Origin of the sequence: Leucobacter celer subsp. astrifaciens (genome assembly GCF_001273835.1) — a bacterium.
GTDB classification, from domain to species: domain Bacteria; phylum Actinomycetota; class Actinomycetes; order Actinomycetales; family Microbacteriaceae; genus Leucobacter; species Leucobacter celer.
The window spans coordinates 286349-343287 of the sequence record NZ_JHEI01000133.1; the positions used below are offsets into that span (position 1 = coordinate 286349).

General features: G+C 70.8%; 52 protein-coding genes and 1 pseudogene (2 of these 53 running past the window's edge). 34 read left to right on the forward strand and 19 right to left on the reverse strand.

Going from position 1 to position 56939, the window contains the following annotated elements:
• A protein-coding gene (locus AMS65_RS03710; protein ID WP_053382811.1) for an ABC transporter substrate-binding protein crosses the window boundary here: on the reverse strand, window positions 1-811 show its 5' portion. The gene continues 710 nt to the left of window position 1, outside the view; the window shows 811 of its 1521 coding nt (coding positions 1-811); it begins with the start codon at window positions 809-811; the stop codon falls past the left edge of the window.
• A 244-nt stretch (window positions 812-1055) separates the two neighbouring features.
• Between AMS65_RS03710 and AMS65_RS03715 the strand changes: the two genes are divergently transcribed.
• Window positions 1056-1814: a FadR/GntR family transcriptional regulator gene (locus AMS65_RS03715; protein ID WP_053382812.1), complete on the forward strand. Its 759-nt coding sequence runs from the start codon at window positions 1056-1058 to the stop codon at window positions 1812-1814.
• Here the strand turns inward: AMS65_RS03715 and AMS65_RS03720 are convergent.
• Complete coding sequence (locus AMS65_RS03720) at window positions 1765-3051, reverse strand: MFS transporter (protein WP_053382813.1); 1287 nt, start codon at window positions 3049-3051, stop codon at window positions 1765-1767. The genes AMS65_RS03715 and AMS65_RS03720 overlap by 50 nt on opposite strands.
• A 205-nt stretch (window positions 3052-3256) precedes the next feature.
• Here AMS65_RS03720 and AMS65_RS03725 point away from each other — a divergent pair, with 205 nt between their 5' ends.
• The 3 genes from AMS65_RS03725 (at window position 3257) to AMS65_RS03735 (ending at window position 6604) form a co-directional block, all read left to right on the forward strand.
• On the forward strand, window positions 3257-3766 hold the full coding sequence (locus tag AMS65_RS03725; protein ID WP_053382814.1) for an Lrp/AsnC family transcriptional regulator: 510 nt from the start codon (window positions 3257-3259) through the stop codon (window positions 3764-3766).
• A 41-nt stretch (window positions 3767-3807) separates the two neighbouring features.
• Window positions 3808-4983 carry an acyl-CoA dehydrogenase family protein gene (locus AMS65_RS03730; RefSeq protein WP_053382903.1) on the forward strand — a complete coding sequence of 392 codons (1176 nt, stop codon included), beginning with the start codon at window positions 3808-3810 and terminating at the stop codon, window positions 4981-4983.
• A gap of 88 nt (window positions 4984-5071) precedes the next feature.
• On the forward strand, window positions 5072-6604 hold the full coding sequence (locus tag AMS65_RS03735) for a M15 family metallopeptidase (RefSeq protein ID WP_053382815.1): 1533 nt from the start codon (window positions 5072-5074) through the stop codon (window positions 6602-6604).
• Window positions 6605-6663: 59 nt separating this feature from the next.
• Here the strand turns inward: AMS65_RS03735 and AMS65_RS03740 are convergent, their stop codons facing one another.
• On the reverse strand, window positions 6664-6948 hold the full coding sequence (locus AMS65_RS03740; RefSeq protein WP_053382816.1) for an ECF transporter S component family protein: 285 nt from the start codon (window positions 6946-6948) through the stop codon (window positions 6664-6666).
• 265 nt (window positions 6949-7213) lie between these two features.
• On the opposite strand from AMS65_RS03740, the gene AMS65_RS03745 reads away from it, so the two are divergent.
• Complete coding sequence (locus AMS65_RS03745; protein ID WP_053382817.1) at window positions 7214-8548, forward strand: M23 family metallopeptidase; 1335 nt, start codon at window positions 7214-7216, stop codon at window positions 8546-8548.
• Window positions 8549-8769: 221 nt separating this feature from the next.
• Here AMS65_RS03745 and ppa read toward each other — a convergent pair.
• Window positions 8770-9267, reverse strand: a pseudogene (gene ppa / locus AMS65_RS03750) (inorganic diphosphatase); the annotation flags it as partial.
• A gap of 153 nt (window positions 9268-9420) precedes the next feature.
• Between ppa and tilS the strand changes: the two are divergent.
• The 15 genes from tilS (at window position 9421) to AMS65_RS03825 (ending at window position 27146) form a co-directional block, all read left to right on the forward strand.
• Window positions 9421-10521: a tRNA lysidine(34) synthetase TilS gene (gene tilS, locus AMS65_RS03755; RefSeq protein WP_053382819.1), complete on the forward strand. Its 1101-nt coding sequence runs from the start codon at window positions 9421-9423 to the stop codon at window positions 10519-10521.
• A gap of 205 nt (window positions 10522-10726) precedes the next feature.
• Window positions 10727-11284, forward strand: coding sequence for a hypoxanthine phosphoribosyltransferase (hpt, locus tag AMS65_RS03760; protein ID WP_053382904.1), 558 nt, complete (start codon window positions 10727-10729; stop codon window positions 11282-11284).
• A 172-nt stretch (window positions 11285-11456) separates the two neighbouring features.
• Window positions 11457-13673 carry an ATP-dependent zinc metalloprotease FtsH gene (gene ftsH, locus AMS65_RS03765; protein WP_053382820.1) on the forward strand — a complete coding sequence of 739 codons (2217 nt, stop codon included), beginning with the start codon at window positions 11457-11459 and terminating at the stop codon, window positions 13671-13673.
• Window positions 13674-13678: 5 nt separating this feature from the next.
• Window positions 13679-14272 carry a GTP cyclohydrolase I gene (gene folE, locus AMS65_RS03770; protein ID WP_053382821.1) on the forward strand — a complete coding sequence of 198 codons (594 nt, stop codon included), beginning with the start codon at window positions 13679-13681 and terminating at the stop codon, window positions 14270-14272.
• Window positions 14265-15710, forward strand: a complete 1446-nt coding sequence (gene folP, locus AMS65_RS18645) for a dihydropteroate synthase (RefSeq protein ID WP_075200822.1) — start codon at window positions 14265-14267, stop codon at window positions 15708-15710. Before folE ends, folP begins: the two co-directional genes overlap by 8 nt.
• On the forward strand, window positions 15707-16228 hold the full coding sequence (gene folK / locus AMS65_RS03780) for a 2-amino-4-hydroxy-6-hydroxymethyldihydropteridine diphosphokinase (RefSeq protein WP_053382822.1): 522 nt from the start codon (window positions 15707-15709) through the stop codon (window positions 16226-16228). The genes folP and folK overlap by 4 nt, the downstream gene beginning before the upstream one ends.
• Window positions 16215-16730, forward strand: coding sequence for a DUF3180 family protein (locus AMS65_RS03785; protein WP_053382823.1), 516 nt, complete (start codon window positions 16215-16217; stop codon window positions 16728-16730). Before folK ends, AMS65_RS03785 begins: the two co-directional genes overlap by 14 nt.
• 162 nt (window positions 16731-16892) lie before the next feature.
• Window positions 16893-17471 carry a PH domain-containing protein gene (locus AMS65_RS03790; RefSeq protein ID WP_394324716.1) on the forward strand — a complete coding sequence of 193 codons (579 nt, stop codon included), beginning with the start codon at window positions 16893-16895 and terminating at the stop codon, window positions 17469-17471.
• Window positions 17468-19357: a PH domain-containing protein gene (locus AMS65_RS03795; protein WP_053382824.1), complete on the forward strand. Its 1890-nt coding sequence runs from the start codon at window positions 17468-17470 to the stop codon at window positions 19355-19357. The genes AMS65_RS03790 and AMS65_RS03795 overlap by 4 nt, the downstream gene beginning before the upstream one ends.
• Window positions 19354-20109: a Rossmann-like and DUF2520 domain-containing protein gene (locus AMS65_RS03800; RefSeq protein WP_053382825.1), complete on the forward strand. Its 756-nt coding sequence runs from the start codon at window positions 19354-19356 to the stop codon at window positions 20107-20109. Before AMS65_RS03795 ends, AMS65_RS03800 begins: the two co-directional genes overlap by 4 nt.
• A 305-nt stretch (window positions 20110-20414) precedes the next feature.
• Window positions 20415-21953, forward strand: a complete 1539-nt coding sequence (lysS, locus tag AMS65_RS03805; protein ID WP_053382826.1) for a lysine--tRNA ligase — start codon at window positions 20415-20417, stop codon at window positions 21951-21953.
• Between the two features lie 185 nt (window positions 21954-22138).
• Window positions 22139-22318, forward strand: coding sequence for a hypothetical protein (locus tag AMS65_RS03810; RefSeq protein ID WP_053382827.1), 180 nt, complete (start codon window positions 22139-22141; stop codon window positions 22316-22318).
• 76 nt (window positions 22319-22394) lie between these two features.
• Window positions 22395-23876 (forward strand): cardiolipin synthase, encoded by a 1482-nt coding sequence (gene cls, locus AMS65_RS03815; RefSeq protein ID WP_053382828.1) that lies wholly within the window; start codon window positions 22395-22397, stop codon window positions 23874-23876.
• A 113-nt stretch (window positions 23877-23989) separates the two neighbouring features.
• A complete protein-coding gene (locus AMS65_RS03820; protein ID WP_157502051.1) occupies window positions 23990-25903 on the forward strand; it encodes a biotin carboxylase in 1914 nt (637 codons plus the stop codon).
• 22 nt (window positions 25904-25925) lie between these two features.
• Entirely contained in the window at window positions 25926-27146 is a 1221-nt protein-coding gene (locus AMS65_RS03825) for a serine hydrolase domain-containing protein (RefSeq protein ID WP_053382829.1), read from the forward strand.
• 40 nt (window positions 27147-27186) lie between these two features.
• On the opposite strand, the gene AMS65_RS03830 is transcribed toward AMS65_RS03825, so the two are convergent.
• The 9 genes from AMS65_RS03830 to AMS65_RS03870 form a co-directional block, all read right to left on the reverse strand.
• On the reverse strand, window positions 27187-27819 hold the full coding sequence (locus AMS65_RS03830) for a histidine phosphatase family protein (protein WP_075200823.1): 633 nt from the start codon (window positions 27817-27819) through the stop codon (window positions 27187-27189).
• A complete protein-coding gene (locus AMS65_RS03835) occupies window positions 27816-29015 on the reverse strand; it encodes an ABC transporter ATP-binding protein (protein ID WP_075200824.1) in 1200 nt (399 codons plus the stop codon). Before AMS65_RS03835 ends, AMS65_RS03830 begins: the two co-directional genes overlap by 4 nt.
• A 10-nt stretch (window positions 29016-29025) precedes the next feature.
• Window positions 29026-30741, reverse strand: coding sequence for an ABC transporter permease (locus AMS65_RS03840; RefSeq protein WP_083451463.1), 1716 nt, complete (start codon window positions 30739-30741; stop codon window positions 29026-29028).
• Window positions 30725-31765, reverse strand: coding sequence for an ABC transporter substrate-binding protein (locus tag AMS65_RS03845; protein ID WP_053382830.1), 1041 nt, complete (start codon window positions 31763-31765; stop codon window positions 30725-30727). Before AMS65_RS03845 ends, AMS65_RS03840 begins: the two co-directional genes overlap by 17 nt.
• Window positions 31755-32570: a metallophosphoesterase family protein gene (locus AMS65_RS03850; protein ID WP_053382831.1), complete on the reverse strand. Its 816-nt coding sequence runs from the start codon at window positions 32568-32570 to the stop codon at window positions 31755-31757. Before AMS65_RS03850 ends, AMS65_RS03845 begins: the two co-directional genes overlap by 11 nt.
• A complete protein-coding gene (locus tag AMS65_RS03855) occupies window positions 32567-33316 on the reverse strand; it encodes a tyrosine-protein phosphatase (protein ID WP_075200825.1) in 750 nt (249 codons plus the stop codon). The genes AMS65_RS03850 and AMS65_RS03855 overlap by 4 nt, the downstream gene beginning before the upstream one ends.
• 410 nt (window positions 33317-33726) lie before the next feature.
• Window positions 33727-34602 carry a MurR/RpiR family transcriptional regulator gene (locus AMS65_RS03860; protein WP_053382832.1) on the reverse strand — a complete coding sequence of 292 codons (876 nt, stop codon included), beginning with the start codon at window positions 34600-34602 and terminating at the stop codon, window positions 33727-33729.
• A 67-nt stretch (window positions 34603-34669) separates the two neighbouring features.
• Window positions 34670-34915, reverse strand: coding sequence for a helix-turn-helix domain-containing protein (locus AMS65_RS03865; protein WP_053382833.1), 246 nt, complete (start codon window positions 34913-34915; stop codon window positions 34670-34672).
• A complete protein-coding gene (locus AMS65_RS03870; RefSeq protein ID WP_053382834.1) occupies window positions 34912-35538 on the reverse strand; it encodes a hypothetical protein in 627 nt (208 codons plus the stop codon). The genes AMS65_RS03865 and AMS65_RS03870 overlap by 4 nt, the downstream gene beginning before the upstream one ends.
• 206 nt (window positions 35539-35744) lie before the next feature.
• Here AMS65_RS03870 and AMS65_RS03875 point away from each other — a divergent pair, with 206 nt between their 5' ends.
• From AMS65_RS03875 to AMS65_RS19320, 5 genes are all read left to right on the forward strand, one after another.
• Window positions 35745-38270 (forward strand): ATP-dependent Clp protease ATP-binding subunit, encoded by a 2526-nt coding sequence (locus AMS65_RS03875; protein ID WP_053382835.1) that lies wholly within the window; start codon window positions 35745-35747, stop codon window positions 38268-38270.
• 158 nt (window positions 38271-38428) lie between these two features.
• Window positions 38429-38947, forward strand: coding sequence for an amino-acid N-acetyltransferase (locus tag AMS65_RS03880; RefSeq protein ID WP_053382836.1), 519 nt, complete (start codon window positions 38429-38431; stop codon window positions 38945-38947).
• A 26-nt stretch (window positions 38948-38973) separates the two neighbouring features.
• Window positions 38974-39603, forward strand: coding sequence for a hypothetical protein (locus AMS65_RS03885; protein WP_053382837.1), 630 nt, complete (start codon window positions 38974-38976; stop codon window positions 39601-39603).
• 240 nt (window positions 39604-39843) lie between these two features.
• Window positions 39844-40032 carry a glycine zipper family protein gene (locus tag AMS65_RS03890; RefSeq protein WP_053382838.1) on the forward strand — a complete coding sequence of 63 codons (189 nt, stop codon included), beginning with the start codon at window positions 39844-39846 and terminating at the stop codon, window positions 40030-40032.
• 104 nt (window positions 40033-40136) lie between these two features.
• The gene (locus AMS65_RS19320; protein ID WP_157502053.1) at window positions 40137-40304 is read left to right on the forward strand and encodes a hypothetical protein; all 168 of its coding nucleotides are present in this window, start codon (window positions 40137-40139) and stop codon (window positions 40302-40304) included.
• Between the two features lie 119 nt (window positions 40305-40423).
• Here the strand turns inward: AMS65_RS19320 and AMS65_RS03895 are convergent, their stop codons facing one another.
• The 5 genes from AMS65_RS03895 to AMS65_RS03915 all read right to left on the reverse strand — a co-directional run bounded on the left by AMS65_RS03895 (window position 40424) and on the right by AMS65_RS03915 (window position 46727).
• Window positions 40424-41578 (reverse strand): peptidase C39 family protein, encoded by a 1155-nt coding sequence (locus AMS65_RS03895; protein ID WP_053382839.1) that lies wholly within the window; start codon window positions 41576-41578, stop codon window positions 40424-40426.
• Window positions 41575-43197 carry an ATP-binding cassette domain-containing protein gene (locus tag AMS65_RS03900; protein WP_053382840.1) on the reverse strand — a complete coding sequence of 541 codons (1623 nt, stop codon included), beginning with the start codon at window positions 43195-43197 and terminating at the stop codon, window positions 41575-41577. Before AMS65_RS03900 ends, AMS65_RS03895 begins: the two co-directional genes overlap by 4 nt.
• Window positions 43194-44060 (reverse strand): ABC transporter permease, encoded by an 867-nt coding sequence (locus tag AMS65_RS03905; protein WP_053382841.1) that lies wholly within the window; start codon window positions 44058-44060, stop codon window positions 43194-43196. Before AMS65_RS03905 ends, AMS65_RS03900 begins: the two co-directional genes overlap by 4 nt.
• Complete coding sequence (locus AMS65_RS03910; protein ID WP_053382842.1) at window positions 44057-45043, reverse strand: ABC transporter permease; 987 nt, start codon at window positions 45041-45043, stop codon at window positions 44057-44059. Before AMS65_RS03910 ends, AMS65_RS03905 begins: the two co-directional genes overlap by 4 nt.
• 64 nt (window positions 45044-45107) lie before the next feature.
• Window positions 45108-46727 carry an ABC transporter substrate-binding protein gene (locus AMS65_RS03915; RefSeq protein WP_053382843.1) on the reverse strand — a complete coding sequence of 540 codons (1620 nt, stop codon included), beginning with the start codon at window positions 46725-46727 and terminating at the stop codon, window positions 45108-45110.
• A gap of 456 nt (window positions 46728-47183) precedes the next feature.
• Between AMS65_RS03915 and AMS65_RS03920 the strand changes: the two genes are divergently transcribed.
• The 4 genes from AMS65_RS03920 to AMS65_RS19325 all read left to right on the forward strand — a co-directional run bounded on the left by AMS65_RS03920 (window position 47184) and on the right by AMS65_RS19325 (window position 50216).
• A complete protein-coding gene (locus tag AMS65_RS03920) occupies window positions 47184-48326 on the forward strand; it encodes a MalY/PatB family protein (protein ID WP_053382844.1) in 1143 nt (380 codons plus the stop codon).
• A 60-nt stretch (window positions 48327-48386) separates the two neighbouring features.
• Window positions 48387-49337, forward strand: a complete 951-nt coding sequence (locus AMS65_RS03925) for a LysR family transcriptional regulator (protein ID WP_053382845.1) — start codon at window positions 48387-48389, stop codon at window positions 49335-49337.
• 52 nt (window positions 49338-49389) lie between these two features.
• Window positions 49390-49869, forward strand: a complete 480-nt coding sequence (locus tag AMS65_RS03930; protein ID WP_241489327.1) for a DUF3817 domain-containing protein — start codon at window positions 49390-49392, stop codon at window positions 49867-49869.
• Window positions 49870-50033: 164 nt separating this feature from the next.
• Window positions 50034-50216, forward strand: a complete 183-nt coding sequence (locus AMS65_RS19325) for a hypothetical protein (protein ID WP_157502055.1) — start codon at window positions 50034-50036, stop codon at window positions 50214-50216.
• 17 nt (window positions 50217-50233) lie between these two features.
• On the opposite strand, the gene AMS65_RS03935 is transcribed toward AMS65_RS19325, so the two are convergent.
• A complete protein-coding gene (locus AMS65_RS03935; RefSeq protein ID WP_053382846.1) occupies window positions 50234-51799 on the reverse strand; it encodes a PucR family transcriptional regulator in 1566 nt (521 codons plus the stop codon).
• Between the two features lie 199 nt (window positions 51800-51998).
• Between AMS65_RS03935 and AMS65_RS03940 the strand changes: the two genes are divergently transcribed.
• The 5 genes from AMS65_RS03940 to AMS65_RS03960 all read left to right on the forward strand — a co-directional run.
• Window positions 51999-53261, forward strand: a complete 1263-nt coding sequence (locus AMS65_RS03940; protein WP_053382847.1) for a CaiB/BaiF CoA transferase family protein — start codon at window positions 51999-52001, stop codon at window positions 53259-53261.
• Between the two features lie 41 nt (window positions 53262-53302).
• On the forward strand, window positions 53303-54466 hold the full coding sequence (locus tag AMS65_RS03945; protein WP_053382848.1) for an acyl-CoA dehydrogenase family protein: 1164 nt from the start codon (window positions 53303-53305) through the stop codon (window positions 54464-54466).
• A gap of 296 nt (window positions 54467-54762) precedes the next feature.
• Window positions 54763-55212, forward strand: a complete 450-nt coding sequence (locus AMS65_RS03950; protein WP_083451464.1) for a GntR family transcriptional regulator — start codon at window positions 54763-54765, stop codon at window positions 55210-55212.
• Entirely contained in the window at window positions 55209-56336 is a 1128-nt protein-coding gene (locus AMS65_RS03955) for a DUF1648 domain-containing protein (RefSeq protein ID WP_053382849.1), read from the forward strand. The genes AMS65_RS03950 and AMS65_RS03955 overlap by 4 nt, the downstream gene beginning before the upstream one ends.
• 10 nt (window positions 56337-56346) lie before the next feature.
• Window positions 56347-56939, forward strand: the 5' portion of a protein-coding gene (locus AMS65_RS03960) for a CPBP family intramembrane glutamic endopeptidase (RefSeq protein ID WP_053382850.1). Its footprint extends 397 nt past the window's final position; 593 of the gene's 990 nt are visible here — the first part of the coding sequence; the start codon lies at window positions 56347-56349; its stop codon lies beyond the right edge, outside the window.

The window sequence follows — 56939 nt, forward strand, 5'->3', positions numbered from 1 at the left end:
TGGTCACGACGAAGCGGTCGTCGGACTCGAAGCTCGACAGCAGCTCGGGGGCCTGCAGATTGGCGATCGCGTCGACGTCACCCGTCTGCAGCGCGTTCGTCGTCGCGGTCGCGTCGGCGAAGTACTTCAGCGTGACCTGCTCGACACCGGGCGCTTCGCCCCAGTAGTCGTCGCGGGTGTCGAGCACGAGGCTCTCGTTCGGAGTCCACTTCTCGACGGCGTAGGGGCCGGTGCCGATCGGGGTATTGGCGAGGTCGTCGACCCCGTCCTCGGAGAAGATCGCGCCGACCGGGGTGGCGAGGCTGAAGAGCCACGCGTTCGAGGGGGCGCTCAGGTGCACGGCGACCTCGGTGGGGGAGACGACCTCGACGGAGTCGACGACGTCCATCTTGGCCTTGAGGCTCGAGACCCAGTCGGTCTTCACGCGGTCGAGGCTGAACTTCACGTCGTCGGCGGTGAACTCGTCTCCGTTGGAGAAGGTGACGCCCTCCTGCAGCGTGAAGGTGTAGGTCTTGCGATCCTCGCTGACGGTCCACTCCTCCGCGAGCAGCGGCACGATCTCGCCCGACTGGTCGAGTTCGACGAGGCCCTCGTAGACGTTCGACATGAGCGCCTGGGGGATCGCGGACCCGGCGGTCGTCGTGAAGTCGAGGTTCGTCGGGGTCCCGGTGAGCGCGATGGTGGCGGTCGTGGGGGTCTCCCCGTCTCCGCCCGAGCTGTTGCCGGCGCCGGCTGAGCAGGCGGCGAGGCCGAAGGTGGCCGCGGTCGCGAGTGCTGCCGCGGTGAGAATCGCTTTCTTACGTCGCATCATTGCTTTCCTGTGGCTGTGGCCCCGCGGTTCGGGGCCGGTGGTGGGGGTCGTTTCGGGCGACGATGCCCGGTCGCCGTTCTGCACTGCACAGCGTATCCGCGGAACGGTTCGAGTATGTCCTTCCAAAGATCTACGAGAGATTTCGAACCAGGATACATGGTAAGGCCACTTAAGTGGGCGCTATTATCGGATCAGGCTGCCGGAGGCATCGACGACCCGGCGCATCGATCAGGAAGAGACCCAGGTGTCCACGACCCACAGCTTCGAGCCCGCGGTGCCCGTGCACACCTACCAGCGCATCGTTGATCAGATCGAGCAGGCCATCGTCTCGGGCGACATCCCCGTCGGCTCGCAGCTCGCCAGCGAGCGGGACCTCATGGTGCAGTTCGGCGTGAGTCGCCCCACCGTGCGCGAGGCGCTTCGCATCCTGCAGAGCATGGGCCTGCTCGAATCGCGGCCCGGTACCCGCGGCGGACCCGTGGTGCTTGCTCCGTCGTCCAAGACGCTGTCGCGCTCGCTGCGCGCGATGGTCGGCACGGATGCGCTCGACGTCGCGGCGCTGATCGAGTACCGCGTCGTGCTCGAGGGGACGACGAGCCGGCTCGCCGCCGTTCGCCACGACGCGACTCAGCTGGAGCGGATGCGCACCGCGATCGAGCAGATGGAGCGCGACGCGGAGGCCAATGCCGAGACCTTCGCCGACGCCGACCTCGAGTTCCACGAGGCGATCTGGGAGGCGAGCGGCAACGAGGTGCTGCGGCTCAGCGGTCAGGCGGTGTCGGGCGTGCTGCGCGTCATCATGCAGCGCGACGCCGAGGGCGAGCACCACGACAATCGGGTGAAGCTCGAATCCGCCTCCATCGACCGTCGGCTGTTCACCGCGATCGAGCGACGCGACGCCGAGTCGGCCGGCCGGATCGCGCGGCACGCGGTGGCCGATCGCTTCGCGCCGCTCATCGAGAACGAGCTCGATCGCCGCGTGCTCGCCGTGCTCGCGGAGTAGCGGTGGCGATCCGGGCCAGCACGAGGCTCGCAGCCGCCGCGACAAGCGCGAAGATCATCACCGCATCCGGCAGCCCGAACTGCTCGGCCAGTGCGCCGAGCGCGATGACGGGCACCGCGCTCCCGAGATAGGTCACCGTGTAGATGGCGCTCACGGTCGAAGCGTGCCGCGTCGGGTGCACGCTCGCCGTCGCGGCGGTGAACGCCGCCTGGAACGCGATCCCCTGTCCGATGCCGGCGAGCGCGCTCGCGGCGACCAGGAACCACACGGCGCCGACCCCGCCGGAAGCGGCGATCCCGGCGAGTGCGACCGCCAGCGCGGTGAGCCCGACGGGCAGGCGCCAGCCGCCGGCGAGCGGCAGCAGCTGCACGAGGGCCGAGGCCGCGAGGGTGACCGCGGCGAGCAGGCCGATGAGCGGGCGCGAGTCGGTGCCGGCGATCGTCGCGAAGTGCGACGGTGCGAGCGAGAGGCAGAAGCCGAACACCGTGAAGCTCAGGAAGCCGGTGGCCGCTGCCACGCGGAAGCTGCGAGCGGCGACCGGGTCGTTGCGGCCGCCCGATCCGGGGCCGTCGGGACGCGGATCGGGCGCGTCCGGGAGCGCGATCCCGGCGAGCTGCGGCCCGCACTCGCCGTGCGGGGCGACGGCCAGCACCACCGGCACGAGCGCCGTGAGAACGCCGGCGACCACGAGGAAGGGAGTCTGCAGCGGGACCCCGACCAGGGAGAGCGCCCCTCCCAGGACGGGGCCCGCGGCGACCCCGCCCGAGGTCGCCAGCAGCGTGAGCCGGCCGACCAGCGCCGGCTGGCCGGGCAGCAGCGCGCGCAGCGCGCCCGATCCGGTGCCCGTCGCGCACGCCACGGCGACGCCCTGCGCGGCGCGGGCGACGCAGAACCAGCCGAGCGTCGGGGCGAAGGCCAGGGCCGCCGTGGCGAGCGCGGCCACCGCGAGCGCCGTGACGAGCACCGTGCGGCGATTCACGCGGTCGGCCATGCCGCGGAACAGGAGCAGGCCGACGATGAGCGAGAGCACGTAGCTGGAGAACGCGATCGTGATCCCGAGCGGGCCGGTGCCCAGGCGGATCTCGAGCAGCGGGAACAGCGGGGTGCTGAGGTTCGCGCTCACGAGCAGCGCGAAGAGCGCGAGCGATGTGATCGCGATCCGCGTGCGCGGGCGGTGCAGCTGCGGAGGAGCCGACGGGCTCGGGGTGCTGAGCGGTGCGGGTGCGGTCGCGCGCATGGCGGGGCTCCTTCTGGCGGACGCAGGGGTGGCGCGTCCGGGGTCTGCCCGCGGGGTGCTGCGGGCGGTGATCCGTGTGCGGCGGGGGTGTCCACCGGCACAGAGAGTAGTTCAGCGTAGATGGATCGATCTGCGCAAGTCGGGTGAATAGAATTGATCGATATGATTGGTTTCACGCGTTCGGAATGAGCAGAAAGTGATCAGAATGAGTGAAGTCGATGCGACGGATCGTCGCATACTGCTGCTGCTCGACGAGGACGGGCGGATGCCCACCGCGATGATCGCCTCACGGCTGGGCCTCGCTCGCGGCACTGTGCAGGCGCGCCTCGAGAAGCTGCGAGAGTCGGGGGCGCTCCGGCTGCACAGCGCGCGGATCACCCCCGCCGCGCTGGGGCGCCCGGTCGGGGCGAGCGTGCAGGTCGAACTCGATCAGCATCAGATCGGGGAGGCGATCGCCGCCCTCGCCGACCTCCCGGAGGTGCTCGAGTGCTTCGCGCCGGCCGGCAGCACCGACCTGCTGCTGCGGGTCGTCGCCAAGAGCCCCGAGGATCTCTATCGCGTGAGCGAGGAGATCCGGCTCTGCCCGGGCATCAACCGCACCTCGACCAGCCTCTTCCTGCGCGAGGTGATCCCGTACCGCGTGACCGGGCTGCTCGCCGAGGGGAGCGCGCCTCGGGGCGCGAGTGAGGAGCCTCCGCGCCGACGCTCCCGGTAGTGTGGCAGGCGCGGCACTGCCGAGGGCTGCGGGGAGAGATGATGACGGATCGAGAGACGCGGCACGCGCAGCTGGCCGAGGAGTACCTGCCCGACTCGCTGATCGCGCGCTTCCGCGAGCGGGCAGCGGTGTACGACCGGGAGAACCGGTTCTGCGACGAGGATCTCGCGGAGCTGCGGGAACGCGGCTACCTCGCGCTGTTCGTGCCGGAGGAGTTCGGCGGGCCGGGCCTCGCCCTGCACGAGGTGTCGCGCTTGCAGCAGCGCCTGGCCGCCGCCGCACCGGCGACCGCGCTCGCCGTCAACATGCACCTCATGTGCACGGGAGTGGTGCGGGCCATGTTCGCCCGCGGCGACCGCTCGCTCGGCTACGTCTTCGAGGAGGCGATGGCCGGCGAGATCTTCGCCTTCGGCATCAGCGAGCCCGCGAACGACTGGGTGCTGCAGGGATCGAACACCGCCGCCGAGCCGCAGGCCGACGGCGGCTACCTGCTCTCCGGCGTCAAGATCTTCACCTCGCTGTCGCCGGTCTGGACGCGGCTCATCGCGCACGGTCTCGACGCCTCCGACCCTGAGCGGCCCGAGCTCGTCTACGGCTTCATCGAGCGCTCGGCTCCGGGCATCGCGGTGTCGGAGCGCTGGGATGTGCTCGGCATGCGGGCCTCCCAGAGCCGCACCACGATCCTCGACCGCACCCCGATGCGCGCGGACCGCGTGGCGCGCCGCATCCCGCCCGGCCCCCAGCCCGACCTGCTGATCTTCGCCATCGCCGCGAACTTCCAGCTGCTCGTCGGCTCCGTGTACGCGGGCGTGGCCCGCCGCACGCTCGAACTCGGGGCCGAGGCGCTGCGCCGACGGAGCTCGGCGAAGCACGGCGTACCGCTCGCCGAGGTGCCCGAGATGCGGGTGCGCGTCGCCGACGCCCACTCGGCGTTCCTCGCGGTGCCGGCGCAGCTCGACGCCTATACGCGCGATTTCGACGAGCTCGTCGACCACGGTGCCGGCTGGCCGTTGCGGCTCGTGAGCGCTCGGCTGAACGCCGCGGACGTCGCGCGCCGCAACGCCGAGACCGCGATGATGTGCGCGGGCGGAGGCGGCTTCGACAGCGACAGCGAGGTCGGGCGACTGCTGCGCGACGCCACAGCGGGGCTCTTCCACCCGCCGAGCGCCGACGCCGCGCGGCCCATGTACGCGGCCGCACTGCTCGACGACGAGTGACCGGCGCAGGGTGATCCGCACAGCGTGAACGGTGCGCGGTGCCGGCGCAGGGTGTCGGATCGCGGCGAACTTTGCCAGAATCATAGCCATGGCCGCCTCACAGCTCAGACATCGTCCGCGCACGATCGGTGCGGCGGGCGCGCTCGCCGCGATTCTCGCGCTCGGCCTGCTCACCTCGCCGGCGCAGGCCGAGGAGCTGCCCAGCGGGCCGATGCCGGAGCAGCCCGCCCCGGCCGGGGAGACCGGATCGCCGGAGACCGGTGATGAGACGGGGGACGCGGAGCCGGGCCTCGACGAGTCGGGTCGCGAGGATCCGGATCCCGGCTCTGATGCGCCGCGTCGGGATCCGGTGCCCTCGGATTCCGTGCCGTCGGATTCGGAAGCCGCGCCGCGCGCCGCAGCGCCGTCTCCGCTGACCGCGCAGGCCGCGATCCCGCCCCGCTTCATCGACGTGAAGCCGGGGCAGAAGTTCTACCGCGAGATCGAGTGGATGCGCACCTCGGGCCTCTCCACCGGCGTCCGCACCCCGGGCGGGCCGGCCTACATGCCGAAGGACAACCTGTCGCGCGAGGCGATGGCGGCGTTCCTCTACCGCAAGGCGAATCCGAAGAACTACACGCCGCCGAAGACGTCCCCGTTCATCGACGTGCCCACGACGCACAAGTTCTACCGCGAGATCGCGTGGATGCGGCAGAAGGGCCTCAGCACCGGCGTCTCCACGCCGCGCGGGCGCGAGTACCGCCCCAGCGAGCGGCTGCGGCTGTCGCGCGAGGCGATGGCGGCGTTCCTCTACCGCAGCACGAAGCCGAAGAACTTCACGCCGCCGAAGACCTCGCCGTTCCTCGACCTGCCGACGGGCCACAAGTTCTACCGGGAGGTCACCTGGATGGCGACCGGCCTGACCACGGGCACCTGCACGCCGCGCGGGCGCGAGTACCTGCCGGGCGGCAAGCTGACCCGCGAGGCGATGGCGGCCTTCATGTACCGTAGCGCGAAGGGCGTCAAGGTCAAGCTCAACTCGTGCACGCGACCCGACCTCAACAGCCCCGCGTCGATCACGGTCGTCGTGAACAAGCAGCGGCCGCTGTCACCGATCCGCTGGGCACCGGGAGACCTGGTGATCCCAGCGGGCATCCCCAACACCAACGGCCAGCCGGTGCGCGCGAAGACCGCGCAGGCGCTGCAGAGCATGAACGCTGCCATGCGTGCTGAGATCGGCCGCGGCTTCATCATCACGAGCGGCTTCCGCAGCTACGACTACCAGGCGCAGCTCTTCAACAACTACGTCGCCCGCGACGGGCTGGCCGCCGCCGAGAGCTACTCGGCCCGGCCGGGGCACTCCGAGCACCAGACCGGCCTCGCGGTCGACCTCGACGACGGGATGGGTTGCAGCTTCCAGGGGTGCTTCGGCGTTTCGGCGGTCGGCCAGTGGCTGCGCCACAACGCGTACCGATTCGGCTTCATCCTGCGCTACGACAGCGGTCAGCAGCACATCGTCGGCTACATCTACGAGCCGTGGCACTTCCGCTATGTCGGCACCGCCGTCGCGAAGGACATGCGGGCGCGCGGCTACGTCAACCTCGAGTCGTACTTCCAGCTGCCGCCGGCGCCGCGCTACTGAACGGCCGGAAACACGAAGTCCCCGGGTCGTCGACGACCCGGGGACTTCGTTGCGGCGTGTCAGCGCCGGCTGTCGAGGCTCGGCAGGATGCCGAAGGCGAACCAGAGGCCGAAGGCGTCGGCGAGCACGCCCGCCGCGAACCACCAGATGCCGAAATCGGGGCTGCTGAAGGCGTGTCCCATCAGGTAGAAGCCGCCGAAGACCATCACGATCGCGAAGAGGAACGCGAGCACCGTTCCCGCCGATGCCCGGGGCGTCGGCGTCGGCGCGAACAGCGGTCGGGATCGGGACGCCCCGTCGCTCTGGCCGTGGCTGGCGTCACTGGAGAGGTGCGTCTCGGGCATATCGATCCTTCGCTGGCTGTTCGAGTCTGGTCACTGAGGTGCTCTCTAAATGATAGGCGAAGCGGTGAAGTCCGGGAAAACGGGAACCGCAGCACCGCCGGAGCGGTGAGACGACGGCTCCCGGCCCCGCTTCCGCCGCGACTCGCGCGAGCCGGCCGCGGGGCGGGCGAAGCGGATCCGCGACCTCGCCGCCCGGCCTCAGTGATCGCCGCCGAGACGGTGCTAGCGTATGCGTGGACCATACTGGCCTGAGGGGAGTCCGGATATGCGGAAGCGGAGAACGGGAACGGCGGAGCGTCTCATCGGCGCGTTCGGGGCCGTCGTCTTCGCGGCGGCGCTGCTGATCGGCGGGCCGACGGGCGCGACTCCGGCTCAGGCGCTCGACCTGCCGACCTGGGACGATGTGCAGGCGGCGAAGCAGAACGAGGCCTCCGCCGCCAAGAAGGTGACCGAGATCGAGGGGCTCCTCGCCGCGAGTGCGGTGGAACTCGATCGCCTGCGCAACCTCCACAGCGAGGCCGTCGTGGAGTGGCAGCAGGCCGAGGCGGCGCTCACGAAGGCGGCGGAGAAGGCGGAGAACCTGTCCGCCCAGGCGGAGGCGAGCCGCGGGGAGGCCGATGAGGCCGCCGATCGCGCGGGCGCGCTGGTCGCGCAGATGTACCGCTCCGGCGGGGTCGACCGGAGCGTCGAACTCTTCCTCGACGCCGACGAGAGCACCGCGGACGCACTCCTCGACCGGATGGCGTCGATGTCGAAGGCCACGGAGCGCAACACGCAGCTGTCCGAAGAGGCCGAGCAGGCGGCGAACACCGCGGACGCGCTGACGCAGCAGGCCGAAGCGGCCGCGGCGGAGCGCGAGGTGCTGCGGCAGGAGGCGAAGCAGAAGGAAGAGGCGGCCGCGCAGGCGGCCACGACGCAGGGCGAACTGGTCCGGCAGCAGGAGGCTCAGCAGGAGACCCTGCAGGCCCAGCTCGCAGCGCTCAAGGACACCACGACGAAGACCGTCGAGGGATATGAGGAGCGTCTCCGGATCGAGGAAGAGCGGCGTCGAGCCGAGGCGGAGCGCCTGCGGAAGGAAGCCGAACGTCTGCAGCGGGAGGCCGAGGAGCGCGCCCGTCAGGAGCGGGAACAGGGCAACGGCGGTGGCGGCGGTGGTGGCGGCGGCGGTGGCGGCGGTGGCGGCACCAGCAACCCCGGCAACGGTGGCGGCGGCTGGACGCGGCCGACCTCGGGATACTACGTCTCCGAGGGATTCCGTCCGCCCGGACGCCCCAATCACACCGGGATCGACCTCGCCACCGGGTGCGGAACCCCGATCGTCGCGGCCGCGTCGGGTACGGTCCGCATGACCTACTGGGACGGCGGCGGTGGCGGCAACATGGTCACGGTCAACCACGCCAGCGGCTGGCAGACCCGCTACGCGCACATGATCGGCTGGGCGGTCGTCTCGCCGGGACAGTACGTGAACGCCGGCCAGGTGCTCGGATACGTCGGCAACACGGGTATGAGCACCGGATGCCACCTGCACTTCGAGATGCGTCCCAACCAGGACGACGGCTGGTATGACTTCGTGAACCCGGCGTTCTACATCAACTTCTGAGCCGGACACCGCGGAGAAACGAGAACGGGTTCGGGATCATCGCGATCCCGAACCCGTTTCCCGTTGCGGCCGTTCCCATCGGTGGCCGCTGCGCCTCAGCGCCGACTGGCGAGGCGCTGGCGCGCCTCAGTGCTGACTGGCGAAGCGCTGGCGCGCCTCAGTGCTGATCTGCGAGGCGCTGCTGCCTGCGGGACGCTCGTTCCTCGCATCCCGCATCCGCCTCAGTGCTGATCTGCGAGGCGCTGCTGCGCCTCGATGATGAGCTGCTCCGCATCGGCGGCCGAACCCCAGGCGTCGACCTTGACCCACTTGCCGGGCTCGAGGTCCTTGTAGTGCTCGAAGAAGTGCTCGATCTCCTTGCGGGTGTACTCCGGGATGTCGGCGACGTCCTGGATGTGGGCCCAGCGCGGATCCTTCTGCTGCACCGCGATGACCTTGTCGTCGCCGCCCGCCTCGTCGCTCATCTTGAGCACGCCGACGGGGCGCACCTTGACGCCGACGCCGGGGAACACGGGGTAGTCGAGCAGCACGAGCACGTCGAGCGGATCGCCGTCCTCACCGAGGGTCTCCTCGAAGAAGCCGTAGTCGGTGGGGTAGACGAAGCCGGTGTAGAGCACCCGGTCGAGATACACGCGACCGGTCTCGTGGTCCACCTCGTACTTGTTGCGGCTCCCCTTCGGGATCTCGATGACGGCGTCGAATGCTGCGGCCATGCGCGCTCCTCTTTCTCTTCGATCGAGGCGGCGTTCAGTGCGCCGGCCTCCGTGTGCGTTGCCGGTCTAAGGGTACCCGACGCCCCGGAGCGCGTCCGAGGCGCGTCCGGGGCGCGTCCGGGGCGCTCGCGGTGACGGCGGCACGGTAGCGTGGTGGGCATGGTGCAGCGCGCGTTGCTCGAGACCCGGCTGGCGGTGCGACGCTCGCTCGCCGGGTGGTCGCAGACGCCCGCGGGCGCGGGCGGAGGATCCGCCGCCGGGACCGCCGGAGCGTCCGCCGCGCCGCGCCACGGCGCGCCGCCGCTCGTCCTGGTCGCACTGTCGGGCGGGGCCGACTCGCTGGCCCTCGCCGCGGCGGCGGCGTACGAGGCCCCCCGGGCGGAGATCCGGGCGGGCGCGGTGATCGTGGACCACGGGCTGCAGGCGGGGTCGGCGGACGTGGCGGCCCGGGCGGCGGAGCAGGCCGAGGATCTCGGGCTGGATCCGGTGGTGGTGCGCCGCGTCGAGGTGGCTCGGGATCGGGGCGACGGCCCGGAATCCGCGGCGCGCGACGCGCGGTACGCGGCGTTCGCCGAGGCCGCCGCCGCAGTCGGCGCCGCCGCGGTGCTCACCGCGCACACCCGCGACGACCAGGCCGAGCAGGTGCTGCTCGGCATCGCCAGGGGCTCGGGATCCCGCAGTCTCGCCGGGATTCCGCGACTGCGCGAGCTCGCCGCAACCGGGCCCGGGACCGGAGCGGTGATCCTGCGCCCGTTCCTGGGGGAGCGGCCCGCGGTGACCCGCGCCATCACGGAGGACGCCTGCGCCGAGCAGGGGCTCGAGCCCTGGCACGACCCGCACAACGACGACCCCGCCTATACCCGGGTGCGGGTGCGGCGGAGCGTGCTGCCCGTGCTGGAGCGGGAGCTGGGGCCGGGCGTCGCGGAGTCCCTCGCCCGCACGGCCGACCTCGCCCGCGAGGACGCCGACGCGCTCGACGCCCTGGCCGCGGAGACGCTCGAGGAGATCGTGGAGCACGCCGAGGCGGGGATCGCGGTGTCGCTCGCGGCGCTCGCGGCGAACCCGCCCGCGCTGCGGTACCGCATCATCCGGGCGGTGGCGCGCGCCGAGTTCGGCGCGCAGCTCAGCCGCGAGCACACGCTCGCCGTCGCGGAGCTCGTGACCTCCTGGCGGGGGCAGGGGCCCATCGACGTGCCGGGAGCGTCGGTGCGGCGGGAGCGCGGCCGGCTCGTGTTCACGGCTCGTGCCGAGCGGCGCTGAGCCGCGATCCCGAGCTGCGTTCCCGAGCTTTTGCACCTCTGGCAGAGAAATGCGGAGTCTCAGATGGCTGCTTCCGCGACGTGGAAGCAGCCATCTGAGACTCCGCGTTCTCGTGGCGAGCCGTGAGCGCGCGCCGACATCGAGGGGGCGCGGTGCTGCCGGACCCGTGTCGCCGCGGCCGCCGAGCAGTGGAAGAATGGACGGCATGGACGCGAAATACCTGGGTGATGATCTCTCCGCCGTACTGCATACCGAGGCCGAACTGCACGCCCGGCTCGCCGAGATGGCTCGCGAGATCGAGGCGGACTACGCCGACGAGCCCCCGCTGCTGGTCGGCGTGCTCAAGGGCGCGGTCATGGTGATGGCCGACCTGGCGCGCGAGCTGCGATTCCACGCGCAGATGGACTGGATGGCGGTGTCGTCGTACGGCGCGGGCACCAAGTCGAGCGGCGTGGTGAAGATCCTCAAGGATCTCGACGCCGACATCACCGGCCGCGACGTGCTGATCGTCGAGGACATCATCGACTCGGGCCTCACGCTGCACTGGCTCAAGGAGAACCTCGAGAGCCGCGGCGCGAAGTCGGTGCGCATCTGCACCATGCTGCGCAAGCCCGAGGCGCTCAAGGTCGAGGTCGACGTGGCGTACGTCGGCTTCGACATCCCGGTGGAGTTCGTGGTGGGCTACGGCCTCGACTACGCGGAGGACTACCGCAATCTGCGCGACGTCGCGGTGCTCGCGCCCCATGTCTACAGCGGCGAGTAGCACGTAGCCCGGCATCGGGCGCGCCCCGGCCCGCGCGGCCGGAGCGCGTCGCCGGAGCGGCGGAGTGCGCCGTGAGCGGACAAGACCACTCGGCACAGTGCGATGTCAGAGGCATTGGCTACGCTTGCTTGTGCCGCGAGAACCCGGCACGCCCGTTTCGAAAGGCCCCGACTTGGCAGAGAATTCAACGAAGAGCACGAAGAGCACGTCGAAGAACAGGAAGCTGTTCCGCGGCCCGCTGCTCTACCTGATCCTCGCGCCGTTGATCGTGCTGCTCGGCTGGTCGCTGCTCTCGGGCGGCGACACCCGCGAGGTGCCCACCGAGCAGGGCATGGAGATGATCACGTCGGGCAAGGCCAAAGAGGCCGAGATCATCGACGGGGATCAGCGGGTCAACCTGACGCTCACCGATGCCGACAAGGATACCGGCACCGACCAGGTGTTCTTCTACTACGTCTCGCAGCGCGGCACCGACGTGGTGCAGGCGGTCAACGAGGCCGAGCTGGAAGACGGCTTCACCGACAAGGTGCCGCAGCCGAACCCGCTGTGGTCGCTGCTCGGCTTCCTGCTGCCGCTGCTGCTCATCGGCCTGCTGCTGTGGTGGATGCTCTCCTCCATGCAGGGCGGCGGTCGCGGTGTGATGCAGTTCGGCAAGAACAAGGCCAAGCTCGTGTCGAAGGACATGCCGCAGGTCACCTTCGCCGACGTCGCGGGCGCCGACGAAGCGGTGGAGGAACTGCACGAGATCAAGGACTTCCTGCAGGACGCATCGCGGTTCCAGGCGGTCGGCGCACGCATCCCGAAGGGCGTGCTGCTCTACGGCCCGCCCGGCACCGGCAAGACGCTGCTGGCGCGAGCGGTCGCGGGCGAGGCCGGCGTGCCGTTCTACTCGATCTCGGGATCCGACTTCGTCGAGATGTTCGTCGGCGTCGGGGCGAGCCGCGTGCGCGACCTCTTCAAGGAGGCCAAGGCCAACTCGCCCGCCATCATCTTCGTCGATGAGATCGACGCCGTCGGCCAGCGCCGCGGCCAGGGAATGGGCGGCGGCCATGACGAGCGCGAGCAGACGCTCAACCAGCTGCTCGTCGAGATGGACGGCTTCGACCCCAAGACCAACGTCATCATGATCGCGGCCACCAACCGGCCCGACATGCTCGACCCCGCGCTGCTCCGCCCCGGTCGCTTCGACCGCCAGATCGGCGTCGACGCCCCCGACATGCCCGGCCGGCTCAAGATCCTGCAGGTGCACGCCAAGGGCAAGCCGCTCTCCCAGAACGTCGACCTCGACGTCGTCGCCCGCAAGACGCCCGGCTTCTCGGGTGCCGACCTGGCGAACGTGCTCAACGAGGCCGCGCTGCTCACCGCGCGGTCGAACGCGCAGCTCATCGACAACCGCGCGCTCGACGAGGCCATCGACCGTGTGATCGCCGGCCCGCAGCGGCGTACGCGCGTGATGAAGGACAAGGAGAAGCTCATCACGGCGTATCACGAGGGCGGACACGCGCTCGTGGCGGCGGGGCTCAACTACACCGATCCGGTGACCAAGATCACGATCCTGCCGCGCGGCCGCGCGCTCGGCTACACGATGGTGATCCCGCTCGAGGACAAGTACTCGGTGACGCGCAACGAGCTGCAGGATCAGCTCGCGTACGCGCTCGGCGGGCGCGTGGCCGAGGAACTGGTGTTCCACGACCCCACCACCGGCGCGGGCAACGATATCGAGAAGGCCACCGGCACCGCGCGCAAGATGGTCACCGAGTACGGGATGTCGGCCACGGTCGGCCCCGTGAAGCTCGGACAGGCGCAGCCGGGGGCGTTCCTGGGAGAGTTCGGGCAGAGCCGCGACTACTCCGAGGGGATCGCCGAGACCATCGACGTCGAGGTGCGCGCGCTGCTCGAGCAGGCCCACAACGAGGCGTACGAGGTGCTCGTCAAGAACCGCGACATCCTCGACGCGCTCGCGCGCGAGCTGCTCGAGAAGGAGACGCTCGACCACATCCAGATCGCCGAGATCTTCCGCGACGTCGAGAAGCTCCCCGAGCGGCCGACCTGGCTGTCGCATGACGATCGCCCGGTGTCGAACCGCCCGCCCATCGACGTCCCCGCCGATGTGCGCACCGACGGGGTCTCCGCCGCCGACGCGGATGCGGCGCCGGCTGCGTCCCCGGCGCCCGGTGCGGAGTCCGGATCCGACGCCGACGGGGATGGTTCGGGGGCCTCCGCGACCGCTGCCGAGACGGACTCCGGGCAGAGCGCTCAGGGCGAGCCGACGGCTCCGGCCCCTCCGAGCGCTCCGGCGGCCTCGCCCGAGCCGCTCGCTCCGGGCCAGACGAGCCAGCCCCCTCGCAACCTGGGCGTGCGCGACGCGGACGACCGCGACGACCGGTAGCGCCCATGGGAGAGACCGTTGACCGCGAGCGCATCGCAGCGGCGGTGCGCGAGCTGCTGAGCGCGATCGGCTCCGATCCCGACAGCCCGGAGCTCGCGAGCACCCCGTTCCGCGTCGCCGAGGCGTACGCCGAGTTCTTCTCGGGCGTGGGGCAGGATGCGACACGACTGCTGTCGGATTCCGTTCCCGTGGGATCCGACACCGGCGAGCTGGTGCTGGTGCGGGACATTGTGCTGCGCTCGGTGTGCGAGCATCACCTGCTGCCCTTCCGCGGGCGTGCCCACGTGGCCTACCGACCGGATGCCCGGGTGGTGGGGCTCAGCGCGATCCCGCGCGTGGTCGAGGTGCTCGCGGCTCGACCGCAGGTGCAGGAGCGGCTCGGCGAGCAGATCGCTCAGACCATCGAGGACGGGCTCGCGCCCAGGGGCGTACTCGTGGTGCTGGAGGCGAGTCACGGTTGCGTCGCCGATCGCGGCGTGCGGCAGACCGAGGCGCTGGCGATCACCGTGGCATCGCGCGGCAGCCTCAGCGACCCGGCGGAACAGGCCGGGGTGTTCGCGCTGCTCGGCGGCGAGAGCGCGAGGTCGGCTCGTGGGTGACGTCGTCGCGAACCCGATTCGGATCGAGTCGGGCGCGTGCGTCGTGATGGGTGTGCTCAATGTCACGCCCGACTCCTTCAGCGACGGCGGCCGATTCGACTCGCGCGAGCGCGCCGTCGCCCGCGGCCTCGAACTCGTGGCGCAGGGCGCCGACATCGTCGACGTCGGCGGCGAATCGACCCGGCCCGGAGCCGATCCCGTGCCCCCGCACGAGGAGCAGCGCCGGGTGATCGGGGCGATCGAGGATCTGGCCGGGCGAGGCATCGCGGTGTCCATTGACACCATCCACGCCGCCACCGCGGCAGCGGCCGTCGCGGCGGGCGCCCGCTTCATCAACGACGTGTCCGGCGGCTCCCACGATCCCGAGATGCTGCGTGTCGCGGCCCGATCGAGCCGGGATCACGGAGTCGGTTTCATCGCGGGACACTGGCGGGGCATCCCCGACCCCGCGCACCAGCGCTCCGACTACGCCGACGTCGTCGCAGAGGTGCGCGACGCGCTCGCGTTGCGCGCCCGTGAGGCGGTCCGAGCCGGCGTCGATCCCGCGCACATCGTGCTCGACCCCGGCCTCGGCTTCGATAAGACGGGCGACCAGAGCTGGGCGCTGCTCGCTCACCTCGACGCGCTCCTCGCGCTCGGGTACCCGGTGCTCGTCGGCGCGTCGCGCAAGCGCATGATCGCCGACGCGCTCGCGGAACTGCCGCAAGCAGCTCGCGCGACGCACGCGGCGGATGGCGTGCACGAGCGCGACCTGGCGACGTCGGTGACGAGCGCGCTCGCCGCCGGAGCCGGGGCCTGGGGGGTGCGCGTGCACGACGTCGCCGGGACCGTGCAGGCGCTCGCCGTGGCGCGCAGATTCCAGCGGGGAACGCATCGCGTCTCCGCGACCTCGCCTCTGTCGCCCTCCGCGACCCCACCTCTGTCATCCAGCGCGACGCCCCCTCCGTCATCCTGCGCGACGAAGGAGTCGCAGGATCCAGGCACCGCAGACGCCGCGGCCCCCGCCGCGCACGGCGGGCTGCCGTCCGACCGCATCACCCTGACCGGGCTCGAGGTCTTCGCCCACCACGGCGTGTTCGACTTCGAGCGCGAGCGCGGGCAGCGGTTCATCATCGACGCCGAGGTGGCCGTCGACCTGCACGCCGCGGCTGCGGGGGACCAGCTCGCGCGAACGGTCCACTACGGTGAACTGGCCGAGGCCATCCTCGGGGCGGTGCAGCGCGACCCGGTCGACCTCATCGAGACCGTCGCCGAGCGGGTCGCCGCGGTGGCGCTCGGCTTCGCGGGAGTGCGCAGCGCGACGATCACGGTGCACAAGCCGGACGCCCCGATCGAGGCCGTCTTCTCCGACGTCTCGGTGACCGTGGTGCGGCGGGCGCCGATCCCGGGCGAGGCCCGCAGCCGCGGGATCCGGACCGACACGGAGGACGCAGGGTGATCGCGCAGATCGTGCAGGTGCTCTTCGCCTTCGGCGCCAATCTGGGGGATCGCGGCGAGACGATCCGTGCGGCGCAGCGCGAGCTCGCCGAGGCGTCGGGGATCCGCGGCCTCGTCGCGTCGCCGCTGCGCGAGACCATCGCGCTCACCGAGTCCGGCCCTGATCTCGACGCACCCCGCTATCTCAACGGCGTCGCCGTCGCGGAGACTTCGCTGTCGCCCCACGAACTGCTCGATCTGACGCAGCGCATCGAGGCCGCGCACGGTCGGAGGCGCGATGTGCGCTGGGGGGATCGCACCCTCGACATCGACGTGATCCTCTACGGCGGCCGGGTCATCAAGGACGAGCGCCTCACCGTTCCGCACCCCCGCGCCCACGAGCGGGACTTCGTGCTGTCGCCCTGGCTCGACCTCGATCCCGATGCCGTGCTGATGGGGCACGGGCGCGTGGACGCGCTGCTGGCGCGCCTGGGAGACACGACACGACCGTTCGAGGAGCCCGCCGATGCGCAGGGTTGAGCGCAGCAACCCGCTGCTCGTGCTGGCCGTCGCGGTGGCGGGGGCGGTGCTGGGGATGCTCGTGCAGTTCGCGCTCTCGAACCGCGGCGCACCGCCGTTGGTGCCGCCGCTCTCGCTGCCGGCGTCGCTCGTGCTGATCGCCGCCGTGCTGCTGGTGTTCGGGATCCGGCTGCGACGCGCGCTGCAGAAGGGGCCGGGTGCGGTCAACCCGTTCCAGGCGGTGCGCCTGCTCGCCGCGGCGCGAGCGGGGCAGATCGTCGGTGCGCTGCTCGGCGGCTTCGGCGGCGGACTCGCGATCACGGTGCTCGGGCGCACGGTGCCGGCCCCGCCCCAGACGTGGATCCCCATGCTCCTCGTGCTGCTGGGCGGCGCGGTGCTCGTCGGATGCGCGGTCTACGCCGAGCGCTGCTGTCGCGTCCCGCCGGGCGGCGACGACGCGGAGGACGGCGGACCCGATCCCGAACCCGGGCCCGCTGATCAGACCGCATTCCGCAAGCCCTGAGCATCCGGGGCAGGCGACGTGCCGCCATGGGCGAGGCATACCGCTCAGATCCCGCTCAGATCCCGCTTTCTGCCGCTCCCGGCCCCCGGAACCGGCGAGAAACGGGATCTCGGCCGATCCGGATCCGGCTCACCATCCGAGAGTGGGCCTAGGGTGGGAGACGTGAACGAGGAAGCGACCGAGTACCAGGAATCCGTGCCCGTCGAGGCGAGAGCCGCGGAGGCGAGTGCCGAGGCGAGCATCGCGCCGAACGATGCGTGGCCGACCGGCGGCGCCGAGTGGCAGCGCGTGTCGCCCTCGTACGCCTGGGCGGATCTGTGCCTCAACCTGCTGCTGGTGCTGCTCGTCGGCGCCGCGCTCGTCGTCGTCGTGGTCCTCGGGGGCGAGGAGGTGCCGCCGGCGCCCTACATCATCCTGCCGATCGTGATCGCGGTGCTCATCGTCAACGCGCTGCTGGCCTTCCGCCGTGTGCGCGCGATCGGCTACATCCTGCGCGAGGACGACCTGTTGTTCCGCCGCGGCATCATGTTCGAGCGTGTGATCGCGGTGCCCTACGGCCGGCTGCAACTCGTCGACGTGACCCGCGGGCCGCTGCTGCGGGCGCTCGGTCTCGCGACCCTCAAGTTCGTGACGGCATCGGCGGCCACGGGCGTGCACCTGCCCGGCTTGCGCTTCGAGGATGCCGAGGCGCTGCGGGACCGCCTGGTCGAATTGGCGGAGACGCGGAGGTCGGGTCTGTGACCGACCGGAACGGCGCCGAGGATATCGGTGCCGAGGATACCGGTGCTGAGGATACCGGTGCTGAGGCCGTCAGCGCCGCTGATGCTTCTGCCGCTGCTGCCGCCGCGGGATCCGCCGCCGCTGCGCTCGAACCCGTGACCGAGAGCGTAGTCGAGACCGCGGCCGATGCCGTGCTGCCGGGTACGGCCGACGCCGAGGGGTGGCGGCGGCTGCATCCGCTCTCGCCGCTGCTGCGCGGCGGGCTCGTGCTGCTCGTGATCGCGGGCATCATCGTCGCGAACTTCCGCGACCGCTTCGTCGAGGTGCTCTTCGTCAGCGGGATCCTGCGCGACAACGATCGTGTGGACGTCGACATGTCCGGCGAGGGCGACGTGGTCGACCTGGTCGAGTATCTCGTGGAGGAGGGGCTGGTGCTCGTCGCGCTCGGCATCGCGGCCGCGGCGATCCTGCTGATCGTGTTCTTCTCGTGGATCGCGTGGCGCTTCTCGACCTATCGCATCACGGCCGAGGCGGTCGAGGCTCGGCGCGGAGTGCTCTTCCGCAACCACCGGCGCGCACCGCTCGAGCGTATCCAGAGCGTCAATCTGCAGCGTTCGCTGCTCGCGCGTGCACTGGGGCTCACGAAGATCGAGGTGCTCACCGCGGGCCAAGGCGGCAAGGTCGAGCTCGCCTTCCTCGGACATCGCGACGCCAAGCTCGTGCGGGAGCAGATCATCCGCCGTGCCGCGGCGAAACGGGGCGAACCGGAAATCGCAGCGCCGGCGGCAGTCGACTTCGCGGGCCGGGCCTACGCCGAGGCGAGCGGCAAGCTGGCCGAGCGCGCGCAGGACTTCGCCGATATCGACATCGATCCCGAGGCCGCCGCGACGCAGGCACTGGTGCGGGTTCCGGTGGGGCGTCTCGCGGGAAGCATCGCGCTCAGCTGGGAATCGGTGATCACCGTGCTGATCCTGATCGGCATCGTCGTGGGCGGGGCCGTGCTGGAGCCGGCGCTGATCCTCGGCGTGATCCCGATGCTCATCGTGATGGCCAGCATCACCTTCAGCCAGTTCAACAAGGGTTTCAACTTCTCGCTGTCGAGGGGGCGCGACTCCGTCCGCACGGGATCGGGGCTGACCTCGACCACGACCGAGTCGATTCCGTTCGGCCGTATCCACGCGGTGGAGGCGCGGCAGCCGCTGCTGTGGCGCCCGCTGGGCTGGTGGAAGGTGCGCATCACCACGGCCGGGCACTCGGTGGCACAGGGAGGCCAGAACAGCACGCAGAACGTGGTGCTGCCCGTCGGCGTGGAATCCGACGTGCTGCGCGTCTTCGAGACCCTGCTGCCGGGCCTCGGCGACGACGAGCACGAGATCGCCGGGCTGCGCGACGGACTGTCCGGTGCCGCGAGCGGGTATCTCGGAGCCGGTCCGCGCGCCGGCTGGGTGCTGTGGTGGGGGCGGCGGCGCGCGGGCGTCGACATCGCCGACGCCGAGACGCAGAACGCCACGCTGCGCGTGCGCCGCGGTGCGCTGACCCGCTCGCTCTCGATCATGCCGATCGTGCGCGCGCAGTCGGTGCAGCTGCGCAGGCCGCTGGCGCACCGCTTCCTCGGGCTGGCTTCGCTGCAGGCGCACACCGTGCTCGGGCCGGTGCGCATGGAGATGCGCGGGATCGAGCTCGGCGCCGCGCAGCGGCTGTTCGACGAGCTCGTCTCGGTCGTGCTGCGCGTGCAGGGAGCGGATGCCCGGGGCATCGGAGACCTGAGCGCTGAGGATCGGAGTACCGAGGAGCAGGGTCTCGGGGAGCAGAGCAGGGAAACGGAGGCGACGGAGCCGCCGAGCGCCGATCCGCCGACCGTCGAGCCGGGTGCAGCGCAGTCGAGCACCGGGGAGAGTCCCGCGTGAGCGTCGCGGAGTCGCGCCTCGGTGTCGGTGTGATCGGCGCCGGGCGGGTGGGGCCGGTGCTGGCGCGGGCGCTCGCCGGCGCGGGGCACGCCATTACCGGAATCTCGGCGATCAGCGAGGAGAGCTGGGAGCGCGCCGAGAGCATGCTGCCCGGAGTGCCGATCCTCGATCCCGCGGAGGTGGTGCGCCGCTCCGAACTCGTGCTGTTCGCCATCCCCGGCGCCGAGTTGCCCGGGCTCGTGAGCGGGCTCGCCGCCACCGGGGCGTGGCAGCCGGGTCAGCTCGCCATTCACACCGCCGCCGAGCACGGATACGGCGTCTTCGCGCCGGCGCTCGCCGCTGGCGTGATCCCGCTCGCGCTCCACCCCGCCATCGTGTTCACCGGCACGAGTCTCGACCTGAGCCGACTCTCGGGCGCGACGGTCGCGGTCACCGCGCCCACACCGGTGCTGCCGATCGGCCAGGCGCTCGCCGTCGAGATGGGGGCCGAGCCCGTGGTCGTGGCCGAGGCGGATCGCCCCGCCTACGCCGAGGCGATTGCCGCCGCCGCCGAGTTCTCGCGAGCCGTGGTGCGGCAGGCCGCCGACGCGCTGCGCGCCATCGGAGTCGAGCGCCCCGATCGTGCGGTGGGCGGTGTCGTGCGCGCCGCGATCGAGGAGGAGCTGATCGCGGCCGCGGGCGCGGATCCCGAGCTGCATCTCGATCCCGGCCCGGATCCCGAGCAGGATCCGGGCACCGGCCAGCGCGAGTAGCGGCGCCTTCACCCCGTCATCCTGTGCGGACCTCACCCGTCGCACAGGTGAAAACCAGTAGTGCAGGACGGTTGCGAGGAATTGCTCCTGCATGACGGGGCTTCCCCTGTGCGACGGGTGAGGTCCGCGCAGGGCGGCGGTGGATCGCGTGCGCCCCCGAGTCTTGAGGCCCCCGAGCGGCGGAACCTCTAAGATGGATCGGTACGCCCGAATCCTCGGATCGGGTGCGCGCCGTGCCCACGCGGGCTGGTCGAGCGCAGAGATCCGAATCACAGAATCCGAAACCATCAGAGGAACCCGCCCAGATGAGCGAGCAGACCGCACCCGCCGAGAGCAGCGAGAACGCCGAGGAGATCTTCGAGCAGAAGCGCGTGCGCCTGGAGAAGCGCGAGAAGCTGAACGCTCAGGCCGACCTGGCGGGCGGCGCCTACCCGGTGTCGGTGCCCGTCACCACCACCATCCCCGCGGTGCGCGCCAAGTGGGCGCACCTCGAGGAGGTGCCCGACAGTCCCTCCGGCGAGACCGTGGGCATCGCGGGCCGCGTCGTCTTCCAGCGCAACACCGGCAAGCTCTGCTTCGCCTCGCTGCAGGCCGGCGACGGTACCCGCATCCAGGCGATGGTGAGCCTCGCCGAGGTGGGCGAGGAGTCGCTCGCCCAGTACAAGGAGCTCGTCGATCTGGGCGACCACCTCTTCGTGAGCGGCGAGGTCGTCTCGAGCCGTCGCGGTGAGCTGTCCGTGATGGTGAAGGAGTGGCGGATCGCGGCCAAGGCGCTCGCCCCGCTGCCCAACATGTACGCGGAGCTGAACGAGGAGACCCGGGTGCGCCAGCGCTACCTCGACCTCATCCAGCGCGAGCAGGCCCGCACCAACGTCGTCACCCGTGCCCGCACCATGGCGAGCCTGCGCCGCACCTTCGCCGAGCGCGACTTCATCGAGGTCGAGACCCCGATGCTGCAGACCATGCACGGCGGCGCGTCGGCCCGCCCGTTCGTGACGCGCTCGAACGCGTTCGACACCGAGCTGTACCTGCGCATCGCCCCCGAGCTGTACCTCAAGCGCGCGGCGGTCGGCGGACTCGAGCGCGTCTTCGAGATCAACCGCAACTTCCGCAACGAGGGCGCCGACTCCACTCACAGCCCCGAGTTCGCGATGCTCGAGGCCTACCAGGCCTACAGCGACTACAACGGCATTGCCGACCTGACGCAGGCTCTCGTGCAGAACGCCGCGCTCGCCGCGAACGCCGGCACCGAGCGCGAGGGATCCCACGTCGTCGAGTGGGCCGACGGCACCCTCTTCGACCTGGGCGGCGACTGGGACCGCATCTCGATGTACGGCACGCTCTCGGAAGCCGCCGGGCGCGAGATCACCCCTGAGACGCCGGTCGAGGATCTGCAGGCCATCGCCGACGCCGAGGGCGTCGAGGTGCACCTGCCCAATCACGGCAAGCTCGTCGAAGAGCTCTGGGAGCACTTCGTGAAGGGCGGGCTCACCCGACCCACCTTCGTCATGGACTTCCCGGTCGAGACGAGCCCGCTCACCCGCCACCACCGCTCGATCCCGGGTGTCGTGGAGAAGTGGGATCTCTACGTGCGCGGCTTCGAGCTCGCCACGGGCTACTCCGAACTCGTGGACCCCGTGGTGCAGCGCGAGCGCTTCGTGCAGCAGGCCGCCGAGGCGGCCCGCGGCGACGACGAGGCCATGCCCATCGACGAGGACTTCCTGCGCGCGCTCGAGCACGCCATGCCGCCGTCGGGAGGGATGGGGATGGGGATGGATCGCCTCCTCATGGCGCTGACCGGCCTCGGCATCCGCGAGACGATCCTCTTCCCGCTCGTGAAGTAGCTTGCGCGGCGGGGCGTGCGCAGCGCCCCGGGCTTGGACAGGGGACCCCGGCGCGTCGCAAGCGCCGCGCCAACCCTGATGCGCCCAGGACACTGCGCACACCCCGCCGCTCTACTCGTGCGCGGTCGAGCGTGTCGCGGGATCCCAGGAACCCTGGGGGTAGAGGCGGGTAGACTTGGGGCACTATGGACAACTGGTGGCTGAACGCGGTGTGGTCGCTGACCCCGACCGTACTGATCGGGCTCTTCTTCTGGCTTGTGCTGCGCCTGATCCTCCGCGCCGACCGCACCGAGAGGCGCGTCTACCAGCAGATCGAGAACGAGGAGCGCGCGAAGGCCGGTCTTCCGGCGCGCGACGAACTCTGACCTGCCCTTTCTCCCGATAGAGTGAGTGCAGCCGCTCGGCTGCACCGCTCGATCGCGCCGGAGGAAGGGAAGCGTCGTGGATCTCAGCTGGCTCCAGGTCAACTGGCCCTACGTCTGGACGCTGTCGTTCTTCATCATCGACAACGTGATCCGGATCGTCGCCCTCTTCGTCGTCCCCCGCAATCGCCGCCCGACAGCCGGAATGGCCTGGCTCATGGCCATCTTCCTGCTGCCGGTGCCGGGCCTCCTGCTCTTCCTGATCATCGGGAGCAAACGTCTGCCGCGTAAGCGCGAGCAGAAGCAGGAGGCGATCAACCACTTCGTCGCTCAGATCGCGGAGCGCGAGGAGCGCAGCCTCGTCACCCCGGAGGATCGCCTCAGCCCGGGCCTCGACAACGCCGTGAAACTGGGGCGCTCGCTCGGCGCGCAGCCGATGCTGCGCGGCAACGCGGCATCGGTCACCATCGACTACGAGGAATCGTTCGAGCGCATGGCCGAGGCGATCCGCGGTGCGCAGGAGTACGTGCACATCGAGTTCTACATCCTCGTGCACGACGACTCGACCGATGACGTGTTCGCGGCCATGCGCGAGGCGGCGGCGCGCGGCGTGCAGGTGCGCGTGCTGCTCGATCACGTCTCGGCGGTGCGCAACCCGGGGGCCAAGCGCACGGCTCGCAGCCTCACCGAGATGGGGGCCGACTGGGCCTACATGCTGCCGGTGCGGCCGTGGCGGGGAGAATATCAGCGGCCGGATCTGCGCAACCACCGCAAGCTCATCGTCGTCGACGGGCGCGTCGGGTTCATGGGGTCGCAGAACCTCGTCGACTCGAGCTACAACAAGCCGTCGAACCGCCGCAGAGGTCTGCACTGGAAAGACCTCATGGTGCGGGTGGAGGGGCCGATCGTGCTCGGCTTGGAGGCGGTGTTCCAGGGCGACTGGTATCTGGAGACCGGCGAGTACCTGACCCACCTCTCCGAGGCGGCGCTCGAGGCGAACCGGCCGGGGGAGCTCGACTGCCAGATCGTGCCCAGCGGACCCGGGTACGCGGGCGAGAACAACCTGCAGGTGTTCGTCGCGCTGCTGTACACGGCGCAGCGCCGCATCAGCATCACGAGCCCGTACTTCGTGCCGGACGGCTCGATCATGAACGCGCTGCGGGCCGCGACGGCGCGGGGCGTCGACGTCGAGCTCTTCGTCTCGGAGACCGGAGATCAGGCCGTGGTCTACCACGCGCAGCGCTCGTATTACGAGGAGCTGCTGCGCGCGGGCGTGCGCATCTGGATGTTCCGACCGCCCTACATCCTGCACTCGAAGCACTTCACGGTCGACGACGAGGTCGCCGTGGTGGGGTCGTCGAACATGGATCAGCGATCGTTCGGGCTCAACATGGAGATCTCGATGGTGGTGCACGGACGCCGCTTCATCGAGGATCTCGACGAGGTGAGCGACTACTACCGCGCGAATTCGCGGGAGCTGACGCTCGAGGAGTGGCTCAAACAGCCGCTCAGGTCGCAGCTGCTCGACGGCCTCGCGCGCCTCACCTCGGCTCTGCAGTAGCTCCGGTTCTCGGGCCCGCAGTGCGGCACCTCGGAGGTCTCTGGGGCGTCGATTTTGGTTTCCTCCGCGAGTGTGCAAGCATGCCACTACCGTATTCGACGGAAGGAAACGCAATGGCGCGTCAGACTGCTTCCCATGTCCCCGAAGAGGCTGCTGCGGTGTCCGCGGCCTCGCAGATCGAGACGGGTTCCGCCCCGGCCGCTGCGGCTCCGGCCGCCGCGAAACGGACGGCCGCCTCGGGCAAGCCGAAAGCCTCCGCGACCCGGGCCAAATCGACGGCGGGGAAGGCGAAGGCGACCGTCGCCAAGGCCAAGAGCTCGACGACGCGTGCGAAGACCGCCACCGCCAAAGCCACCACCGCGAAGACGGCTGCTGCGAAGACCGCCGCGGCCAAGCCCGCCGCCGCGAAGCCCACCGCCGCGAAGCCCACCGCTAAGCCCGCGGCAGCGAAGACGACTGCGCCGGAGGCGGCCCCGGTCGCAGCGGTGAAACGGGAGAAGAAGCCGCTCACGCGCAGCAAGCGCCCCCGCAAGGCCCCCGTCACCGGCCCCGTCACGATCGGTCGCAGCGGCTTCACCAAGCTCAAGAACATCTCCGAGATCCGGCACTATCTGCGCACGAGCGATACGCCCGTGTTCTTCGTCGGTGCCACGGCCTTCAACCTGCTCGGCCTCGATCGCTGGGTGCGCGGGTTCTCCTACATCTCCTACTACGACAGCTGGGACGGCACCCATCCGCGGGTGTTCACCCCCTCCGAGAAGCCGTTCGCCGAGTTCGAGAGCGGCGAGGAGATCAACAACTGGTTGCTGCGCAATCACGAGGTGCGCGCTCACATCGAGCGCCGCACGCCGCCCGGCGTGCGGCCGCAGGTGGTGATGGTGTTCTTCGACGAGGAGACCGAGCGCATCTGCGAAGAGCTCGACTACGAGCTGATCCTGCCGAGCCATGAACTACGGGAGCGCCTCGACTCGAAGATCGTGACGACCCAGATCGCCGATTCGGTCGGTGTGCCGAGCGTGCCCAACGCGCTCACCACGGTCAAGGACTGGGACGAGCTGGTGAAGGTCACGGAGGCGGCGGAGCTGGGGCAGGACCTGGTGATCCAGACCGCCTACGGCGACTCGGGCAAGACCACCTATTTCGTGACCAGCGAAGCCGAGTTCGCGGCCATCGCGGATGAGGTCACCGGCGTCGAGATCAAGGTGATGAAGCGGATCAACAACCGCCCGATCGCCATCGAGGCCGTACTCACACGGCACGGCACCGTGGTCGGTCCGTGCATGACCGAGATCACCGGTCACGCGGACCTCACGCCCTACCGCGGCGGCTGGGCGGGCAACGAGATGTTCCCGACCGTGCTCGACGACGAGAGCCGGCACGCCGCCGTGCAGCTCGTGCGCAAGCTCGGCGATCGGCTGGCGAAGGAGGGGTACCGCGGCTTCTTCGAGGTCGATGTGCTGCTCGACACCGATACCGGCGACGTCTACCTGGGCGAGCTCAACCCGCGGGTCAGCGGAGCCTCGGCGATCACCAACGTCACTGCGGGGGCCTACGCCGACGTGCCGCTCTTCGCCTTCCACCTGCTCGAGTACTCGGGGATCGACTTCGAGGTCGACGTCGACGAGATCAACCGTCGCTGGGAGGAGCTCGCCTCGGAGGACGAGTGGAGCCACATGGTGATCAAGCACACCAGCAGTTCGGTGGAGCGCATCGACTCGGCTCCGCGCACGGGCCGGTACGTGCTGGATCACTACGGCAACCTGGTCTACAGTCACGGAGACCTCGACTGGCACCTGCTGACCTCGGAGTCCGAGGCCTTCTACCTGCGCATCTACAAGGAGGGCGACTACCGCTGGAAAGGCGCGGACCTCGGCATCCTCGTCACGAAGGCGCACCTCGAGGCGAGCCACGGAGGCCTGACGCTGCACGCCAAATACCTCATCGATGCGATCCGGGGCATGTACGAGGTCACCCCGGTCGACGGGGAGGAACCCGCGCCGAAGCCCGCCCCGGCCAAGGGGAAGTAGCGTTGCGTGGGATAATGAACGGATGAGTACTGAGACCGGATACGGGCTGAACGGTCCGACCACGGGATTCATCCAGGTGGTGCCGCCCCTCGACCAGTGGCAGTTCGCACCCTATCTGCAGTGGTCGATGCAGAACATCCAGTCGTTCCTGCCGGTACACCAGATCCGCCGCGGCGCGCGCGCGACCGAGTTCGCGCAGCGCCCGGCGGACCTGGGCAGCCTGGAGGTGCCGCATCCGTGGGACGACCGCTCGGCCTCGTTCACCGAGGTGATGCAGTCCACGTTCACGGACGGCTGGATGGTGTCACACCGCGGCGCCATCATCGGAGAGCAGTACCTGGGTACGCTGCTTCCCGCTGGCATGCACCTGCTGATGTCGGTGTCGAAGTCGCTCACGGCGACCACCGCGGGCCTGCTCGCTGCGAGCGGTGAACTCGATCTCGACGGTCTGGTGACGGGCTACGTGCCCGAGCTCGCGTGCTCGGGATACGAGGGGGCGCTGGTGCGGAACCTGGTCGACATGCGAACGGGCGTGCGCTTCTCCGAGGAGTACCTCAACGAGGACGCCGAGGTGCGTCTGCTCGAGGAGGCCATCGGCTGGGCGCCCAAGAAGCACCCCGAGGTGCCGGACTCGCTGCTCGGCTTCCTCGCCACGCTCGGCCAGAACGGCCCGCACGGCGGCGCCTTCGACTACAAGTCCTGCGAGACCGATGCGCTCGGCTTCGTGATCCAGGGCGCGGCGGGAAGGCACGCGGCCGACGTGATGTCGGAGCGGCTGTGGCAGCCGATGGGAGCGGAGTTCGACGCGCACGTCGGTATCGACAGCGTCGGATCCGGCATGTTCGACGGCGGGGTGTCCGCCGCGATGCGGGATCTCGCCCGCTTCGGGCATCTCTTCACCGATCAGGGTCGGGCGCTCGACGGTGCGCAGGTGCTGCCGGAGTGGTGGGTCGAGGACACCTTCGCGGGCGGTCCGGATTCGCGCGATGCCTTCGCCAACGCACCCGAGCCGACGCTGATGCCGGGCGGCATGTACCGCAACGGGTTCTGGTTCCCCGGCGAGAGCGGCGACGTGATGCTCGCGCTCGGCATCCACGGCCAGATGATCTACATGAATCGGACCACGGGGGTCGTCGGGGTCAAAGTCTCGAGCTGGCCCACCCCGCAGGATGCAGAGAAGCTCTTCTGGACGGTGCGGGCCTTCGAAGTCGCCTCCTGGGCTCTGAACCGCGGCGAGATCTGAACCGCGGCGAGATCTGAACCGCGGCGAGATCTGGCTCCGGTCAGATCGCGTGCTGCATCGCGGGCGTCCCGAGGCGTCGCACGAGCACGCGAGGCATCTCCGCCTGCGGTTCGTTCAGCGTCGCGGGACTCGGTGCGAGGTCGATCCGCGGAGACAGCGCCCATGCTTCGCCGTTCAGGATCCGCGGTGCCTCCGTCCCGCTGAGCGTCGACAGCGCCGCGCGGATGAGGGCGCCGTGGGCCACGACGATGGATCCCGGCGCCCGGTTCATGTGACGTACGAATGCGCGTGCTCCGCGCTCGGCGAGCTCGGGGAGGGGCTCGGCTCCGGGGACCTCGAGACCGGGCCAGCGCGCTGCTGCGTCGTCGACGAGCAGCCCCTCCGCAGGGCCGAAGTCCCGCTCGAGGATTCCGTGATCGGTGCCGGGCGCTTCGAGACCGAGCGCGTCGGCGATGATGCGCGCGGTCTCGGCGGCGCGGCCGAGCGGTGAGGTGATCACCCGCGTCCACGTTCCGGAGTCGCGGAGGATGACTGCGGCCGCGGCCGCCTGCGCGCGGCCCGTGTCGTTCAGCGGGATCTCGGTGCGCCCCTGGATCCGGCGCCCGATGTTCCAGTCGGTCTCGCCGTGCCGCACGACGACGATCGATCCGTGCGGGTGGGGAGATTCGCTCATGATCCCACCGTAGCCGGAGCGGCCTCCGCGGTGCCCGGGAGCCCGCTGCGCGACGTGCCCGAGAGGCTGCTGCGCGACGCGCGCGGGGGAGCTGCTCCCTCCGGGGCGGGCTGCACGGTGCTGGTGCCGGTGTCGGAGACCCGGGTGCCGCCCGAGGAGAAGACAACGGCGCGCTCCACGACGACGCGCACGCGGGAGCCCGCCGGGCAGCGCACCCCGTTCGCGCGGCTGCGGATCGTCAGCCCGGACCAGTCGATGACGAGCTCGTCCCCGCCTCGTCCGAACAGCGACGAGACGACGGTGGCCTCGCCGTCGGGAGCGGGTATGATCGAGACGTGCTCGGGCTGGATCGAGAGCTCCGCTGCGGACGAAGATCCGGCGCCGCTCACGTCGAGACGGTCGGCCGGAACTTCGAGCGGGTGCGCGCTCGCGCGGAAGCCGGTGCTGCAGAGACGCCCCGGCACGATCGTCGCATCCGAGATGAATCCCGCGACGAACGGCGAGGCGGGGCGCTCCAACAGCTCGGCCGGGGTACCGATCTGCTGCACCCGCCCGCCGTCGAGCACCACGACCCGATCAGCGAGGGCGAGTGCCTCGCTGCGGTCGTGGGTGACGTGCAGCACGGTGAGGCCGAGGTTCCGGGTGAGCGCGCGCAGCTCGAGACGGAGGCGATCCCGCAGCGGCTCATCGAGAGCCGAGAGCGCCTCATCGAGCAGGAGCACCCGCGGTCGTGCGACGATCGCCCGCGCGATCGCGACGCGCTGCCGCTGGCCGCCCGAGAGGGTCGCCGGGTTGCGGCGCTCCGTCCCGGCCAGCCCGACGAGCTCGAGTGCCTCGGCGACGCGTCGCCTGCGCTCCGGGCGCGCGATTCCCGCCCGCTTGAGCGGATACTCGATGTTGCGTCCGACGTTCCAGTGCGGCCACACCGCGTGCTGCTGGAACACCATGCCCAGTCCGCGCCGCTCCGGCTCGACGCTGCGCGCCGGCGAGGCGACGACCGCATCGCCGATCCGCACGGCGCCCGCAGTCGGGGAGACGAAGCCCGCGACGGTGCGCAGCAGCGTGGTCTTGCCGGAACCGGAGGGCCCGACGAGGGCGACGAACTCGCCGTCGCCGACGCGGAGATCCACATCGGCGAGACCGAGGTGGCCTCCGGGGTAGGCGAGGCTGACGGATTCGAGCGAGACGGATGACACGGGGAGGCTCCTAACGATGGGAACGCGCGGTGAGGCCGAGGCCGGCGAGGCCGACGACCGCGACGATGAGGGAGAGCGCGGAGGAGGCGTTGTAGGCCCCCGCCTGCTGCAGGTTGAAGATGACGACGCCGAGGGTCTGCGAACCGGGGGAGAGCAGCAGCACGGAGAGCGTCAACTCGCGCACGGCGGTGAGGGCGACGAGGATCGCCCCCGAGATCGCCGCGGGCACCGCCATCCGGCAGGAGATGTCCCAGAGCGCGCGCAGTCGGGACGCGCCCGAGACCCGTGCGGCCTCCTCCGCGGTCGTCGGCGTCGCCGCGAGCGGCGCGTGCACGGACTGCACGACGAGCGCGAGGAACGACGTCAGATACGCGCAGAGGATCAGCCACGGCGTGTTGTAGAGGCCGATGCGCGGCGCGATGACCAGCCATGCGACCGCGATCACGAGGCCCGGGATCGCCTGCGGCAGCAGCGAGATCCCGAGCAGAGCCGCGTTGCTGCGCGCACGGGTGCGCGTGACGAACGTGCCGATCGCGAGCCCGAGTGCGCCGCAGATCACGGCCGCGAGCGTCGCGAGCATCACGGAGTTGCCGATCCCGGTCACCGTGCCCGACGCGGTGAGCGCGCGCTCGAAGCTCGCGAGTGTGATCGTCTCCGCGCTGAGCGGCACTCCGGGGGCGGGGAGGACCGACTGGATCGCCAGGGTGACGAGCGGCAGCACGGTCGCGGCGAGGACCACGGCCGCGGTGATCACCCCGGCGGGGATCCTGGCGCGGCCGAGCGGGAGCAGCGCGGGAGCACCCGCCTGCGCGTCGAGTTCGACGCGGCTCCGGGCGCGCAGCAGATCGGCCGCGACGCCGAGCAGCGCGATGACGAGCAGCACGAAGCCGATCGCGGAGACGACGGCGAGCGGATCCTCCACCGTGCCCGACTGCAGATAGCGGTAGACGAGCGTCGAGAGGGTGACGTACCGCTCGGGCAGCCCGATGATCGAGGGGATCCCGAAGTCGGCGAGGTTCGAGACCGCGATGAGCGTGAACGATGACAGCATTGCCGGCCGCAGCAGCGGCGTCGTCACCTCCCACAGCGCGCGTGTCGCTGAGGATCCCGAGATGCGCGCGGCCTGCTCGAGATCGGCCGGCACCCGGCGCAGCGCCGCGGTGACGATCATCATTGCGATCGGATAGCTGTGGAGGGTGAGGAGGAAGACCACCCCGTCGCCGCCGTAGAGGTTCCAGAGCGGGCCCCCGAACCGCGCCGCCCAGAAGGTGTTGACGGCCGAGGACGGCCCCAGCAGGCTGAGCCAGGCGATGGCACCGACGAACGGCGGCATGAGCATCGGGCTCAGCGCGAGCAGCCGCAGCGTGCGGCGGCCCGGCAGGTCGGTGCGCTCGAGCAGCAGCGCGAGCGCGGTGCCGACGAGCACCGCGAGCACGCCCGACACCCCCGCGGAGACGAGGGAGTTGCGGGCGGCGCCGAGCACGGCGGGATCCGCGAGCTCGGCCCACCCGCCGCCCGTCGCGGCGAGGAGGACGATCGCGCCGATCGGCACCAGGATCAGTGCCGCGACGGCGCACCAGAGCGCGACCCGCACGGCGCTGAGGCCGTCGAGCCGGGATCCCGCGAACCGGGGGTCGTCGCCGCCGATGCGGCGTGCGCCGCGGGCCCGATCGGTGTCGATCGGACCCGCGGTCGCACGCGGGAGGGTGCTACTGGAAGAGGCCATTGAAGGTCTCGACCGCGTCGGCCTGCGAGGCCCGGATCGTTTCCAGGTCGGGGCTCAGCAGGGTGATGTCGGAGATGGCCGGGGCGCCCGAGGGGCTCTCGACGTCCTCTCGGATGGGCAGGTAGGACTGGGACGCGGCGATCTCCTGGCCCTCCTGGCTGATCAGGAAGTCGACGAACAACTTCGAGGCCTCCGGCTCGGCGCTGTCGGCGAAGATCCCGACCGGCTGCGAGACGAACGGGACGCCCTCCTGCGGGTAGACGGCGGCGATCGGCGAGCCGGCGGAGGCGAGGTCGCGCACGAGCGAGTCGACGACGATCCCCGCGGGGCTGCTGCCCTCGGCGACCGCCTGGGAGACGGGCCCGTTGCTCTCGGCGATGAGCGGCCGGTTCGCCGCGAGCCCCTCGAGCCAGGTCAGGCCGAGCGACTCCTCGTTCAACCACACCGCGGCGTTGTAGGCCGCCGCTCCCGAGACATCGGGGTTCGGCATCGCGATCTTGCCGGCGTAGGCGGGATCGGTGAGATCCTGCCACAACTCCGGCGCGTCCGTGATGACGTTCGTGTTGATCGCGATGACGGTGGGAAGGATGCGCGTGCCGACGTAGAAGTGCTCGGGATCGATGAGGTCCTGGTTGATGTCGGAGGCCTCCGGCGACTGGTACTCGAGCAGCAGGTCGCGATCGGCGTAGTCCTCGAACGTGCCGGCGTCCGCCGCGAGCAGCAGGTCGGCGCCGATGTCGCCGGCCTTCTCCTCGGCCGCGATGCGCGCGGTGAGGTCGCCGGTGCCCGCGCGGAACACGTCGACGGTGATCTCCGGGTGGTGCGCGTTGAAGGCTGCGACGATCTCGTCGATCTTCTCTTGCGGTTCGGAGGTGTAGAGCGTGATCGTCGACGCGTCGGTGCCGGCGGTGCTCGCCGAGTCGTCCGTCTCGGTGGCGCCCGCACCGGAGGCGGAGCAGCCGGTGAGTGCGAGGGCGGAGAGTGAGAGTGCGGCGATCACGCCGAGGGAGCGGTTACGAGACATGGGTCGCTTTCTGTGGAGTGCGGGTGATGGGTTGAGTGAACAGAGGGTCCGGGGAGTGCAGCGGGATCGCGGCCGAGCTCACGCCGTCCCGGGTGAACTGGACGAGCGAGAACATGGGGGAGTCGTGGCCCGCCACGGCGTGGGGCCCGGCATCCATCACCTGGTGATAGGCGAGCGACGGGCCGACGAACACCGGGATGCCCCGCACCGACGCGGTGAGCGCGTGGTGGAAGTGCCCGGCGAGGATCGCGCGGGTGTCGGAGCCGGCGAGCACTCCGAGCAGCGCGTCGGCGTCGGCGAGCCCCTGGCGGCTGAGCGCCGGCATGGGCGAGCCGAGCGGTGCGTGGTGGAGAGCCACGATCGTGCCGCGCTCGGCCGGCGTCGACAGCACGGTCGCGAGCCAGTCGAGCTGCTCGGCGTCGAGCGAGCCGGCGGCGGAGTCGAGCCGCACGATGCGGAACCCGTCGACCGTGCGCTCGCCGAAGTGCCGCTTCCCGTGTCCCGGAAGCGAGCGCGCGGCGATCGGATCGTCGTGGTTGCCGAGCACCGTCAGCACCGGTGCTCCGACCGCGTCTTCGAGCCGCCGGCACGCCGCCGCCACGGCTTCGTACGCGCCGGGGTTGCCGCGCTGCACGAGGTCGCCGGTGATGATCACCGCCTCCGGCGTCACCCCCGCTCCTCGTGCGTAGTCGCCGACGCGCTCGAGGCGGCCGAGGCCGTCGACGGCGTCGTAGAGCAGTCCGCTCTCGGTCGCGTGCACGTCGCTCAGGTGCAGCACCGTGAACCGGCCCGTGTCCCGGCTCACGCGGCCGATCCCATTGCGGAGGCGTGCGCGTGCGCGCCGCTCGGCGCGTCCTGCCGCTCCCCGGCTGCGAGGTCCGCGAGGGCTGCGAGATGATCCCGCGTCGCGCCGTGCGCGAGCAGATAGGCCTCGACGCCTCCCAGGGCCTCGACCGCGTCGAGTGCGGAGACGAGAGCGTCCGACGGGCTGTCGAGGTGCAGCCGCTCGGCCGCCGTGCGCTCCGCGGCTCGCCCAGGAGCGTCGAGGCCGATCCGGTCCAGCTGGATGGCGACGAGCGCCTCGCGTTCGGGGCGTACCGACCCGCCCGAGAGTGCGTAGTCCGCGAGGACGTCGGCCAGGGGATCGCCCGCGGCGAGCCGGGTGAGGGCGACGACCAGGCCGGTGCGATCCTTCCCCGCGGTGCAGTGGACGACCACGGTGCCCGGATGCTCCGCGATGGCGATGACGGCGGCTGCGAGTCGGTCGCCGCGATCCCGGACGAGGCCCTCGTACACCTCCTCGAGCGAGCCGGAGGCCGGCGGCGCCTCCCCGTAGAGCGACAGCGACCGCACGGGGATCCCGTGGGTGCGCTCCCCGTGCTCGGCCGGTTCGCGGAGGTCGAGCACGAGGTCGACGCCGTGCGACCGCAGCGTGCGCTCGCCGCCGGGGGAGAGCCCGTCGAGCGCCGCCGAGCGGACGAGCCACGGCGCGCCCCTCATGCCGATGCCCCGAGCGTTGTAGCTCCCCGCGAGCGATATCGCCTGCACCACCTTAACTCCTCTGCTGATCGATGGCCCGTCCCGGGGCGGATCACGCCGGTCCGCTCCTCGCGGATCCCGGCGCTCTCCGCCCGTTACATCGAGCCTGAAACGCGGTTACATGAGCAGCCTCGCGGCCGTGGGTGACGCTCCGGTGAACGCATCGGGAACCCCGCGTGAAACGCCGGAGAAGGGTGTGCGACCCGCACACCCTCTGCGCGCCCTGCACCCTCTGCGCGCCCTGCACCCTCTGCGTGCCCTGCTGTACGTCCTGCGCCCTCCTTCGCGCGTCAGTAGTTGTCACCAAACCTCAGGTTTGGTGACAACTACTGACGCGCGTTCGACGGGCGGGGAATGCGGGGCGGGGAATGCGGGCGGGGTGGGAGCGCGGCGCGGGCAGACGGGTGGGCAGGCGAGCGGGCTCAGCCGGCCGAGTCGGTGAGCGCGTCGGCGACGACCTCGCGCATGTCGAGGGGATCCGCGGGTTCGAGGCGGGGGGAGAGCTCGGCGATCAGCGCCTGCAGGAGCACCGAGTGGCCGAGCCTGCTGAAGAAGGGATCGACCGTGTGCTGCGGGCCGACGGCTCCCGTGGCGAGTGTGATGTCCGCGAGGTCCGGCAGCGGGGCGCGTGCGTAACTGCAGAGAGCGATGACACTCGCCCCGCGCTTGCGCGCTGCCCGCACGGTGGAGAGGGTGTGCGCATTCGCGCCCGAGTGGCTGAGCGCGAGGCACACGTCACCGGGCATGAGGCTGTGCGCCGCGAACTGCTGAGCCAGGATGTCGATCGGAGCCTCGACGGGCCGCCCGATCGTGGTGAGTCGCATCGCCGCGTCCTGCAGCGGAGGTGCCGAGAAGCCATTCGCCGTGCAGACGACGCGGCCGGCTGCGGCGAGCAGGTCCGCCGCTGCAGCGAGCGCGGGCCTGTCGATGGCGTCGCGCGCGACGAGCAGCGCCGCACGGGCGCTCTCGAAGACCTGGTCGACGCCGTCGCCCGCGCTCCCGGGCGCGGCGGCCCCCTCGCGGGCGAGCTCGAGACGCAGATGCTGGAAGCCGCGGAATCCGAGGCGCTGGCAGGCGCGGATCACGGTCGCCGTGGACGTGCCGGCAGCCGCGGCGAGCTCCAGCGTCGACCACTGCGGCACCTCGGCCGGGTGCTCGAGGATCGCGCGCGCGACCGAACCCTCGCTGTGCCCGAGCGTGGAGGCGTACGCCCGGATCAGCGCGAGGGCGGATCCGGCGACCGCGGGCCCGCGTAGCGCTCCCGGGGGTGCGGCGACGAGGGTCTGGGGATCGGGCATGGGCTCACCCTAGGTCGCCGCGGTGAACTCGAGGTGTCCGGCCGGTGGCGCGCGGTTGTCCGAGGCGTCAGGCGCGCTCGGCCGCGAGGTCGGCCACGAACAGCTCGCCGACCTCGCAGTCGAGCGCGCGGCAGATCGCGGTGAGGGTGGAGAAGCGCACCGCCCTGGCCCGGTTGTTCTTCAGCACGGAGAGGTTGACGAGGCTCACACCCACGCGATCGCTCAGCTCGGTGAGCGTCATGCCGCGCTCCGCGAGCAGCTCGTCGAGGCGGCAGCGGATCGCGTGCCCCTCCTCGGGATCGGCCGGACTCATACGAGCCCCTCCGTGTCGCGCTGGATGCGAGCGCCGACGGTGTAGGCGGTCGCGACGACGGCGATCACGAACGCGATGATCACGAGCGAGAACGGTTCGACCGTGGCGATGATGAAACCGTCGAGTTCGTCGCCCGCGACGCTCAGCAGCGCCTCGGCGCCCATCAGGCCGTGGAAGAACGGGACGAAGGCGGCCCCCGCCAGGCCGACGAGGCCCGCGGTCACGACGAGGGCCGTGCTGCCGCGGCTGAACACCCGGCCTCGCAGGATGTTGCGCGACAGCAGCATCAGGCAGACGACCACGGTCGTCAGTGATCCGAAGTACAGCACCTGCTCCAGGACGCCCGACCAGAAGCCCAGCGGAGACATCTGCCGGAGCGTGATGACGGCGGAGTCGAGTTGCAGCTGGACGGCGCTCCCGTCCGGGCCGATCGGCGCCTCGACCGGAGTGCCGGGGAACGACGCCGCGACGGGCACGTCCTCGCCGAGCAGCAGCTGCATGATGCGGCCGCCCGAACGGATCCCCGCGACGAGGATGATCGCAGCGCCCGCGACCATGAAGAGGACGATTCCGACCCGGTCGAGCGCTGAGGGGCGGCGGGGATCGGAGGGTGTGGTGCGCATGACATCTCCTTATCGATCATCGATATTATCGCTTATCGATAAGCATGCTCCTGCGCGGCGGCCGTGTCAAGAGGCGGGTGCGAGCGGCCGCGCGATCCGCCTCCATTACGCCCAGCACGAACAGGCCCCCGCGATCCCGCATCACGTCGTAGCCTGGATGCATCAGCGGTGTCCCACCGTGCAAGGGGACCGCAAGGAGGTTATTGATGTTCGAGAGATTCACCGATCGCGCCCGCCGGGTGGTTGTGCTCGCCCAGGAAGAGGCGAAGATGCTCAACCACAACTACATCGGCACCGAGCACATCCTGCTCGGCCTGATCCACGAGGGCGAGGGTGTCGCAGCGAAGGCGCTCGAGCAGCTCGAGATCTCGCTCGATGCGGTGCGCGCCCAGGTGACCGACATCATCGGCACCGGGCAGCAGCCGCCGTCCGGGCACATCCCGTTCACCCCGCGCGCCAAGAAGGTGCTCGAGCTGAGCCTGCGCGAGGCGCTGCAGCTGGGCCACAACTACATCGGCACCGAGCACATCCTGCTCGGCCTGATCCGCGAGGGCGAGGGTGTGGCCGCGCAGGTGCTCGTGAAGCTGGGCGCCGACCTCAACCGCGTGCGCCAGACCGTGATCCAGCTCCTCTCCGGCTACCAGGCCGGCAAGGAGAACGCGACCGTCGGAGCCGCGGAGCCCCAGGGCGAGACCAAGGGCTCGCAGGTGCTCGACAACTTCGGCCGCAACCTCACCCAGGCCGCCCGCGAGGGCAAGCTCGATCCGGTGATCGGCCGCGAGAAGGAGGTCGAGCGGGTCATGCAGATCCTCTCGCGCCGCTCGAAGAACAACCCCGTGCTGATCGGTGAGCCCGGCGTGGGCAAGACCGCCGTCGTCGAGGGCCTGGCGCAGGCGATCGTCAAGGGCGAGGTGCCCGAGACGCTCAAGGACAAGCAGGTCTACGTGCTCGACCTGGGCTCCATGATCGCGGGCAGCCGCTACCGCGGCGACTTCGAGGAGCGCCTGAAGAAGGTGACGAAGGAGATCCGCAACCGCGGCGACATCATCATCTTCATCGACGAGATCCACACGCTCGTGGGTGCCGGCGCGGCCGAGGGCGCGATCGACGCGGCCAACATACTGAAGCCGATGCTGGCCCGCGGTGAGCTGCAGACGATCGGCGCTACCACGCTCGACGAGTACCGCAAGCACTTCGAGAAGGACGCCGCGCTCGAGCGCCGCTTCCAGTCGATCCAGGTCGCGGAGCCGAGCCTGCCGCACTCGATCAACATCCTCAAGGGGCTGCGGGATCGCTACGAGGCGCACCACAAGGTGTCGATCACCGACGGCGCGATCGTGGCCGCCGTGAACCTCGCCGACCGCTACGTGCAGGATCGCTTCCTGCCCGACAAGGCGATCGACCTGATCGACGAGGCCGGCGCCCGCCTGCGCCTGTCGATCCTGTCGAGCCCGCCCGAGCTGCGCGAGTTCGACGAGAAGATCGCGGTCGTGCGCGCCGACAAGGAGCAGGCGATCGAGGCGCAGGACTTCGAGGCCGCCGCGAACAAGCGCGATGAGGAGAAGAAGCTCATCGCGGAGCGGCTGCGGCTCGAGAAGCAGTGGCGCTCGGGCGACGTCGCGACTCGGGCCGAGGTCGACGAGGGGCTCATCGCCGAGGTGCTCGCCCAGGCGACCGGCATCCCGGTGTTCAAGCTCACCGAGGAGGAGACGAGCCGCCTGCGGTTCATGGAGGAGGCCCTGCACCAGCGGGTCATCGGCCAGAACGAGGCGATCTCGGCGCTCGCGAAGACGATCCGCCGCCAGCGCGCGGGCCTTAAGGACCCGAAGCGCCCCTCGGGCTCGTTCATCTTCGCCGGCCCCACGGGCGTCGGCAAGACCGAGCTCGCCAAGGCGCTCGCCGAGTTCCTGTTCGACGACGAGGACGCGCTGATCTCGCTCGACATGTCGGAGTACGGCGAGAAGCACACCGTGTCGCGCCTCTTCGGCGCCCCTCCCGGGTTCGTCGGCTTCGAGGAGGGCGGCCAGCTCACCGAGAAGGTGCGTCGCAAGCCGTTCTCCGTGGTGCTCTTCGACGAGATCGAGAAGGCGCATCCCGATATCTTCAACTCGCTGCTGCAGGTGCTCGAGGAGGGCCGCCTCACCGACGGTCAGGGTCGCGTCATCGACTTCAAGAACACCGTCATCATCATGACGACCAACCTCGGCTCCTCCGCGATCGCGGGCGGCCCGGTCGGTTTCCAGGTCGAGGGCGACACCTCGATCGGTTACGACATGATGAAGGGCAAGGTCAACGAGGAGCTGAAGAAGCACTTCAAGCCCGAGTTCCTCAACCGCGTCGACGACACGATCGTGTTCCCGCAGCTCACGAAGCCGGAGCTGCTGCAGATCGTGGATCTCTTCGTGAAGCAGCTGAAGGATCGCCTGCTCGACCGCGACATGCACATCGAGATCTCGCAGGCCGCCCGCGAGCGCCTCTCCGAGATCGGGTACGATCCGACGCTGGGCGCACGCCCGCTGCGTCGCGCGATGCAGCGGGAGATCGAGGATCGGCTCTCCGAGCGCATCCTCAGCGCCGAGCTGCTCGCCGGCGACCTGGTGAAGGTCGACCTCGTCGACGGCGAGTTCACCTTCACCACCGACCGTCAGTCGCAGAAGGCGCACGGCGAGACCTCGGCCTCGGCCGCGGCCGCGGTGGCCTCGACGGCCGCGACGCCCGGGGTGGCCGAGTAACCCGATCCCGCATCGACCCGAAGGGGGCCCGCTGTTTCGCGCAGCGGGCCCCCTTTCGTGTGCGGGGTGACCGTCCGCCGGCTGCACCGCCCCTGTCTTGTTCCGGCCTCCGGGGAGGTGAGGTCTCCCTTCCGGGGCAGCGGCAGTAGGCTGGGGTGATGAGCGAGACTTCCGCGATCCGCATCCGCAGCGCGCGCACGGTCGACGTGCCGCGCATGGTCGAGCTGATGGAGCCGCTGGTGGCGCGACGCATCCTGCTCGGCAAAGATCTGGTCGATCTCTACGCTGCGGTGCCCGAGTTTCTCGTGGCCATCGACGACGGCGACGCGGTGGTCGGATACGGTGCTGTGCACGTGATGTGGGAGCAGCTGGGAGAGGTGCGCACACTGGGGGTCTCCGAGCAGTGGCTCGGCAGGGGAGTGGGGCATCTGCTGCTCGAAGCGCTCGAGCTGCGGGCCCGCGATCTCGGACTGACGCAGCTGTTCTGCCTCACGTTCGAGACCGACTTCTTCGGGCGTCACGGCTTCGAGGAGCTGAGCGAGGACGCGGAGCTCATCGCGGCCGACGTGTACACCGAGCTGCTGCGCTCCAACGACGAGGGCGTGGCCGAGTTCCTCGACCTCGCCCGAGTGAAGCCGAACACTCTCGGCAACACGCGAATGCTGAAGCGGCTGTAGCGCGGTTTCCGCGTTACCCTGACGCCATGTCGACGCTGAAGGATCCCGTGGGCCCGAAGGACCGCAAGGTCTACATGCGCCGCCGCCTGCTGGTGCTCGCCGGGCTCGTCGCGGTGATCGCCGTCGTCGTGCTCGTGATCGTGAAGCCGGGGTCGGACACGTCCGTGAGGGACGTCCGCGAGGTCGAAGTGCCGAGCGATCTCGCCTCGTCGTCGACGTCGTCGGATTCCGAGGAGGAGTCGGACGACGAGATGCCCGCGTGCGCGGCGGGGCAGCTGCGCGTGACCCCGATCAGCGACAAGTCCGACTACGCGGCCGGGGAGCTGCCGCTGCTCTCCTTGAACGTTGAGAACGTCGGGAAGGAGGCGTGCGCCGCCGACCTGGGGACCGCCGGCATGGAGTTCGCCGTTTCGAGCGGCGACGATCAGGTGTGGCGATCCGCCGACTGCCAGGAGAACGCCGAGAGCCTCGCCGTGATCCTCGAACCGGGCAAGCCGCTCGAGAGCGAGGGGATCCAGTGGGATCGCACGCGCTCCAGCCCCGAGACCTGCGACATCACGCGCGACCCGGTGGGCGCCGGCGGCGCCTCGTACCACCTGCGCGTATCCGCGGCCGAGGTCGAGGGCACCGGCACCGCACAGTTCCTGCTCTACTGACGACTCGGGACGGAACATCGTCATCGATCGGGTTCGACCGCGCAGATGGCAACGCATGCGCGTTGAGATCCCGATTTCGGTCGCTCTCCCGAAAGAGAAACGACGAGCATCGGGATCTCGGCAGGGGACCTGCGCCCGCTGAGAACGGATCGGACCGGTGGGCTCGGTCCGCGCCCGCCCTGCTGCTTCTCCGTCTCGCGGGGGATCCGGAACCCGAGCTGGGCGGGTAGCCTCGATCGCATGAGCGAGAACAAGAATCCACTCATGTCCGCCTCGATCGTCTGGACCGTCGCCGGGCTCCTCGTCGGCGCCGGTATCGGGGCGCTCATCGGGTCCTGGATCGGGAACACCGGCGCAGGGGCGGGTATCGGGCTCGCAGTCGGGGCCGTCGCGGGGTTCCTCGTCGGCATTCCGCGGCGAGGGCGCTGACCGGCCCTCATCACGCACCGCTCTGCAGCGATCCGAGCCCGCCGCGAGCGATATCCGTCGCGCGGCGGATGTCGCCGGCCCTTCGGACAACTAGCTTGGATGTCATGACCGAGATACGGAAGAGACGCCTCAACTGGTGGGCCGGAGCGATCGCCGCCGCGATGATCTTCCCGATCGCGTGGCTCTCGTTCGATAACATCACGTCGGCGATCATCATGGCGGGGAGCGCCGGGGTCGCGGGGCTGCTCCTGTTCCGATCGCAGGGCGACTGAACAGGGTCGCTCATCGGCTCTGCTCCCCACCGCTCACGCACCGCACGAGTGGTTCGAACGCGGGATGGACGAGCGGCAGCCTGACCGCAGGGTGGGGAGGATCGACCTCGGCGGGTCGATCACCGCCCGGCCGGCGGGAGCACGATCACACCTCGGTACGCCGGATCGCCCCAGCGGGTGACGAGGTCGATACCGGCGAAGGGGATCGGCAGAGCGAACGCATCCACCCAGGTCTCGCCGTTCGGGTACTGCACCCACGGGTCGGAGACGACGAGCGTGTCGTCGATGACGTCGGTGGCGAGCACCCAGTGCGGCGTGGGGTCCGAGATGAGCTCGGTGAGGTCGATGAGGAGGAGCACCTGCGCACCTCCGCGCACGAGGTCGGCGATCTCGGCGACCTCGATCCAGCGACGCTCGATGGGGAGGCCCAGCTCCTCGGCCTGCCGGAGCGATTCGAGCTGCAGGTCCGTGCGCAGCATCAGCTCGGGCTCGTTCGTCGCGTACCACTCCAGCAGGACCGGGCCCGTCGCGCTCAGGATCACGCGCGGGATCGCGGGCAGCAACCCGGACTCCGCTCCCGCCTTCGCGGTCTCGACGGCGAGGCCGACGGGCTCGCAGGCGGGCAGGTTCGTCGCACGGCGCCAGAAGGCGATCTCGGTCGCCCGGTTGGCTACGAGGTTCTGCGGGTCGAAGCTCGCGCTTCCGAGGTGCTCGAGGGCCATGAGCGAGGAGACCGCGCCGCAGGTCACCTCCGTCGTCTGCCCGTAGTACGGGGCGAGCCGGGTGGGGCGCTCGCCGCGCCACCACGACCAGGCTGCGACCTCGGTCGGATCGCCGGGGCGCGTGCTGGGGATCGACGGAACCGGCTGCGGCGCCGGCTCGAAGCCGAGACCGGCGAGCAGGTCGCGGCGCCGGTCGGACAGTCGCGCGTACGCGAGGTGCTCCTCGAAGTGGACGACGACCGGGCCAGGGCCCGCCTCAGCGCCTCTCGGCGCGTCATCGCGCGCGGCGGTGACGAGCGCGGCCCAGACCGCGTCGTCCTCGGCCAGGACGTCGACGATCTTGCGGGAGGCCGTGTGCGGTCGACCGGCCGTGAGGGCGGCTCCCACCGCGGCTCCGGAGACATCCCGGGCCACGAGCAGGCGCGGGCTCCAGAAATCCCGCTCCACGCTCCACAGCGCGAGCCGCTCCGCGGGGATCCCGCTTTCGACGGGCTGCGGCGGAACCGTGCCCGCCTCGACTGCGATGGCGATCGGTTCGTGCGTCTCGGTCATGCGTGTCCCTCCTGGACGGGTGCAGGTGCGGGTGCCGGTGCGTCCGAGTCGCCGGCGCGCCGCAGGCTGTCCTGCTGCGCCGCGGAGACCAGCAGCCGCGTGTACTCGTGGGTCGGCTCGCGCAGGATCCGGGTCGTCTCCCCGCGCTCCACGATCTCGCCGCGGCGCAGCACGACCACACGATCCGCGATGCGTGCGACGACGCCGAGATCGTGCGTGATGAACAGCATCGCGAGGCCGAGCTCGTCGCGCAGCCGGGCGAGCAGATCGAGGATCTGGGCCTGCACGGAGACGTCGAGGGCCGACACGCTCTCGTCGCAGATGAGTACCTGGGGGTTGGGTGCGAGCGCACGGGCGATCGCGACGCGCTGGCGCTGGCCCCCGGAGAGCTGCGAGGGGCGCCGCTCGGCGAGCGCCGGGTCGAGTTCGACGAGATCCAGCAGCTCCGTCACCGTGTGCTCGCGGGAGCCGCCCGCGCGCAGCGCCTCCTCGAGCGACTGGCGGATCGTGAACGACGGGTTCAGCGTGGAGTAGGGATCCTGGAAGACGATCTGGATCTCTTGCGGGCGCCGCCCGCGTCGGCCGGCGGGCAGCTGCCTGCCGTCGAGGATCACACGCCCGGCATCGGGGATCTCGAGACCGGCGATGAGCCTGGCGAGGGTCGACTTGCCGGATCCGGACTCGCCGACGATCGCGAGCACCTCGCCCGCCGCGACGTCGACGGAGGCGTCGGTGAGGGCCGCGGCGGCGCCGAACGACTTCGACAGCCCCTCTGCGACGAGCACCGGCGGCCCGCCCGTCGCGGAGGCGGGCACGGCGTCGCCGACCGAGGGATTCGCCTCGATGAGTGCGCGCGTGTAGGGGTGCTGCGGCGAACGGAGCACCTGCGCGGTCTCCCCGCGCTCGACGACCTCGCCGTTCCGCATCACGAGCACCCGGTCGGCACGGCCCTCGATCACACCGAGATCGTGGCTGATCAGGATGAGGCCCATGCGGTGGGTCGCTTGCAGCCCTCGAAGCAGATCGAGCACCTCGCCCTGCGTGCTCGCGTCGAGCGCGGTGGTCGGCTCGTCGGCGATCAGCAGCCTCGGCTCGGCCGCGAGCGCCGCCGCGATGGCCACTCGCTGCCGCATACCGCCGGAGAGCTCGGAGGGGAACTGCCGGGCCACCCGTGCGGGCAGCTGCACCTCGGCCAGGCGGCGCTCCACCTCGGCGCGGAGCGGCCCGCGAGCCGCTGCGCCGCCCTCGGCTCTGATGCGCGCCTCGATGGTGAGGGCGATCTGCTCGCCGCAGCGCAGCACGGGGCTCAGGCTGGTGAACGGATCCTGCAGCAGCAGCACGGCGCGCCGACCGCGCACCCGCGCCCACGTGCTGTCCGAACTCGAGGCGAGATCGTAGCGATAGCCGTCGATCTCGGCCTCGCCCGAAGCGTGCACCCCGCGGGGCAGGAGCCCGGTGATGGCGCGGGCCGTCATCGACTTGCCCGATCCGGACTCCCCGATGATCGCGAGCATCTCGCCGGGCACCACCGCGAGATCCAGCGGGGCGACGATGTCGTGCCCCGCGCTCGCCACGCGCAGGCCGGTGACGCGGGTTCCCCGCGACTCGGTCGTGCTCATTGCATCCCCCGTTCCCGAAGCCGCTCGCCCAGGTGGTCGCCGAGCACGTTGATGGCCATGGCGACGAGCACGATGAGGATCGCCGGGACGAGGAGCATCGCCGGGTTGTCGCCGATGACGCCCCGTCCGTCCGTGATCTGGCGCCCCCAGTCGGCGGTGCCCGGGGCGACCCCGATGCCGAGGAACGACAGTGAGGAGAGCGTGACGAGGGCGATCGCGAGGTTGAGCATGAAGTTCGTCATGATGAGCGGCCAGACGTTCGGCACGATGTGCCGGTACATGATCCGCGCGGGGGAGAGCGAGAGCATCTGGGCCGCCTCGACGTACGGCCGCGGGGCCTGCTCGGTGACCCCGGCGCGGATGATGCGGATGTCGGACGGGCAGAAGAGGGCGATGAGCATCAGCACCGTCACCCAGTAGCCGGCGCCGAAGATTCCCGCGACGACGATCGCGACGAGCATCACCGGCAGGGACAGGAGGATGTCGACAACACGGCCCACCACCCAGTCGACGGGGCCGCGCAGGTAGCCGGCGAGCGTGCCGATCACGACGGCGAGCAGCATGGATCCCGACGCGATGACGAGGGGGCCGGCCACTGCCGATCCGGTGCCGGCGACGGTCAGCAGGAGGACGTCGCGCCCCAGTTCATCGGTGCCGAGGAGGTGACCGGGGGAGCCGGGCGGCAGGAGCGAATCGAGAATGCTCTGCTTCGAGGCGGCACGGGTGAGGAACGGCGATGTGGCGGCTGCGATCGCGACCAGGATCAGGAAGACGGCGGAGACGATGACGCTCCAGTCCCGCGGCCGCCCCGGCGCGAGCTGCACGCCGCTGACCAGGGAGATCTGAGTGGTGCGCGGCGTCATGCGGCCAGCTCCCTCGCTCGGACGCGCGGGTCGAGCAGCAGGTAGCTCAGATCCACGACGATGGTGATGATCGCGATCGCCGTCGCCACGAGCAGCGTGATCGCCTGCACGACGGGGAGATCCTTGAACAGCACCGCCTCCTCGAGCAATTGCCCGATTCCCGGCAGTGCGAACACGGTCTCGACGATGATGGTGCCGCCGATGATGAAGGTGAGGATCAGCCCGGCGCTCGTGACGATCGGGATGAGCGCGCTGCGCAGCGCGATCCTGCGGACGACCCGCTCCGGAATGCCGCGGGCTCTGGCGAAGGTGATGGAGTCGCTCTCGAATTCGCGGAGCACCGCGGCGCGCGTCATCCGCATCAGGATCGCGCCGATGCCCGCGGCGAGCACGGCGGCGGGGAGGAACAGGTGCCAGAGACGGTCGAGCCCACCGGTTCCGGCACCGTACGCCGGGAAGACGGGGATGAGGATCGCGAAGAGGGTGATGGACAGGATTGCGAGGGCGAAGCTCGGAGCCGAGAGCCCGAAGAGCGCGGTCGCGCTCGCCACCCGGTCGATCCGCTTGCCGTTGCGCGCGGCGCTCAGGATGCCGAGCGGCACCGCGGTGACGACGGCGAGCAGGAACGACAGGCCGATGAGCAGGGACGTGACGCCGAGGCGGCTGGCGATGACCGCGGTCACGGGCTGCTGCAGCCGGATGGAGGTGCCGAAGTCGCCCCGCAGCGCGGAGAGGAGCCAGTCGGCGTAGCGGACCAGGAAGGGATCGTCGAGGCGGTACTGCGCCCGGACCGCGGCGACGGCCTCGGGCGTGCTCGGCCGGTTGCCGAGCAGGTTCTTCACGAGGTCGCCCGGGGCCAGGTAGAGCAGGGTGAACGTGAGGAAGGAGAGCACGAGCAGGATGAGCGCGACGCCCGCGATGCGGAGCGCGATCGTGCGCGCGAGGCGGGATCCCGCGCTGCGGGGGCGAGTGATGCGGCTCATCGCGGAACCACCTTCCTGGGGAGCGGGGTGCGGCCCGGCGGGAGCCGCACCCCGGAGCGGGCTGCTACTCCGTCTCGGCTGCGAAGAGGTTGGCGCCCCAGACCGTGGTGAAGGTGTAGGGGCTGTAGTCGGTCACGCCGACGGTGTTGGAGAAGGCCGTCACGGACTTGCCCCACCAGATCGGCGCGTTCACGACCTCTTCGGCGCCCAGCGTCTCGAGCTCGAGCAGCTTCGCCGCGCGCTCCGACGGGTCCGTGAGCGCGTTGGCCTCGGTGATGAGCTCGGCAGCGGCGTCGCTCTCGAAGCCGTTGGGGTTGCCGGGTCCGAGCAGGTAGCTGTTGACCTCGGCCGGGTCGCCCGTGGTCGAGAAGTACCACATGAAGCCGAGCCCGTGCTCGCCGTCGCCGATGGTGGCGAGCCACTCCTCGATCGGCACCTCGCGCACACGCACGTCGAGGCCGATCTCCTTCAGGCTCTCGGCGATGGCCTGCGCGGCGATCCCCAGCTGCGGGCCGGTGTTGGGGTAGGTGAGCTCGGTCTCGAGCCCCTCTGCGTCGGTGCCGGCGATGGCCTGCTTCGCCGCTTCGATGTCGTAGTCGTACTGGGGGATCCCGGCGAGCGCGGTGCGGGCCGCCTCGGCGTCGTAGGCCGTGGCGAGCGATTCGGGGGTCATGATCGCGGTCGCCTTCTCGCCGTAGCCGCGGAGCAGCTTCTCGACGATGGCCTCCCGGTCGATGCTGTGCGCGATCGCGGTGCGCACGTCGACGTCGTCGAACGGCGCGACGTTCTGATCGAACAGCAGCCCCACGTACGAGAGGTCGTTCATCGATTCGACGCGCATGTCGCCGATCTTGCCCCACTCCTGGGCCTGGCTGATCGGCACGTTGAACGCGATGTCGATATCGCCCTTCTGCGCCGCGGCCAGCCGCGTGCTCGCGTCGGGGATGAAGTTCACCCGGATGGACTGGGCCTTCGGCACGCCGCCCCACCAGGTGTCCACCCGCTCCAGCAGCACGTGCGAATCGGGCTGGAACTCCGTCACCCGGTAGGGGCCGGTTCCCAGGAGCAGCGAGTCGCTCGTGCCGATGTTGCCGCCGTGCTCCTCCCAGTACTTCTGCTGCGTGACCACGACCGCGCCCGCGCTCGAGAGGCCGACGAGGAACGTTGCATCGGGCGTCTTGCTCGTCACCGTCACCTCGCGCTCGCCGGTCTGCTCCACCGAGTCGAGGTTCATCAGGTAGTAGTAGGTGCCGGGGGAGGACTCGGGATCGACCGCGCGCTCGATGCTGAAGACCACGTCCTGCGCGGTCACGGGATCGCCGTTCTGGAAGCGGGCGTCTTCGCGGAGGGTGAAGACGTATGTCGTGTCGTCGGGCGTCTCCCAGGACTCGGCGAGTGCGGGGACGATCTGACCGTCGGGATCCTGGCCGACGAGGCCCTCCTGCACCGTCGCGGCGAGGTTGTAGTTGAGGATGCCGCTCTCCTGGCCGATGTAGAGGTTGGCGAGCGAGCCGGGGAAGGCGACCGTGACCTGCTCGATCTCCTGGCCCGTGTCGACGAGCGAGACCTCGGGCTGCTCGGGGGCTTCGGAGGATCCCGCGCACCCCGCCAGTACGAGTGCGAGTGAGGCGACTGCGGCGGCGGCGAGATGCCTCTTCCGCGATCGAGGGGTTCTGGGCTGCATGGTGGGGTCGCTCCTTCGCGTGTGCTGCCTGTGGACCTGCTCCGCCCGGCTCCGGGCTCGACGGGCGAGGGCGCGAGTCGGGCGGTGAGTGCGGGCCTCGCCGGGAGGGCGGTCGCCGCTGTGGCCAGAGTAGTACAGGCTTACGTTACGAATGTATTTCATTGCGCCGTGCTGCGCGGACGGCCCCTCCCCGCGAGCGGCGACCGGTTCGGGGAGGCCGGAGCCCCCTGCGAGACGTGCGCTGGGGGTGCGGGCCAGCGCCGCCGGAGCTGGGCGCCGCCGGAGGACCGCCACCGGATCCCTCACGGTCGTGCCGACCGCCTCAAAGCAAAACGCACAGCACCCCAGCGGAAACGCCGGACTGGACCACCCGCGATCGCCATACGATGAGCGGGAACAGCGCGGCAGCATCGGTCTGCCCGCGGGCGCAGGCCCGCCGCGAACGAAGGAGGGGGCGTGTCATCCACCGTGCAGGCTCGTGATCAGCTGATCGAGGGCGACATCGGCCGCGCGCTTGCCGAGATGGAGTTCGGAAGCCCGCCCGCGGTGACCCGCGCGCTCGCAGAGGCGCTCGACCGGGAGGAGCTCGGATACCTCGGAGCCGGCGAGATCCGCCGTCTGCAGGACGCGGTGGGCCGTTGGCTGCGGGAGTCGTACGGCTGGACCCCGCCCGCGGACGCGATCCGCCCGGTCTCCGACCTCGTTGCGGGTTTCCGGGCGATCCTCACGCACTTCGTCCCCGAGAACGAACCGATCATCGTGCCGACACCCGGCTACATGCCCTTCCTCTCGGTGCCGCCGATGATCGGCCGTCCGGTGATCGAGGTACCGATGATCCGCACCGCCACCGGCTGGAGCTACGACTTCGACGGGCTCCGCGCCGCGTTCGCGAGCGGGGCTCGCCTGCTCGTGCTCTGCAATCCGCACAACCCGATCGGGAAGGTCGCCACCGATCGAGAACTGGCCGAGATCGAGCAGATCGTCGATGAGTTCGACGGGCTGGTGCTCTCCGATGAGATCCACGCTCCGCTGGTGCTCGGATCCGCGCCCCACATCGTCTACGCCGCGCGCTCGCCGCGGGCCGCGGGCCACACGATCACCGCGACGTCCGCCAGCAAGGCCTTCAACATCCCCGGCACCAAGTGCGGGCAGCTCATCTTCACGAACCCGGACCATCTCGCGAACTGGAACGAGGTGGGGCACTGGTACGAGCACCAGACCTCGGTGCTGGGAGTCGTCGCCACGGAGGCCGCCTACCGCGACGGACGCGCCTGGCTCGACGAGACCGTCGAGGCACTGCGGCAGAGCGTCGCCGAGGCGCTCTCCGTGCTCGACGCGGCGGCGGACCGCACGGGTATCCGGGTGCTGCGACCGGAGGCCACCTATCTGCTGTGGATCGATCTGCGGGAGAGCGGACTGCTGCGCGAGGGCGTATCGGCTGCGCAGGCCCTGCGCGAGGCATCGCAGTTGGTGGTGACCGATGGATCGGACTGCGGTGAGGCCGGCCGCGGTTTCGTGCGCTTCAACGCCGCGCTGCCCCGCGAGCACGTGCGCGAGGCGATGGAACGGCTGATCGGCGCTGCGGAGGAGTCGAGGTAGGGTGATGGATGTGGATGAGCGCTCGAGGAGCCGGCGCGCGGGGCCCGAGCGGGTGCCGCGGTGAATCCGGAGATCGATCCCCGGGCGCTGATGTCGTTCCGGGCGGTCGCCCAGCACGGCTCCTTCGCAGCGGCGGCGCGCGAACTCGGATGGACGCAGCCGGCGCTCAGCGGCCAGGTCAGCAGACTCGAGGAGAGCCTCGGGGCGACGCTGGTCACCCGCACGGTGAAGGGGGTCAAACTCACCGAGGCCGGCAAACGGCTGCTGCACCACGCCGAACTCATCGACGGGCATCTCACCCGCGCAGCTCGTGAGGTGGCCGGACTCATGAATGAGGACGCCCGCACGGTGCGCGTGGTCGCCTTCCCCTCGGCCTGCACGAGCATCGTGGCGCCCGCGATGTCGGAGCTCATCGCACGCGCCGACTCCCGTTCCGGGCCGACGATCGATCTGGAGCAGCAGGAGCCCTTCTCGGTGCCGGAGCTGCTGCGGCGCGGCGCGGCCGACGTCGCGCTCGTATTCCGGTACGACGAGGAGGATCTGGTCGGGCTCGATCAGGAATTCGAGATGCTGCCGATCGGCTGGGACCCGCTGCAGCTGATCGTGTCGCAGCGGCGGGGCTCTGCCGCGCAGAGCATGCGCAGGCTCATCGACCACGCCGGCGACCGGTGGGTGGCCGGATGCCCGAGCTGCCGACGGCACTTCCTGCGGATCGCCGAGCGGGAGGGGTTCAGTCCGGACATCCGCCACGCGACGGACGACTACATGGTCGTGCAGGAGCTGGTGGCGCGCGACATGAGTGTGTCCGTCGTGCCGAGACTGAGTCTGATCAGCTACCGGCACCCCGGCATCCGAGCGTTCGGCCTCGGGGAACGCGATGGGCGTCAGTTGATGATCCTGCTGGCACGGGGAGAGGTGCGCCCCGAGGTGCGGGAGGTGGTCGCCGCGCTGCGCCGGGCGGCTGCCCGCGTGCTCGACCCGCTGCCGGGCGCGGGCGAATCGGATCGGTGAGAGGCCGGTTGCCGGAGCCGAGCCCGCGGGGCGCATATCGGGAGGATCCCAGATGGCCGGCGATACGGTAGAGGGCATGTCGCCGCGCCTGCTCTTCCGCCTGTTCGCATTCGCCGAGCTGATCACCTGGGCCGGGCTCATCACCGCGCTCATTCTGCGCGGAACGGGTGTCAGTGACGCCTGGGTGACGCCGGCGGGCGGCGTGCACGGTTTCGTGTTCCTCGCCTACTGCGTCGTGACGGTGCTCGTCTGGATCGACGCGCGCTGGCATCTCTCCTGGGGCGCGCTCGGGCTCGCCAGCGCGGTGATCCCCTTCGCGACGCTGCCCTTCGAGCTCTCCGTCGATCGCCGCGGCATGCTCCCCGCGCGGTGGCGGCTCGCGCCCGCGGGTGAGCGGCCGCGCGGCTGGTGGGAGCACGTGCTGGCATGGGTGCTCCGGCGGCCGTGGCTCGCGCTGCTGCTGCTCGCCGTCGCGGTGACGGCAGTGTTCCTGCTGCTGCTCTGGGTGGGGCCGCCGGTTCCGAAGAGCTGATCCTCCGGGCGGAGAGCGCAGGCACGTCGCGGAATCCTCTCGGGCGGGGATCCCCCCCCCGTGCGAGTCGGGACTGCGGTTGCGGCTGCGTTGCGGTTCCGAGGGGAAGCCGGACATCCCCGAATTGTGATGCCTTTTGCGGCGAAACGGGGTTATCGTGGAGCATGGACAGGAACAAGGCGAGGGGATCCGGGCTCCGTATGGAGATCCCCCAGGGAACAGATGAAGCGGTCGCTGTCGATGAGCTCGTCGATGACCTGTTGCACGGCAATATGCGCGGCGTGCTCCACGCCCTGCACGAGCCGCACGAAGAGGGCGGTCCGGAGCAGGAGGTGCCCGGGACCTGAGACCCGAGGCGGTACCCTCACCGCCCGGAGAGTTCCTCGAGACGCAGTGCGAACCACAGCTCGGCACGATCGTCGGGACTCGTGAGCGACCGCCCGGTGAGGCGTTCGATGCGCGTGATCCGGTCTCGCAGCGTGTTGCGGTGGATCCCGAGCGCCGTTGCCGCGGGTCCGCGCTGACCGTCGGCCTCGAAGACGGCGCGCAGGGTGCTCCGCAGCATCTCCCGATCGTCCGCTCCGAGTCGTTCGTCGTGCACGGAGAGCGGGCCGAGCGCCGTCGCGCTCAGCATCCGGTGCGTTCCGCCGGCTGTCTCCGGGGTCTCCGAGGTCCCGGTCGCCTCGGCCGCCTCCGGGTCGCGCATCGACCGGCCTCCCGGGCCGCGCTCGCCCGAGAGTTCCAGCAGGGCCTCGAGCAGCGGCGCGTCGAGGTCGGCCCACACCACCTCGGGGATGCGCGGCGCGGTGTAGAGCGGGGCGGTCTGGGAGAGTCCGCGCAATCGCGCGCTCGCCGAGCGTCGGCTCAGCACCGCCTCGGCCGGGGCGGCCGATCGGCCGATCACCGCGTCGAGGTCGTGCGCGGCGGCGACCGCGAGCACCCGATCCAGCGCCTCCTCGGTGTCGGGGCACAGCTGCCAGGCCTGCGCGAGACCGGGGGTGGCGGGCGCCGTGCTGCCCGGGGAGATGAGGCGATCGAGCCCGTTGCGCGGCCGTCGGCGCCACTCGGCGATGTCCTCGGCGTTGCCCTGCACGGCAATGGCGCGCAGCAGCGGGGGGATTCGCAGATCGGGGTCGAGGATCGCGAGGGCGTCGGGCGACCCGGTGCCGCTCAGCAGCGACGCGGTGAGACGCTCCCAGCGCTCCCGTTCGCGGGTCGCGTCGGCGCTGTCGCCCCGCAGCCCGAGCCCGAGCACCATCGATCCCGCGGCGATCACCGCGTGGCCCTCGGGGGTGAGCGGCGCGTCGCCGGCCACCGCCAGCTGCATCGACCCGCTCCGGTCGAGGTCGATGTACTCGGTGCCGCCCGCCTTGCGAGCCGCGGCGAAACCGCCGGTGCTCGCCAGCACGGCCCCGTCCGAGCCCACGAGCGCGAGATGCCTGCCGGTGACCTGCGCGATGCTCGCGATCACCTCGGCCGGATCCCGGTCCCCCCTCGCCCCGTCGAGCAGCCGCTGCTGCGCCTGCAGCGCCCCACGCGCGGCGCGCAGCTCGTCGGAGCGCAGCAGGGCGGCGATGGCCTTGGTGACCGCGATGAACGGCACGGGCAGCGGGATCTCGAAGAGCGCGACGCGGTACTCGCTCGCCGCGCGGGTGAGCCGGGGCGGAATACGGTCGTGGTTCACCCCGATCCCGAAGCCGATCGCGGCCACGCGTGCGCGACTCAGGCTGGCGACGAAGTCCCGCCAGCGCGGGTCGTCGAGCTCCAGGGCGAGCCCGGTCGTCAGGATGATCTCGCCGCCCTCCAGGTAGCCGCTGAGGTCGAGCAGCTCGGTGGTCGAGCTCCAGCTGATCTCGGGATCTCCCGGCCCGGCCTGGATGAGGCGCAGGCCGAGATCGGGCAGCGCGAGCAGTTGGGAGAGGGTGGCCATGAAGAGATTCTTGCACAGGCCCGTGCTTCCTCCCTATGCAATGATGCGCCCGGCCGTGTTCGGGGTCAGCCGTAGACTGGCGGCACGAGCCGGCGTCGGAGACCGGTGCGAACCGGGCCGGATCGGTCCAGACCGGTGCAGACCGGACTGGATCGGGGATCGGTACAGACCGGCCCGGAGCCGAGACGAGAGGTGCGATGTGGACGAGCAGGCAGAGACGGCCCGGAACGGCGGAGCGCTGGCGGGGATCCGCGTCGCCGACTTCTCCCGGGTGCTCGCGGGACCGCACGCCACGATGATCCTCGCCGATCTCGGAGCCGACGTCATCAAGATCGAGAGCCCCGAGGGCGACGGCACCCGCCAGTGGCGACCGCCGGTGAACGCCGTCGGGCAGAGCACCTACTTCGCGGGGGTCAACCGCGGCAAGCGCTCGGTGGTCTGCGACCTGCGCGACCCGGAGGGGCTCGCCCGCGCCCGCGAACTCGCGCGCACCGCCGACGTCGTGATCGAGAACTTCAAGCCGGGCACCATGGAGAAGTTCGGCCTCGGCTACGACTCGGTCGCGTCGGAGAACCCCGGTGTGGTCTACTGCTCCATCTCCGGATTCGGCGACACCGCCGGGCGCGAGCTGCCCGGATACGACCTGCTGGTGCAGGCCGTGGGCGGCCTCATGAGCATCACCGGTCAGAGAGACGCGGACGGGGGCGAGCCGACCAAGGTGGGCGTGGCGCTCGTCGACATCCTCACCGGCCTCAACGCCGTGATCGGGATCCAGGCCGCGCTCGCGGCCAGGGACGCCGTCGGCCGAGGCCGGCACGACGGTGCCGATTCGCCCGCGGCCGGCCGAGGCCAGCACGACGGTGTTGTTTCCCCCACGGCTGGCCGAGGCCAGCACGTGCGAGTGACGCTGCTCGGCTCCCTGCTCTCCGCGCTCGCCAACCAGGCCTCCTCGACGCTCGAGACGGGCGTCTCGCCGAGCCGCATGGGCAACGCCCACCCCTCGATCGCACCCTACGAGACCTTCGCCGCGGCCGATCAGGCGATCGCGCTCGCCGTCGGCACCGACGGGCAGTTCGCGCGGCTGTGCGAGGTGCTCGGGATCGCCGAGCTCGCGAGCGACGAGCGCTTCGCGACGAACCCGCAGCGTGTGGCGCACCGGGTGGAGCTGCGCGAGGCGCTCGAGCAGCGCCTGCGCACCCGCGCCGCCGAGGAGTGGATCGAGGCGTTCACCGCCGCGAACATCCCGGCCGGGCGCGTGAACACCATCGGGCAGGCCATCGAGCTGGCCACCTCGCTGGGCCTCGATCCCGTCGCCGAGACGCAGGCCACCGCGCCCGACGGCACCTCGCGCGTGCTGCGCTCGATCGCCACCCCCATCTCGCTCTCCGCCACGCCCGCGAGCTATCACGTGCCGCCGCCCGGCGTCGGTGAGCATCAGGACGCCGCCTGGCTGCCGCGCTGACCGGCGCAGCACCGCCCCGTAGACCCACCGGAAGGACACCCATGACCACCACCATCGATCAGCTGTTCAACGTCGCCGACTTCGTGACGGAGGAGGAGCGCGAGTGGCAGCTGCGCGCACGCGAGTTCGCGCAGACCCGCATCCGCCCCATCATCGACCAGGCCTTCGAGGATCGCCGCCTGCCCGTCGAACTGCTGCCCGAGGTGGGGGAGTTCGGCGCGTTCGGCATGTACATGGAGGGGTACGGCCTGCGCGGTGCGTCCTCGGTGGCCTACGGCCTCGTGGCGATGGAGTTCGAGGCCGTCGACTCGGGCTTCCGCACCGCTCTCTCGGTGCAGGGATCGCTCGCGATGGGCGCCATCTACAAGTTCGGCTCTGAGGAGCAGAAGCAGCGGTGGCTGCCCGCGATGGGACGCGGCGAGGCGATCGGCTTCTTCGGACTCACCGAGCCCCAGGGCGGGTCGGATCCCAACACCATGATCACCACCGCGCGTCGCGAGGGCGATGAGTGGGTGCTCAACGGCCGCAAGCGCTGGATCGGGCTCGCTACGATCGCGCAGGTCGGCGTGATCTGGGCCAAGGACGACGAGGGCGTCGTGCGCGGCTTCGTCGTGCCGACCGACACCCCCGGCTTCACGGCGACCGCGATCGAGAACAAGCTGTCGATGCGCGCCTCGCTGCAGACCGAGATCGAGCTGAACGACGTGCGGCTGCCGGCCGACGCGATCCTGCCGGGCTCGAAGGGCCTCTCCTCGCCGTTCAAGTGCCTCAACGAGGCGCGCTACGGCATCGTCTGGGGCGTCATGGGCGCCGCGCGCTCGTGCCTCGAGGCGGCGGTGGACCGCTCGCAGACCCGCGAGGTGTTCGGCGCCCCGATCGGCGGCAAGCAGATCATCCAGGCCAAGCTCGCCGACATGTTCGTCGAGTACGAGAAGGGCCTGCTGCTGGCGCTGCACCTCGGCCGCCTCAAGGACGCCGGCAACCTGACGTACGGGCAGATCTCCGTGGGCAAGCTCAACAACGTGCGCGAGGCCATCAAGATCGCCGGCACCGCGCGCGCGATCCTGGGCGGCGACGGCATCACCTCGGACTTCCCCGTGATGCGCCACATGGCCAACCTCGAGTCGGTGCGCACCTACGAGGGCACCGACGAGGTGCACCAGCTGGTGATCGGGCGCGAGCTGACCGGCATCGCGGCCTTCTAGCGCCATTCGGGGAGGCGGCCGACGCGCCCCGCGGGGCACCGCCGCCCGCCGCCCCGGTGCCCCGCGACCCCGCCGCCCCGCCGCCCCGCGGCTCCACGGCCCAGTGCCCGCCGCCCCGCGGGCGCTTCCGCGGAAGATATGGGATCTGCAGAAGATATGTTGAGCTCAGGAGAGTTCGGCATACCTTCTGCAGATCCCATATCTATCGCCGGGTCCGGCCTCATTCATAGCCGGGTCCGGCCTCGAAACCCCGGCCCCCGCCGCGCAATAGTTCTATCTGATGTAGAGTTATTGCCGTGCTGGTGAGAGTGAACGAGGCGAGCGAGCGGCCCATCTACGCCCAGATCGCGGATTCCGTGCGTGCGGACATCGCGGGCGGGAGGGTCGGCCCCGGTGCCGCCCTGCCGCCCGCGCGGGAGGTGGCGACCGGGCTCGGCATCAACGTGCACACCGTGCTGCGCGCCTACCAGCAGCTGCGGGACGAGGGCCTGATCGACCTCAAGCGCCGTCGCGGCGCCGTGGTGACGCAGCGCGCGACCGGCGTCGCGGCGCTCCGCGACGAGGTGCGGCGCCTCGTGGACCGGGCCGCGCAGCTCGGAGTCGACGCCGCCGCGCTCGCAGCGCTCGTCGAGAGCACCGCGGAGTCCGGCTCGGCCGTCGACGGTCGACCCGGCATCGGGGACGGCGCCGCGCAGGTCGCGTCTCCCGTTCCGCCCGTCCGCCCCGCTGCGGAGCACGCCGCATGAGCGGCGACCGCCACCTGCGGGCCGTCGGGGGAGCCGGGGAGGAGGCGTTCGCGGGCGCCGAGACACCCGATCCCACGCCGCTCATCCCGCAGCAGCAGCGGGAACTGCGGCGCGCGAGGCGGGCGGCCCTGTGGGTCGGACTGATCCTGCCGCTGGTGCTGACCGCCGCGGCCACGACGGTGCTCATCGTCTGGCTGCCCCGCCTGCCCGATCCGATGGCGACGCACTGGTCGGGCAGCGGCGCCCCGGACGGCTTCATGCCCCCGGCCGCCGGCATCGCCGTCTTCGCCGGTCTCGGCATCGGAATGAGCGCGCTGCTCGGCCTGCTGGGCGTGTTCGGCGGCAAGGCGACGGCCCCCGTGTGGTCCGGGATGAATCGCTTCCTCGCGGCGACGTCGCTGGGAGTCGTGACGCTCGTCATGGTGCTCGCGGTGCTCAGCGCGCGGATCCAGCTCGACCTCGCCGACGCCCGCGATGCCCCCGGCATCGGCGGCGTGATGGCGATCGGCTTCGCCGCCGCCATCGTCGGCGGCGGGGCGGGCTTCCTCGTGCAGCCGAGCCTGCGCATCGAGTCCTCGCGGCGGAACGTTCTCCGCCCGCTCGAACTCGGCGAGAACGAGCGGGCGGTGTGGGTCGGCGAGATCCGCCCGTCGCGCGCCTTCGCCTGGGTGCTCGGAACGACGCTGGTGGTGACCTCGGCGACGATGCTGTGGCTGGTGCTGCTGGGCGGGCCGGGGTGGTGGATCCCCGTGGGAGTCGTCGTGCTCATGCTGGTGCTGGCGGTGACCTGCTCGTGGTTCCGGGTGCGCGTCGACGAACGCGGCATCGAGGCCCGGTCGTTGGCCGGGTGGCCCCGATTCAGCGTGCCGGCCGAGGATGTCGCGAGCGTCGAGGCGCGGGAGATCAATCCCCTCGGCGAGTGGGGCGGCTGGGGCACCCGGTGGGTGCCCGGCACCGGCTTCGGGATCGTGATGCGCACCGGCGAGGGGATCCTGATCACACGTCGGGACGGCAGGCTCTTCGCGGTGACCGTGGACGATGCGGCGACCGGTGCGGCGCTGCTCGAAGCGGTGGCTGCACGGGCCGTGGGGGAGAGGGAATCGAATGTCGGAGGTGATGGGTAGCGTGACGGACATGGAACCGCAGAAGACCGTTGCAGTGGCCGGACCGCTGCGCGCGGATCGACCCGAGCGGGGTGAAGTGCCGTGGGGCGCGGTCGCGCTGTTCGTGGTGCTCGCCTACGGGCTGGCCTGGCTCGTGGCGCTGCCGCTGTGGCTCATGGGCCCCGAGGCGCCCGGTTTCCCGGTGCTCTTCGGCCTGCTCGCGATGGCGATGATGCTCACCCCGGCCATCGCCGCGATCGTCGTCACCTTCGCGATGCGCGTGCCGCGGCGCGAGCGCCTGCGCTTCCTCGGCATGTGGCCGCTCCGGCCCGCGAAGCGCGTCGTCTGGTTCACCGTCGCGGCGCTGTTCGCCCCGCTCGTCATCGGGCTGGTGACGACCCTGCTCGCGGCGATGCTGGGGTGGGTGCGGATCGATCTCGTGCACCTTTCGGGGTTCGCGGAGATGAACGCCGCGGCGCTTCCGGAGGGGATGGACGCCTCGATCCTGCCGTCGCCGTGGGTACTCGTCGGTGTGCAACTGGCGCTGTTCCCCATCGCGGCCGTGATCCCGAACTCGATCCTCGGCTTCGGGGAGGAGCTGGGGTGGCGCGGCTGGCTGCTGCC

Bases quoted from the DNA above. Each gene is read 5' to 3' on its own strand.
- AMS65_RS03720 (WP_053382813.1), bottom strand. From the start codon at position 3,051: ATGCGCGCGACCGCACCCGCACCGCTCAGCACCCCGAGCCCGTCGGCT.
- AMS65_RS03725 (WP_053382814.1), top strand. From the start codon at position 3,257: ATGAGTGAAGTCGATGCGACGGATCGTCGCATACTGCTGCTGCTCGAC.
- AMS65_RS03730 (WP_053382903.1), top strand. From the start codon at position 3,808: ATGACGGATCGAGAGACGCGGCACGCGCAGCTGGCCGAGGAGTACCTG.
- AMS65_RS03735 (WP_053382815.1), top strand. From the start codon at position 5,072: ATGGCCGCCTCACAGCTCAGACATCGTCCGCGCACGATCGGTGCGGCG.
- AMS65_RS03740 (WP_053382816.1), bottom strand. From the start codon at position 6,948: ATGCCCGAGACGCACCTCTCCAGTGACGCCAGCCACGGCCAGAGCGAC.
- AMS65_RS03745 (WP_053382817.1), top strand. From the start codon at position 7,214: ATGCGGAAGCGGAGAACGGGAACGGCGGAGCGTCTCATCGGCGCGTTC.
- tilS (WP_053382819.1), top strand. From the start codon at position 9,421: ATGGTGCAGCGCGCGTTGCTCGAGACCCGGCTGGCGGTGCGACGCTCG.
- hpt (WP_053382904.1), top strand. From the start codon at position 10,727: ATGGACGCGAAATACCTGGGTGATGATCTCTCCGCCGTACTGCATACC.
- folE (WP_053382821.1), top strand. From the start codon at position 13,679: ATGGGAGAGACCGTTGACCGCGAGCGCATCGCAGCGGCGGTGCGCGAG.
- AMS65_RS03785 (WP_053382823.1), top strand. From the start codon at position 16,215: ATGCGCAGGGTTGAGCGCAGCAACCCGCTGCTCGTGCTGGCCGTCGCG.
- lysS (WP_053382826.1), top strand. From the start codon at position 20,415: ATGAGCGAGCAGACCGCACCCGCCGAGAGCAGCGAGAACGCCGAGGAG.
- AMS65_RS03810 (WP_053382827.1), top strand. From the start codon at position 22,139: ATGGACAACTGGTGGCTGAACGCGGTGTGGTCGCTGACCCCGACCGTA.
- AMS65_RS03820 (WP_157502051.1), top strand. From the start codon at position 23,990: ATGGCGCGTCAGACTGCTTCCCATGTCCCCGAAGAGGCTGCTGCGGTG.
- AMS65_RS03825 (WP_053382829.1), top strand. From the start codon at position 25,926: ATGAGTACTGAGACCGGATACGGGCTGAACGGTCCGACCACGGGATTC.
- AMS65_RS03830 (WP_075200823.1), bottom strand. From the start codon at position 27,819: ATGAGCGAATCTCCCCACCCGCACGGATCGATCGTCGTCGTGCGGCAC.
- AMS65_RS03840 (WP_083451463.1), bottom strand. From the start codon at position 30,741: ATGGCCTCTTCCAGTAGCACCCTCCCGCGTGCGACCGCGGGTCCGATC.
- AMS65_RS03845 (WP_053382830.1), bottom strand. From the start codon at position 31,765: ATGTCTCGTAACCGCTCCCTCGGCGTGATCGCCGCACTCTCACTCTCC.
- AMS65_RS03860 (WP_053382832.1), bottom strand. From the start codon at position 34,602: ATGCCCGATCCCCAGACCCTCGTCGCCGCACCCCCGGGAGCGCTACGC.
- AMS65_RS03865 (WP_053382833.1), bottom strand. From the start codon at position 34,915: ATGAGTCCGGCCGATCCCGAGGAGGGGCACGCGATCCGCTGCCGCCTC.
- AMS65_RS03870 (WP_053382834.1), bottom strand. From the start codon at position 35,538: ATGCGCACCACACCCTCCGATCCCCGCCGCCCCTCAGCGCTCGACCGG.
- AMS65_RS03875 (WP_053382835.1), top strand. From the start codon at position 35,745: ATGTTCGAGAGATTCACCGATCGCGCCCGCCGGGTGGTTGTGCTCGCC.
- AMS65_RS03880 (WP_053382836.1), top strand. From the start codon at position 38,429: ATGAGCGAGACTTCCGCGATCCGCATCCGCAGCGCGCGCACGGTCGAC.
- AMS65_RS03885 (WP_053382837.1), top strand. From the start codon at position 38,974: ATGTCGACGCTGAAGGATCCCGTGGGCCCGAAGGACCGCAAGGTCTAC.
- AMS65_RS03890 (WP_053382838.1), top strand. From the start codon at position 39,844: ATGAGCGAGAACAAGAATCCACTCATGTCCGCCTCGATCGTCTGGACC.
- AMS65_RS19320 (WP_157502053.1), top strand. From the start codon at position 40,137: ATGACCGAGATACGGAAGAGACGCCTCAACTGGTGGGCCGGAGCGATC.
- AMS65_RS03895 (WP_053382839.1), bottom strand. From the start codon at position 41,578: ATGACCGAGACGCACGAACCGATCGCCATCGCAGTCGAGGCGGGCACG.
- AMS65_RS03900 (WP_053382840.1), bottom strand. From the start codon at position 43,197: ATGAGCACGACCGAGTCGCGGGGAACCCGCGTCACCGGCCTGCGCGTG.
- AMS65_RS03905 (WP_053382841.1), bottom strand. From the start codon at position 44,060: ATGACGCCGCGCACCACTCAGATCTCCCTGGTCAGCGGCGTGCAGCTC.
- AMS65_RS03910 (WP_053382842.1), bottom strand. From the start codon at position 45,043: ATGAGCCGCATCACTCGCCCCCGCAGCGCGGGATCCCGCCTCGCGCGC.
- AMS65_RS03915 (WP_053382843.1), bottom strand. From the start codon at position 46,727: ATGCAGCCCAGAACCCCTCGATCGCGGAAGAGGCATCTCGCCGCCGCC.
- AMS65_RS03930 (WP_241489327.1), top strand. From the start codon at position 49,390: ATGGCCGGCGATACGGTAGAGGGCATGTCGCCGCGCCTGCTCTTCCGC.
- AMS65_RS19325 (WP_157502055.1), top strand. From the start codon at position 50,034: ATGGACAGGAACAAGGCGAGGGGATCCGGGCTCCGTATGGAGATCCCC.
- AMS65_RS03935 (WP_053382846.1), bottom strand. From the start codon at position 51,799: ATGGCCACCCTCTCCCAACTGCTCGCGCTGCCCGATCTCGGCCTGCGC.
- AMS65_RS03945 (WP_053382848.1), top strand. From the start codon at position 53,303: ATGACCACCACCATCGATCAGCTGTTCAACGTCGCCGACTTCGTGACG.
- AMS65_RS03955 (WP_053382849.1), top strand. From the start codon at position 55,209: ATGAGCGGCGACCGCCACCTGCGGGCCGTCGGGGGAGCCGGGGAGGAG.